49 protein-coding genes and 1 pseudogene (1 of these 50 running past the window's edge) are annotated in these 57,671 nt (G+C 36.8%); 32 read left to right on the top strand and 18 right to left on the bottom strand.

The window, feature by feature from the left end; all coding sequences use genetic code 11:
• From DO88_RS17385 to nirB, 6 genes are all read right to left on the bottom strand, one after another.
• Positions 1-1,317 carry the 5' portion of a two-component system response regulator gene (locus tag DO88_RS17385; RefSeq protein ID WP_007375230.1) on the bottom strand. 399 nt of this gene lie to the left of the window's left edge, so 1,317 of the gene's 1,716 nt are visible here — the first part of the coding sequence; it begins with the start codon at positions 1,315-1,317; the stop codon falls past the left edge of the window.
• 63 nt (positions 1,318-1,380) lie between these two features.
• Positions 1,381-2,892 (bottom strand): PAS domain-containing sensor histidine kinase, encoded by a 1,512-nt coding sequence (locus tag DO88_RS17390; RefSeq protein ID WP_007375229.1) that lies wholly within the window; start codon positions 2,890-2,892, stop codon positions 1,381-1,383.
• Positions 2,893-3,705: 813 nt separating this feature from the next.
• Positions 3,706-4,968, bottom strand: a complete 1,263-nt coding sequence (locus DO88_RS17395; protein ID WP_007375228.1) for a nitrate- and nitrite sensing domain-containing protein — start codon at positions 4,966-4,968, stop codon at positions 3,706-3,708.
• Between the two features lie 273 nt (positions 4,969-5,241).
• Positions 5,242-6,105 (bottom strand): uroporphyrinogen-III C-methyltransferase, encoded by an 864-nt coding sequence (gene cobA / locus DO88_RS17400; RefSeq protein ID WP_007375227.1) that lies wholly within the window; start codon positions 6,103-6,105, stop codon positions 5,242-5,244.
• 9 nt (positions 6,106-6,114) lie between these two features.
• The gene (nirD, locus tag DO88_RS17405) at positions 6,115-6,468 is read right to left on the bottom strand and encodes a nitrite reductase small subunit NirD (protein ID WP_007375226.1); all 354 of its coding nucleotides are present in this window, start codon (positions 6,466-6,468) and stop codon (positions 6,115-6,117) included.
• Complete coding sequence (gene nirB, locus DO88_RS17410; RefSeq protein ID WP_007375225.1) at positions 6,455-9,028, bottom strand: nitrite reductase large subunit NirB; 2,574 nt, start codon at positions 9,026-9,028, stop codon at positions 6,455-6,457. The genes nirD and nirB overlap by 14 nt, the downstream gene beginning before the upstream one ends.
• A 394-nt stretch (positions 9,029-9,422) precedes the next feature.
• Here nirB and DO88_RS17415 point away from each other — a divergent pair, with 394 nt between their 5' ends.
• Positions 9,423-11,567 carry a 2Fe-2S iron-sulfur cluster-binding protein gene (locus DO88_RS17415; RefSeq protein WP_007375224.1) on the top strand — a complete coding sequence of 715 codons (2,145 nt, stop codon included), beginning with the start codon at positions 9,423-9,425 and terminating at the stop codon, positions 11,565-11,567.
• Between the two features lie 87 nt (positions 11,568-11,654).
• Here the strand turns inward: DO88_RS17415 and DO88_RS17420 are convergent, their stop codons facing one another.
• The 3 genes from DO88_RS17420 to DO88_RS17430 form a co-directional block, all read right to left on the bottom strand.
• Positions 11,655-12,062 carry a type II toxin-antitoxin system death-on-curing family toxin gene (locus DO88_RS17420; protein WP_007375223.1) on the bottom strand — a complete coding sequence of 136 codons (408 nt, stop codon included), beginning with the start codon at positions 12,060-12,062 and terminating at the stop codon, positions 11,655-11,657.
• Positions 12,062-12,232 (bottom strand): hypothetical protein, encoded by a 171-nt coding sequence (locus DO88_RS17425; RefSeq protein ID WP_007375222.1) that lies wholly within the window; start codon positions 12,230-12,232, stop codon positions 12,062-12,064. The genes DO88_RS17420 and DO88_RS17425 overlap by 1 nt, the downstream gene beginning before the upstream one ends.
• Before the next feature lie 535 nt (positions 12,233-12,767).
• On the bottom strand, positions 12,768-13,391 hold the full coding sequence (locus DO88_RS17430; protein ID WP_007375221.1) for a glutathione S-transferase: 624 nt from the start codon (positions 13,389-13,391) through the stop codon (positions 12,768-12,770).
• 116 nt (positions 13,392-13,507) lie between these two features.
• Here DO88_RS17430 and DO88_RS17435 point away from each other — a divergent pair, with 116 nt between their 5' ends.
• Complete coding sequence (locus tag DO88_RS17435; RefSeq protein WP_007375220.1) at positions 13,508-14,413, top strand: LysR family transcriptional regulator; 906 nt, start codon at positions 13,508-13,510, stop codon at positions 14,411-14,413.
• 76 nt (positions 14,414-14,489) lie between these two features.
• Here the strand turns inward: DO88_RS17435 and DO88_RS17440 are convergent, their stop codons facing one another.
• Together DO88_RS17440 and DO88_RS17445 are read right to left on the bottom strand one after the other, a co-directional pair.
• Positions 14,490-15,341 carry a universal stress protein gene (locus DO88_RS17440; protein WP_008135486.1) on the bottom strand — a complete coding sequence of 284 codons (852 nt, stop codon included), beginning with the start codon at positions 15,339-15,341 and terminating at the stop codon, positions 14,490-14,492.
• Between the two features lie 10 nt (positions 15,342-15,351).
• On the bottom strand, positions 15,352-16,842 hold the full coding sequence (locus tag DO88_RS17445) for a SulP family inorganic anion transporter (RefSeq protein ID WP_007375218.1): 1,491 nt from the start codon (positions 16,840-16,842) through the stop codon (positions 15,352-15,354).
• Positions 16,843-17,272: 430 nt separating this feature from the next.
• Here DO88_RS17445 and DO88_RS17450 point away from each other — a divergent pair, with 430 nt between their 5' ends.
• The 3 genes from DO88_RS17450 to DO88_RS17460 are packed head-to-tail and all read left to right on the top strand — an operon-like array spanning position 17,273 to position 20,903.
• Positions 17,273-19,465, top strand: a complete 2,193-nt coding sequence (locus DO88_RS17450; RefSeq protein ID WP_007375217.1) for an LruC domain-containing protein — start codon at positions 17,273-17,275, stop codon at positions 19,463-19,465.
• Positions 19,465-19,917 carry a hypothetical protein gene (locus DO88_RS17455; RefSeq protein WP_007375216.1) on the top strand — a complete coding sequence of 151 codons (453 nt, stop codon included), beginning with the start codon at positions 19,465-19,467 and terminating at the stop codon, positions 19,915-19,917. Before DO88_RS17450 ends, DO88_RS17455 begins: the two co-directional genes overlap by 1 nt.
• Before the next feature lie 35 nt (positions 19,918-19,952).
• A complete protein-coding gene (locus tag DO88_RS17460) occupies positions 19,953-20,903 on the top strand; it encodes an endonuclease/exonuclease/phosphatase family protein (RefSeq protein WP_007375215.1) in 951 nt (316 codons plus the stop codon).
• Positions 20,904-20,987: 84 nt separating this feature from the next.
• Here DO88_RS17460 and DO88_RS17465 read toward each other — a convergent pair whose 3' ends face one another.
• Positions 20,988-21,908, bottom strand: a complete 921-nt coding sequence (locus tag DO88_RS17465; RefSeq protein WP_007375213.1) for a glycosyltransferase family 2 protein — start codon at positions 21,906-21,908, stop codon at positions 20,988-20,990.
• 204 nt (positions 21,909-22,112) lie between these two features.
• On the opposite strand from DO88_RS17465, the gene DO88_RS17470 reads away from it, so the two are divergent.
• From DO88_RS17470 to DO88_RS17535, 14 genes are all read left to right on the top strand, one after another.
• Entirely contained in the window at positions 22,113-23,264 is a 1,152-nt protein-coding gene (locus DO88_RS17470) for a glycosyltransferase (protein ID WP_033037798.1), read from the top strand.
• Positions 23,265-23,272: 8 nt separating this feature from the next.
• Positions 23,273-24,685, top strand: coding sequence for a lipopolysaccharide biosynthesis protein (locus DO88_RS17475; RefSeq protein WP_033037797.1), 1,413 nt, complete (start codon positions 23,273-23,275; stop codon positions 24,683-24,685).
• Complete coding sequence (locus DO88_RS17480; protein ID WP_033030598.1) at positions 24,678-26,033, top strand: O-antigen ligase family protein; 1,356 nt, start codon at positions 24,678-24,680, stop codon at positions 26,031-26,033. The genes DO88_RS17475 and DO88_RS17480 overlap by 8 nt, the downstream gene beginning before the upstream one ends.
• Before the next feature lies 1 nt (position 26,034).
• On the top strand, positions 26,035-26,739 hold the full coding sequence (locus tag DO88_RS17485; protein WP_033037796.1) for an acyltransferase: 705 nt from the start codon (positions 26,035-26,037) through the stop codon (positions 26,737-26,739).
• Positions 26,740-26,743: 4 nt separating this feature from the next.
• The gene (locus DO88_RS17490; protein ID WP_007375208.1) at positions 26,744-27,880 is read left to right on the top strand and encodes a glycosyltransferase; all 1,137 of its coding nucleotides are present in this window, start codon (positions 26,744-26,746) and stop codon (positions 27,878-27,880) included.
• A gap of 131 nt (positions 27,881-28,011) precedes the next feature.
• Positions 28,012-29,505, top strand: a complete 1,494-nt coding sequence (locus DO88_RS17495; RefSeq protein WP_007375207.1) for a GumC family protein — start codon at positions 28,012-28,014, stop codon at positions 29,503-29,505.
• Position 29,506: 1 nt separating this feature from the next.
• A complete protein-coding gene (locus DO88_RS17500; RefSeq protein WP_008135509.1) occupies positions 29,507-30,583 on the top strand; it encodes a glycosyltransferase in 1,077 nt (358 codons plus the stop codon).
• 10 nt (positions 30,584-30,593) lie between these two features.
• Positions 30,594-32,399, top strand: coding sequence for a sugar transferase (locus DO88_RS17505; protein WP_008135511.1), 1,806 nt, complete (start codon positions 30,594-30,596; stop codon positions 32,397-32,399).
• A gap of 166 nt (positions 32,400-32,565) precedes the next feature.
• Positions 32,566-32,874, top strand: a complete 309-nt coding sequence (locus DO88_RS17510) for an STAS domain-containing protein (protein WP_007375204.1) — start codon at positions 32,566-32,568, stop codon at positions 32,872-32,874.
• A gap of 16 nt (positions 32,875-32,890) precedes the next feature.
• On the top strand, positions 32,891-33,745 hold the full coding sequence (locus DO88_RS17515; RefSeq protein WP_008135514.1) for an OmpA family protein: 855 nt from the start codon (positions 32,891-32,893) through the stop codon (positions 33,743-33,745).
• A 3-nt stretch (positions 33,746-33,748) separates the two neighbouring features.
• A complete protein-coding gene (locus DO88_RS17520; protein WP_033030606.1) occupies positions 33,749-35,830 on the top strand; it encodes an SLBB domain-containing protein in 2,082 nt (693 codons plus the stop codon).
• Positions 35,827-36,531 carry a ParA family protein gene (locus DO88_RS17525; RefSeq protein ID WP_007375201.1) on the top strand — a complete coding sequence of 235 codons (705 nt, stop codon included), beginning with the start codon at positions 35,827-35,829 and terminating at the stop codon, positions 36,529-36,531. The genes DO88_RS17520 and DO88_RS17525 overlap by 4 nt, the downstream gene beginning before the upstream one ends.
• A 7-nt stretch (positions 36,532-36,538) precedes the next feature.
• The gene (locus tag DO88_RS17530; RefSeq protein WP_033037795.1) at positions 36,539-37,999 is read left to right on the top strand and encodes a SpoIIE family protein phosphatase; all 1,461 of its coding nucleotides are present in this window, start codon (positions 36,539-36,541) and stop codon (positions 37,997-37,999) included.
• A gap of 79 nt (positions 38,000-38,078) precedes the next feature.
• Positions 38,079-39,479 (top strand): sigma-54-dependent transcriptional regulator, encoded by a 1,401-nt coding sequence (locus tag DO88_RS17535; RefSeq protein WP_007375199.1) that lies wholly within the window; start codon positions 38,079-38,081, stop codon positions 39,477-39,479.
• A gap of 1 nt (position 39,480) precedes the next feature.
• On the opposite strand, the gene DO88_RS17540 is transcribed toward DO88_RS17535, so the two are convergent.
• Positions 39,481-40,491 carry a glycosyltransferase family 4 protein gene (locus DO88_RS17540; RefSeq protein ID WP_033037794.1) on the bottom strand — a complete coding sequence of 337 codons (1,011 nt, stop codon included), beginning with the start codon at positions 40,489-40,491 and terminating at the stop codon, positions 39,481-39,483.
• A gap of 21 nt (positions 40,492-40,512) precedes the next feature.
• On the opposite strand from DO88_RS17540, the gene DO88_RS17545 reads away from it, so the two are divergent.
• Complete coding sequence (locus tag DO88_RS17545; RefSeq protein ID WP_007375197.1) at positions 40,513-40,863, top strand: Hpt domain-containing protein; 351 nt, start codon at positions 40,513-40,515, stop codon at positions 40,861-40,863.
• On the opposite strand, the gene DO88_RS17550 is transcribed toward DO88_RS17545, so the two are convergent.
• The 3 genes from DO88_RS17550 to DO88_RS17560 form a co-directional block, all read right to left on the bottom strand.
• Complete coding sequence (locus DO88_RS17550) at positions 40,842-41,714, bottom strand: gluconeogenesis factor YvcK family protein (protein WP_033037793.1); 873 nt, start codon at positions 41,712-41,714, stop codon at positions 40,842-40,844. The genes DO88_RS17545 and DO88_RS17550 overlap by 22 nt on opposite strands.
• An 801-nt stretch (positions 41,715-42,515) precedes the next feature.
• A complete protein-coding gene (locus DO88_RS17555; protein WP_033037792.1) occupies positions 42,516-43,469 on the bottom strand; it encodes an MBL fold metallo-hydrolase in 954 nt (317 codons plus the stop codon).
• Positions 43,470-43,735: 266 nt separating this feature from the next.
• Positions 43,736-44,080, bottom strand: a complete 345-nt coding sequence (locus DO88_RS17560; RefSeq protein ID WP_232224761.1) for a DoxX family protein — start codon at positions 44,078-44,080, stop codon at positions 43,736-43,738.
• Between the two features lie 164 nt (positions 44,081-44,244).
• Between DO88_RS17560 and DO88_RS17565 the strand changes: the two genes are divergently transcribed.
• Positions 44,245-45,132: a LysR family transcriptional regulator gene (locus tag DO88_RS17565; protein ID WP_033037790.1), complete on the top strand. Its 888-nt coding sequence runs from the start codon at positions 44,245-44,247 to the stop codon at positions 45,130-45,132.
• A gap of 58 nt (positions 45,133-45,190) precedes the next feature.
• On the opposite strand, the gene DO88_RS19015 is transcribed toward DO88_RS17565, so the two are convergent.
• Positions 45,191-45,424 (bottom strand): cupin domain-containing protein, encoded by a 234-nt coding sequence (locus DO88_RS19015; protein WP_269634938.1) that lies wholly within the window; start codon positions 45,422-45,424, stop codon positions 45,191-45,193.
• 109 nt (positions 45,425-45,533) lie between these two features.
• On the opposite strand from DO88_RS19015, the pseudogene DO88_RS18635 reads away from it, so the two are divergent.
• Positions 45,534-45,767, top strand: a pseudogene (locus DO88_RS18635) (MFS transporter); the annotation flags it as partial.
• Between the two features lie 75 nt (positions 45,768-45,842).
• Here DO88_RS18635 and DO88_RS17570 read toward each other — a convergent pair.
• On the bottom strand, positions 45,843-46,703 hold the full coding sequence (locus tag DO88_RS17570) for an alpha/beta hydrolase (protein WP_033037789.1): 861 nt from the start codon (positions 46,701-46,703) through the stop codon (positions 45,843-45,845).
• Positions 46,704-46,982: 279 nt separating this feature from the next.
• On the opposite strand from DO88_RS17570, the gene DO88_RS17575 reads away from it, so the two are divergent.
• The 10 genes from DO88_RS17575 to DO88_RS17610 all read left to right on the top strand — a co-directional run bounded on the left by DO88_RS17575 (position 46,983) and on the right by DO88_RS17610 (position 57,015).
• A complete protein-coding gene (locus DO88_RS17575) occupies positions 46,983-47,360 on the top strand; it encodes a BlaI/MecI/CopY family transcriptional regulator (protein ID WP_033016230.1) in 378 nt (125 codons plus the stop codon).
• Positions 47,360-48,715 (top strand): M23/M56 family metallopeptidase, encoded by a 1,356-nt coding sequence (locus tag DO88_RS17580; RefSeq protein WP_033037787.1) that lies wholly within the window; start codon positions 47,360-47,362, stop codon positions 48,713-48,715. Before DO88_RS17575 ends, DO88_RS17580 begins: the two co-directional genes overlap by 1 nt.
• A 42-nt stretch (positions 48,716-48,757) precedes the next feature.
• Complete coding sequence (locus tag DO88_RS17585) at positions 48,758-49,426, top strand: esterase (protein WP_033037785.1); 669 nt, start codon at positions 48,758-48,760, stop codon at positions 49,424-49,426.
• An 83-nt stretch (positions 49,427-49,509) separates the two neighbouring features.
• Positions 49,510-50,532: an acyltransferase family protein gene (locus tag DO88_RS17590; RefSeq protein ID WP_033037783.1), complete on the top strand. Its 1,023-nt coding sequence runs from the start codon at positions 49,510-49,512 to the stop codon at positions 50,530-50,532.
• 544 nt (positions 50,533-51,076) lie between these two features.
• Positions 51,077-51,388, top strand: coding sequence for a hypothetical protein (locus DO88_RS19010; protein ID WP_232224760.1), 312 nt, complete (start codon positions 51,077-51,079; stop codon positions 51,386-51,388).
• A 426-nt stretch (positions 51,389-51,814) separates the two neighbouring features.
• Entirely contained in the window at positions 51,815-52,153 is a 339-nt protein-coding gene (locus DO88_RS17595) for a MerR family transcriptional regulator (protein WP_008138200.1), read from the top strand.
• A gap of 72 nt (positions 52,154-52,225) precedes the next feature.
• Positions 52,226-52,804, top strand: a complete 579-nt coding sequence (locus DO88_RS17600; protein WP_033037781.1) for an NAD(P)H-dependent oxidoreductase — start codon at positions 52,226-52,228, stop codon at positions 52,802-52,804.
• A 265-nt stretch (positions 52,805-53,069) separates the two neighbouring features.
• A complete protein-coding gene (locus tag DO88_RS0118115) occupies positions 53,070-53,801 on the top strand; it encodes an FRG domain-containing protein (RefSeq protein WP_050482404.1) in 732 nt (243 codons plus the stop codon).
• 489 nt (positions 53,802-54,290) lie between these two features.
• On the top strand, positions 54,291-55,178 hold the full coding sequence (locus DO88_RS17605) for an AbiTii domain-containing protein (RefSeq protein ID WP_033037779.1): 888 nt from the start codon (positions 54,291-54,293) through the stop codon (positions 55,176-55,178).
• A 688-nt stretch (positions 55,179-55,866) separates the two neighbouring features.
• A complete protein-coding gene (locus DO88_RS17610) occupies positions 55,867-57,015 on the top strand; it encodes a N(5)-(carboxyethyl)ornithine synthase (protein ID WP_033037777.1) in 1,149 nt (382 codons plus the stop codon).
• The last annotated feature ends 656 nt before the right edge of the window (positions 57,016-57,671 follow it).

Genomic DNA, 57,671 nt, shown 5'->3' with positions numbered 1-57,671 from the left:
TTCTAAAATTATACTATTAACATTCACATCATATTGCTTTACAGCTGCGAGTAAATAAGCGAGCAATCCTTCACTCTGAAGCTGTATTGGGGAAATGTTTATTGATAAATTTAGCGGAATTTTAAAACGAGTTTGCCATAATGATAATTGCTGTAGAGCTGTTGAAATAATCCACTCGCCAAGCGTCACAATTAATCGGCATTCTTCCGCAATGGGTATAAATTCATCAGGAGTATAACTAATATCGGAATCTGGCCAGCGAATTAAAGCTTCTACACCTGATATTTTTTGCCGTTTAGAGCAATAAACAGGTTGGTAAAATATTCGAAAGTTTTCTTGTTCTAAATTTTCTTTAATTTTGTTTTGAATATCAACGCGACGACTAAACTCGTATTGATATTGTTCTTTATAAAAACTAATTTTTGCTTTACCGTTTTGCTTAGAGCGATACATTGCAATATCAGCACATTTAAGCAGTTCATGTGACTCCGTCGCATCTTGAGGATATATAGCACTGCCAATACTCACACTACAGTTAATCGTTCTACCATCATGTAAAAAAGGCTCAGAAACATTAGCTAGGATCCTATTTGCTATCATACCTATTTGATTAATATTACTTATACCACCAATAATAACAGCAAATTCATCTCCCCCTAATCGAGCAAACCCTTCGTCTCTTCTTAGGCAGTGGTTAATTCTTGTTACAGTTTGTATTAAAATCTGATCGCCTACATTATGCCCTAATGTGTCGTTTATATGTTTGAAATTATCTAAATCCAATGCCAAAAGCGCGACACTATTTTTAGTCCGTTTATTATTGGCAATCATTACTTTTAATATTTCTTCAAAATGGTATCGGTTTGACAAACCCGTTAGCTGATCCCTTTCTGCCATATGCTTTACAGCGAGGTAACTGTCATGCATGCGTTGTTCAGCTTCAAAGCGTTTTTTAGCGTATATAAGTGCTTTATTTAAACTACTACGTGTAATATCACCCTTAGGTAAAAAATCTTGTGCACCGGCTTCTATACACTCAATTGCGAGGGTTGAGTTCTCTGATGAACTAATCATAATTATTGCAGTATTACCAAGTTTTGGCTTTGCTCGCATCTCAAGAAGCATTTCGATACCATCTTCTTTAGGCATATTATAATCGAGTAGTATTATGTCAAAATGCGAACTTTCAATAGCGTTTAAACCTTCGGTAACACATGTTACTTCAGTAATATCATGAAGTTGAGAGCCATCTGAAATAAGCATCTTTTTAATTAATTTACGATCTACTAAGTCATCATCAACTATTAAAATATACATAAGTTCCTTAAGGGTTTAGCACTATGCCAATACTCATCTTTAATTAATAAAACAATTTTATTGCTAAATTTTTGGCCAAAAAATAGTAAATGTACTGCCAAGCTTTCCATCAGATGCTACTTCAATCTTACCGCCATAATTAATAATGAGCTTTTTTGCTACACAAAGACCAATACCACTACCTTCTACGTCATCACGAGATCGCAGAGTTTGAAACAATTTAAAAATGAGTGAAAAATACTTTGGATCTATTCCAGGGCCATTATCTGTTATTTCAATAAGATAATAATGATGAGAAGGCCGCAGAGAAACGTGTATAACACCAAGCTCTTTATCGTTATGTTTTATAGCATTACTAATAAGGTTTAAAATGACTGTTTTGAAGGGGACTACAGGTATGTTTAATAATTTATCATTTGCATCTATATGAACAGTTACCGTTTCTGGGATCTCTAAACATTCAGCGATTTCAAGATAGACATTTTCTAAAGACAAGTCAGAGCGGGTAGAATCACAGCGATCTACTCTCGAATAGCTCAGTAAATCTTCTAGTAACACCTGCATTCTATTAGTGCGATTAATTACTAACTGAAAGTTTTCTAAATGCTCTTCAGGAAGCAGATCTTTACAGTCATCCGAAATCCACTCTAGTAAACGTTTAATTGCATTTAATGGCGATTTTAAATCGTGAGAAGCAATACTGGTAAACTCGTCAAGTTCACTGTTTGCTTTTTGTAATTTAGATATTAAATTTTCTTTTTCAGCTATGTCTCTGCACACACCTAAAATATAATATTTACCAGACTTATCTTCAAAGCGTTGTTTTATAGTTTCTACAGTAATCTGCATGCCATTAGGCATTGCTAAATTTTCGACTGTTTTACTAATGCCGCAATCTAAAGCAATTTTGTCTTGCGCTAAAAATGCAGTAGCCGCATCTTCTTCGTAGTGTTCAATTGTAGTAAAGCCGATTATTTTGTTTTGCATTTCTTTTGGATAACTATTTTTGAAGGCATCATTTGCGTATACAATTTTAAAGTTTTCGTCCTTTATAAAAACAAAATCTCTATTTAGCTCAGAGATCATTGAATGAAGTTCAGCATCTTTTTCTTTTTTAAATATAAAATTAAGTTGGAGTAATTGATTTACAATATTTTTTTGTATGGTGGCTAATATCGTTTTATCTTTTTCTGTAAATGCGGACTCACTTTTTCGTTCAAATATCAACCAACCCAATTTTAAGTTCGATGGTAAAATAATGAGTGATATAACCCTGCGCATTTTGGAGTTTACATTTAAGGGAGTATTTGAAGTGCTTTTTGAGTTACCCTCGATAATAGATTCATTAAATACTTCACTATTTAGCGCCTCTGCGGCTATGGCTATTTTCGAACCATATTGGTACAACTCAATTTGACCCTGTGGTGAATTTGCAATAATAGAGCATGCCGTAGCATCAAAAACATTTAAGATTAGTTCAACAATGTGCTCTAAGTTTTTTTGAATGTCGTTATCAACAAAAAAATTCGAATCTGTTGGTAATATATTCTCAATATAGCGTCCTACATTAGGCATTAACACTTCCTTCAATCTAATCACTTAACTAGTACCTGTTGAACTTTCATGATTGAAATTCGTTCAATCTAAGAGCTGTCTAATCGTGGCGCGAGGTTTGTAACCTAGTGGGCTCGGCAACTGCTCCTGCGTTATCGCCTATTTTTGGGGAGTAACCACATTACATAGGCTCTGCCTTGCTTAAATACCAAACAGTTTGCTGCCAATTCAACCTCGAAAGATGAACAGGCCTTAATATAAAATGCCCTCACATTAAAACGCTATGTAACAAGCAATTAACTTATTGTAGTTGATTATTATGAGTTTGCTTAAATAATCTATTTTTATAAATTAACTTTTTAAATTAAAAGCTTACCTAATTTAAATACACCGTGTTTTAGGTTTTTAAAAGCAATTACACAGGCATTTTAATATACGGTTTAATATCAGTTCGCAGTAATGCTTAATCAATTTGAGAATTAACTCTGACGCTAACCGCGTTAAAATTACTGGTTTACGACTATGTATGCAGAGGCAACTGTCGAGAACTACTAATAACAGAAATTTCTGTCTTGTTATCTATCAGGTTTTCTTATCTCAAAGTAGCTCACTTAATTAAGGGAGTTGGTCATAATTAGTTTAATCAGAAAAGGTATAATAGGGCGTGTTAAGCTCGCAAAATTAAACTTTAATTAATGAAGTTTAATCACACGGCTAAATTTGGGTTTAGTGGAAATTGAACAAAGCTAATGCTACTTGCAATACAGGCTAAGTAAAATTTTTGAATTGTAGTATTGACCATTTTATTAACCAGAAAGTAGATTATTTATTACTTCAATCACTCAGTTCCACAATTGTTTGCGCTACGCTGTATAACGTTTTATGTGAATTCATCGCTTGCTTTTGAAGTTGTTTATGGGCTTGTTCTTCAGTGAGCTTTAACTGCTCAATAAGTATGTACTTGGCTTGGTGAATGACCTTTTGCTCACTAATAACTTTTTTAGCGTCAAGTAACGCTTGGTTTATTTGTTTAATATGCTGGCTTTGCTCGATAATTAAATCATACATACTTTTATTACTATTGAGCTTATCGGCCGCTATATTTTGGCTTACTTCTGGCTCTGGTTGCTTAATGGCTAATTGCCCAAAAGTCGGGGCTATGTGTTGCTCTGCCATATTGTTAAGTACCTGCTTATTGGTATTTAAACTGCGTTGAGCACAGGCTATTTGCATTGCTGCGGTATCAATTAATTGATCTGCTATATTTTGTTCAATTTTGTGCATTATATCTATGCGCGTGGTGGTTACTTCGTACCATACTTCACTCAGTTGTGAGAGAGGTTGGGCGTTCTCGTCATCGAGTTTTTGCAGTAAACTTCTAAGTTGCTCTACCTGATTATTAACCTGATGTGTTGTTAATGTGGCAAAGCATTTTAAAAGGTGCGCATCGGCGTACTCATTAAAAAAGTCAAAACTGTGGTTTTGTTCTTGTACAAAATGCGCGAGTTGTTGTTTTTGCTCAGTGGTAAATTTACTCGCTGCAAATGCTTGTGCACCACATGCTCGCTCTTGTCCTGCGTATTCTTTGCCTTGCATAAAGTTAAAAAATGCAACTAATAGGCGGGTTATTTTAGGATCGCTTGCGCCGTCTGCGGCTTCTAAAATAATATTGAGTAAACTAGCAATTAACTGCGTGAACGACTGCGTAGCATGCACTGCACTAATGTTTTGGTGTGCTATTTGGTTGCGTAGTACGGGCAATGCCTCAAGTGTTTGCAGGCTATAGGTAATTAAATTAAATAACCGAGTATGACCAGTATCGGCGTTGTCTTTTATAAATGTTTGTTTAAGAGAATCATAAAATGCAGTTTGTGCGCTGCTGCTTAAAGGAATTTGCTCTTGTAATTGGGTTTTAAAACGTTCACGATTTGAGGCTAAAAATATATTACTCATCGCGCGCTCTTTTTGTAACTGATGTACAAAATCGCCTAATTTAGTAAGCGAGGCACAACTGTTTTGTAATTGCTTTAGCGCGTGTATTTCTTGATATTTAGCCGCTAATAAAAACTGTTTTGTGAGAGGATTGCTTGTCGCCATTGGTATTATTCCACACTTTTTTGTTTTTAAAGTGCAACCATTGTTCCAATCATTAATAAATTTCATCATTGAATTTAAAATCAAGCTAATACAATTGCTTAAAGTGTTATTTTTGTTTGTCACTGTGTTTCTATAATTTAACTTACCATTACTTTTAACTTATTTGGTGCATTTAAACATGTTATTGCACACAACTTGAACCCAAATTAAAAACAAAAAAAGCGCTTACTCCTGGGGAGATAGTAAGCGCGAAAGTGCATTATTCATTTTGTATCATGCGTTAACATTTATACTGTTTAATAACTCAGGACTAATTGCCATTTTATGATTTATTACTTCACCAATCATAATTAGGGTAGGGCCTTGAAGGTTGTGTTTAGCATGCTCATTTACTATCAGTTCAAGCGTACTGGTAATTACCTTTTGCTTAGTGGTAGTGGCATTCTCTATTAGTGCAATGGGTGTATTACTTGGCCAACCCACTGATTGCAAACCGCAGCTTAGCGTTTGTAAGCGCGAAAGCCCCATATAAACCACTAAAGTTGGGTTGTTGTTTGCAGGCATAAACGCGTAATTTTGCCAATGAGGTTGCTTATTAGGATCGGCAAACTGCGCCGTTAAAAATGTAACACTACGCGCTACATCGCGTGCAGTGAGCGGAATACCCGTATAAGCGGAAGTAGCGCAAGCCGTTGTGACACCCGGAACAATAGCAAAATTAATATTATGCTTACTAAGCGCATCGGCTTCTTCGTTAATACGTGCAAATATACTCGGATCACCGCCTTTTAAACGCACTACATTTAAGCCTTGTTGCGCGTATTTAACCAGTAGTTCGCATATGTTGGCTTGGGTCATCGAATGCTTACCCGCACGTTTACCTACAAATACACGCTGCGCTTTTTTAGGTAGCGTTTTTAACAAATCATCACTTACTAACCAATCATATAAAACAACATCGGCGGCATTAATTAAACGCTGCGCTTTTACTGTAATTAGCTCTGCGTCTCCTGGGCCCGCACCAATTATATAAACGTTGCCGCTTTTGACGCTGCGACTATTTGTGCTTGTTAGCTTAGTAACGAGCTTATTTAGCCACACGTTTTCAATACCCGAAAAATAAGACAATACACTCATACTATTCCCCTAAGCCACAGCTATTGTAACTTTTGGTTCAGAGCTTATAAATACACTGCCGTTTTCAATTTTTGCATTGAAAACCGGTAAGTGTATTGCTTGTGCTTCTAAACATTCGCCTGTTTCTAGGCAAAAGTGTTGCTTATATAAAGGCGATGCAACAACTAATTTATTGTCGATTGAGCCAATAATGCCACGCGATAATACATTAGCTTTGCCAATAGGATCGTAGTTGCTAATGGCAAACACAGCCGTTGGGTTTTGCGGAATGTAAAAAATAGCCACTTGCTGATTATTAACTAATGCGCATACGCCGCTATTAGCCACTAGGTTGTCGATTGTTCCAATATTATGCCAAGACATCAGCTTGCTCCTCTTCAACTTCCATTACTGGAATACGGTTTTGTGTATTACGTTGCTCACGCTTTTCGGCTTCTGTAGCAGGGCGGATTTGGTTACGCTCTTGTACAAACAAAATGTTATCGTCGGTTTCGGGGCTATTAACAAACTGGCGGAATCGTTTGGCTGCATCAGGGCTTTCAATCGCTTTTTTCCACTCACACGCATAGGTTTGTGTAATTAACTCCATTTGCGCTTCTAGCTCGTCGCAAATGCCTAAGCTGTCGTCAATTACTACGCTTTTAAGGTAGTCTAAACCGCCTTCAAGGTTTTCCATCCATACCGATGTACGTTGTAATTTGTCAGCCGTTTTAATGTAAAACATAATTACGCGGTCAATGTATTTAATAAGAGTAGGTGTGTCTAAATCGGTCGCAAATAAATCAGCATGGCGAGGGCGCATACCGCCATTACCACACACGTATAAGTTCCAGCCGTTTTCGGTGGCTATAATGCCAATATCTTTACTTTGTGCTTCGGCGCATTCGCGGGTACAACCCGATACCGCCATTTTAAATTTATGCGGCGCACGTAACCCTTTGTAGCGGTTTTCTATTTCTATTGCGTGTCCAACGCTATCTTGCACACCATAACGACACCACGTACTACCCACACACGATTTAACGGTTCTAAGAGACTTACCATAGGCATGACCGGTCTCAAATCCGGCTTCGATAAGTCGCTCCCAAATAACAGGAAGCTCTTCTAAGCGCGCACCAAATAAATCAATACGTTGACCGCCAGTGACTTTGCAGTACAGGTTAAAGTCTTTGGCTACTTGTCCAATTACAATGAGTTTGTCGGGGGTTATTTCGCCGCCAGCAATACGCGGTACTACAGAGTACGAACCATCTTTTTGCATGTTTGCTAGGTATGTATCGTTAGTGTCTTGCAAGCCAACATGAGCGGGTTCTAAAATAAAGTCGTTCCATGTTGAAGCTAAAATAGAGCCAATGGCAGGTTTACATATTTCACAGCCATGACCGCTGCCGTGTTTAGTTAGTAAGTCATCAAAGCTTTTAATGCTTTCTACTTTTACCATGTGCAGTAGTTCTTGGCGTGAATACGCAAAGTGCTCACATACATGGTTGTTTACTTCAACACCGCGACTTGCTAATTCGTTATCAACAACTGATTTTAATAACGCAGCACAACCGCCACAGCCGCTTGCTGCTTTAGTGCATGATTTTACCGAGGCTAAATCGCACGAGCCGCCATCAATTGCACCTACAATGTCGCCTTTACTCACATTGTGACACGAACAAATAGTGGCTGTGTCGGGTAGGGCACTGCCCGATAACGACGGCGCGCCGCCGCTGTCTGGTAAAATTAAACACTCAGGGTTTTCTGGTAAGTCCATGTCGTTAAGCATGTACTGCAGTAAAGTATCGTAATCGCTGGTATCGCCAACAAGTACAGCACCCAGTAATTTATTACCTTTTTCACTTAGTATGATTTTTTTATAACAGCCGCGAATAGCATCTTGATATATAAGTTCTTTACAGTCTGGCGTTTTTGCGTGAGCGTCGCCAATCGAGCCTACTTCTACGCCTAATAACTTAAGTTTTGTGCTCATATCGGCACCTAAAAACTCAAGCTCGCCACCACTTAATTGACTTGCTGCAACGCGCGCCATGTTGTAACCCGGCGCTACTAAGCCAAATAGTTTTTTGTCCCACAGGGCGCACTCGCCAATGGCTAAAATATCAGGATCAGATGTTTGGCATTGGTTATTAATAATAATACCGCCGCGCTCACCCAGTTCTAAATCAGCAATTTTACCTAGCTGATCATACGGTCGAATACCGGCTGAGAACAAAATTAGATCTGTTTCTAAAAATGACTCGTCCGAAAAATTTAATCTAAAGCGACTGGTTTCGCCTTTTACTATTTCGCTGGTTGCTTTTGATGTATGTACTGTTACGCCAAGTTTTTCTATTTTATTTTTTAGTAGCGTACCGCCTTGTCCATCAAGTTGAACAGCCATAAGTTGTGGCGCAAATTCAACTACGTGGGTATCAAGCCCTAGTTGCTTAATCGCATTTGCGGCTTCAAGCCCCAACAAACCACCACCAATAACAACACCGCTTTTACTTACAGCGGCACTGGCTTTTATTTGTTCTAAATCTTCTAATGTGCGATACACCAAACAATGGGGTTGGTCGTTACCTTTTATAGGCGGCACAAATGGGAACGAACCTGTCGCGAGTACAAGTTTGTCGTACGGGTATTGCTCACCCGTTAATGTGGTCACTATTTTTGCTGATCTATCAATGTCTTCAACCCACTGGCTGGTATGCACATTAATATTAAGTTGTTTATAGTTGTCGTGAGTGGTGAGTGCTAAATCGGCGGCTGTTTTGCCATCAAATACACTTGATAAATACACGCGATCGTATGCAAGATTTGCTTCTCCGCAAAGTACAGTAATGTCTGCGTTGGCATCGCTTTGGCGCATTTGCTCAACAAAGTGGTGTCCGACCATACCATTACCAATAATGAGTATTTTTTGCGAGGTTTGCATATGGCATTCCTTAAAGTGACGGTTTAAATACAAATAACAAAAAAGCCCGCCACAAATACGCATTATGCATAATTGTGTGCGGGCTTCTTTGCCGATGGTTGCTAATAGCTATAGTGCCAACAACCTAAATTTTTGCCGTAAGTAAAACTGGCTTGTTAACAGAGTGTTTGCAAAAATATAGCCAGTTTTTTAAGTTATTGTTTAAATAGTATTTAATGTTTTTTTAGAGTGAGTGAAAAACCCGTTTTGATATATGTTGGTGCGCGCTTGGCACTAAGAGGGTGCAAGTATTGTCATTGTTTTGTGCATTATCAGTCAATAAAACACCCATTATCATTCATTGTGTATTGAGTTAAATTTAGCCCATGAAATACGCACACGAATTACAAGCAAAATGATAAACACAGACTCAATAGGTGCTTCACCTTTTCATGAAGGCGAGCTGGCAATACAAGACAAACTCGGTAAACGAGAAATAATGGCAGCATTTGGTAAACGTGGCGTGCGCTCATTTATGCCAGAGCAGCATCAAGCATTTTTTGAGCAGTTACCATTTGTGGTTGCAGGCAGTGTTGATGAAAACGCTAATCCGTGGGTATCTATTGTTTCAGGGCAGCCAGGCTTTTTAAGCGCCACAACTCCTACGTCGTTATTAATGACCCACGCGGTTGATAAAAACGACCCCTTACATAACACGTTAAATATTGCCGGTTCGCCAATTGGTTTATTAGGCATTGAGCTAGGCACGCGTAGGCGTAACCGTTTAAATGTGCGCGTTGGTGAGGCAATTAGTGATAATCAGGTGAGTTTTAATGTTGATCAATCCTTTGGAAATTGCCCGCAGTATATTCAAACGCGCGACTTAACGTTTAATAGAGATCCTTTAGTTAAAAGTAGTGCAGTACAAAAAGTTGAATTTAATACACTTGATAACGCAGCTAGTGTGTTAATTGACACAACCGATACATTTTTTGTATCGAGTTTTATAACCGCTAAAAACAATCCAAAAATTGAAGGTGTTGATGTTTCTCACCGTGGTGGGTTGCCGGGCTTTGTAAAGCGCGAAGGCAACACATTAACGATTCCTGATTACGCAGGTAACAATTTTTTTAATACCTTGGGTAACTTTTTATTAAACCCAAAAGCAGGTTTGTTATTTCCTGATTTTGACACGGGTAATGTATTAATGCTTACCGGCAGCGTTGAAATCTTATGGGACGGGCATCCAGAGTTAGAGGGCTTTATTGGCGCAGACCGAGGCTGGAAATTTACCCTCACTAAAGGAATGTGGCTAAAAAACTTACTCCCGTTTAGTGCTAAATTTGATGCTTATTCCCCTAACACTAAAATGACGGGCACGTGGCTTGAGGCTGATAAAAACAAACAAGCCGAAAAACTAAAACATACTTGGCAGCCTTTAAAAGTAACTAAAATAACGAAAGAAAGTAATGTAATTACCTCCTTTTATTTAGAAGGGCATAACAATACAACCTTGTTACCGTTTAAAGCTGGGCAGCATTTAACTGTACAAATACCAAGTAGTAGTAATAACAGTAATAACAAACCTGTTATTAGAACCTACACCGTTTCATCAAGCCCTCATGAACTCTTTTATCGGTTATCGATTAAAAAAGAACTCAGTGGTGAGGTGTCTAACTACTTTCATAATAACGTAAAAGTAGGTGACGTTATTTTAGCTAAATACCCACAAGGGCAATTTTTTATTGACTCAACCAATACTAAACCAGCGGTACTCATTGGTGGCGGAATAGGTATTACACCTATGATCTCAATGGCTAAACATATTGCCAATGAAGGGTTAAGAACCCGCTATACACGCCCTTTACATATTTTTCACAGTGCTAAAAACACCCAACAGCGTGCGTTTTATAACGAGCTAAAAACGTTAGCAGATACGAGTGGCGGCGCAATTGATTACTACTCACTTTTATCTCAGCCTGAACTTGATGAAAAGCAAGACAATGGCTTTAACGTAAAAGATGAGAGCTTTAATTTAAAAGACGAAAGCTTTGATTTAAAAGGGCGCATAAATGCGGATGTGTTTAGATACTATTTACCACTTGATGATTACGAGTTCTTTTTATGCGGACCTGCTGCGTTTATGCAGCACGTATATAACGAACTGTTATTGCTCGGTGTGCAGGATAAAAACATATTTGCTGAAGCATTTGGACCCTCCAGTATTAAGCGCAAAGTACTTAACACAAACGAAGCGCCTAATAAAAGCAAAGAGATGAGCGCTGAAGAAGCAGACAACACTGTAATTAAATTTAGTAAATCGGGCTTTGAACAACGCTGGAATAAAGGCGATAACACTATACTTAATGTAGCCGAATCCCATGGTTTAGAACCTGAATTTGGCTGTCGAAACGGTAGCTGCGGCAGTTGCGCCGTAAGAATAAATGCAGGCGCTGTGGTTTATCGCAATAACGTAAGTTACCCAGTAGAGACAGAGCAGGCGCTAATTTGCTGCGCCGTACCTGCTAAAGGCGTTGATGAGCTTGATTTAGAGCTGTAGGTTAAAATTGCACTTGAGGTGTAAAAAATTTGCGAAGCCCAAAATGGAATTAATACTGTTTTAGGTAATGACTATTTAGCTATCCGATTATGTATTTTTATTGGTAGGGTTTTCTTGGAAATACTGTGCATACAATACATCAGCAAAATCATTTTCACTAATTTCACCGATAACTAAATCTTTTACAGCATCAGCTATTAAATCGTTATCGCTAATTAATTCGTATTCATTTAATGACAAATACTCTAGACCAACAACTAGCCCTGTTCGTTTATTTGCGTCAGGTAATGCATGAGCTATAGCTATACTTGCTGTATATTTAGCTGCTATTTCAAATACATCATCCAATCCATCGTAGATAATTGCATTATCTATTCGCCCTAAAGCACCCTGTAATTTAGGAATGTCGACAGCACCTTTCATACCGGGTTCACTTTCTAAAATAAAAGCATTAATTTCAATAACCCTTTCAAATGGAAAGCAAATTATTTCCATTACATATGAGCCAATTTAGTAAATGTTTTTCTGTGCGTTCTTATAGCTAGTTTAGCTTCAGATTTTACAATTTGCTTACCTGATTCCCCAGATAAATCTAAAATTTTAGTTGCTTTAATCTTAGGTCTAGCAACTGCTGAAACACCGTAAGCTTCTACTTTCTTATTCATCACAATCACCTTTTGATAACGTATTAAGTTGAGTATACATCTATATCATGAAAGAGAACATGGCGAGGTTGTAGAATAACTCTAACAGCGAAAATTAATTAAAAAATGAGCTTATGAAATAATCTTTAAGTTTTTAAACATGTAAATAGTACATTTGAAACTTATAAAAAAAAGCACGATGACTTCTTTTAAAGCAGTAGTAAGCTGTTATCACTGGGCAAGTAAACCTATTTTTGTTTTAGGCATTGTGACACCGCCATACATTTCGCGAATACCTGAGTGCTCCCCTATATTTATTCCTACCGCCAAATTTTAGATATCTTCTAACTGCTCTATCAGAAAAAATTCCCCTTATTTTCACATGAAATTTCTCACAGAATTATTCGCATAGATTTGTATCAACTAATTGAATTTATAGTTGTCTGCCAGTCAAAATGTCGGCCTATTCACTTACACTAAATTTCAGATTTCGCTTAAACAAGCACAAAAAAAGAGGCTTAATAGCCTCTTATAAAACAGTATTAAAAACTTAAAACTAAGCCAGCAAACCCGCTTTTGTTTCAGGCATTGCTATAAAACCATCAAGTTTACGTACGTTGTTTAGCCATCTTAAAATATTTGGGTATTGCTCAAGCGATACGCCGCCCTCCGGTGCGTGCGCTATGTACGAAAAGTTGGCAATGTCGGCAATAGTTGGCTGAGTGCCTACTAAGTATTCGCGATTTTGTAAGTATGCATCCATTGTTTTAAATAATGTATGGGCAATGTTTATCGCGTTTTGATGATCAAGCTCTGCGCCAAATACCGAAACTAAACGCGCTGCACACGGTCCTGAAGCCACAAGCCCTGCAGCAACGCTCAACCAGCGCTGAATGTGCGCTTGAACAGTAATATCTTCTGGGTACCAGGTTCTGTTAGCATCAAACTTTTGTGCCAAGTACAGTAAAATAGCGTTTGAATCGTTAATAATGTCGTCGTTATGTTTTAGTACCGGTACTTGTCCAAAAATATTCATTTTTAGAAAGTCAGCGTGCTTTTGTGCGCCGTTTTGCAGTGCCACATCAACCATATTTACATCAAGCTTTAAAAGCGATGTAAATAACTCTGCACGATGTGAATGACCAGATAAAGTAAAACGGTATAGCGTTAGATTGCTCATGGGTTGTCCTGTTTTTAATTTTAAATAGTGATTTTTAATAACGCTATTCTTTCACTATTATCAGTTTTGAAAAACCGAGCTAGTAAGGAATAAATGTCAATGCTATATTGACAATCATGGATACTATTATTGGCATTAAAACAATCATAGCGGTTGTTGAAACAGGCTCTTTTACAGCCGCAGGCGACAGACTAGGGCTTTCAAAGGCGCTGGTTAGTAAATACGTGGGCATTGTAGAGCAAGACTTAGGGGTTAGATTATTTAACCGCTCCACGCGCAGAATTTCGATTACCGAAGCGGGGCAAAGTTATTACACAAGCGTAGTACCTGTAATTGAAAGCTACAGTGAAATGCTCGATAACTTATCGGGTCAAACAGCGCTTGCTAGCGGCAAACTTAGAGTGAGTGCGCCGGTGTCGTTTGGTGAATCAAACCTTGCGCCATTAATGCCTGAGTTACTGAGCCGATACCCCGATTTAAGTATTGATTTAGTGCTTTCAGACAAAACAATTGATTTGCTAGAAGAGGGGGTTGATTTAGCAATAAGAATTGGCAGTGTGTCTGACTCTAATTTAATCGCGAGGCAAATTACCAGCTACCCTCTAATTTTATGTGCGTCAGCCGAATACATTCAGCGTTTTGGCGCACCAGCGAGTGTTAACGAGCTTGAACAACATGCTACGGTGATTGATAGCAACTTTAAAATAGGTCGCCATTGGCCACTTGTTTCACCTACTGGTGAGGCATTAACGGCAAACGTAAACTCGCGTGTTTCGGTTAATAATCCGCAAGCAGTAAAAGAGGTGGTTGTAGCGGGTGGCGGTATTGGCTTGATCCCTGAAATAGTGGTGAGAGACGATATTGCATCGGGCAAGCTTGTGCAGGTTATGCAAGGCTATAAAACCTTTGAGTTTGGCTTATTTGCTATTTATCCGCATAGAAAGTTTGTGGCTCAAAAGGTCACGTCGTTTATTCAGTTTTTATTTGAAAAGTTTGAAGCTAAGCCAAAAACAAAAACCTAAAATCAGTTAAGTGATTTTAGGCTTTTAAGATTGATTTTAAACTTATTTAAAATAGCTACTTATTTAAAATAGCTGCTTATTTTAAAATAACCACAGGCACATCGCTGTTTTCGAGCATTTTAATGGTGTTACTGCCCACAAAAAACTGCCTTAGTTTAGAGTGCCCAAATGCACCCATTACAATTAGTTCTACATTATTTTGCTCTTTATATTGCATTAACGAGTCAAAAATATTGCCCTCTAAAAAGCTTGCCGACACTTCAAAGTCCATACTGATAAGCTTGTGCTGTGCATTAACAAATTTTTCTTCAAGGTCTTTTTCGTTGTTTTTAATACTCACTAAATGGCAATGCAAACCATGTAACAAGCCGCCATCAATCACTTGTTGTAGCGCTTTGTCGGCTGTTTCGCGGCCGTCATACGCAATCATAAATGATTTAGGCTGTTTAAATGTTTCTGGAATAAGCAAAATAGGTTGTGTTGCATTGCGCACTAAGGTTTCTATATGTGAGCCCAGCACCGCAAAACTATTACTATGCCCCGCACCGTTTTGGCCAATAACAATAAGGCGTGTGTCGTCTTTTAAGTCTATAACGGTATCGAGCAAATCACCGTGGCGCTTAATTAATTCAAAATTAGTAATACCTGCCGATTTAGCATGCTCACTTACTGAGTTTAATAATTCGTCAGCCATTTTTAAACTTACTTTGCAGCGTTGTTCGTCAAGCTTAGTCATTTCATCAAGAAGTGTCGAATGCGCACCAAGCCCGATGCTGCCAGAGTAGTCGCCGATATTAGTTTGCTGCGTTTTTTCAATTGTATGCACAAAGCTAATTGGTTTATTTAGCTTTTTTGAAGCCCAAATAGCAGCGTCGGTTACATTTTTAGTAATGGCTGAGCCATCTACATAGGTAATTATTTTAGTCATTGCATTCTCCTTAATGTCCGCCAAGTAGTTTTTCGACTTCTTCAGGGTTGTTATGCACACCAAATTTATCAATTACAGTTTCGGTTGCGCTATTCATACCAATAATATTAACCGTTGCGCCTTCACGCCTAAATTTAATGACCACCTTGTCGAGTGACGATACACCAGTTATATCCCAAAAATGTGCATGGGTTAAATCAATTACGACGTTAGAAACTGCATTTTTAAAATCGAACGATGCAATAAATTGCTCAGCTGAGGCAAAAAATACTTGGCCAACGACTTCATAGGTTATTTTATCGTTGCTTTCATCATGCTTGGTTTTAACTACCATAAAGCGACCAATTTTATTGGCAAAAAACAACGTAGCTAACAACACACCAACTAAAACGCCAATGGCTAGGTTATGCGTGGCAACAACCACAATAACGGTGGAAATCATCACTACGTTTGATGAAAGCGGGTTCTTTTTTAAATCCTTAACAGAGGTCCAAGAGAATGTACCAATCGATACCATAATCATTACGGCAACTAGGGCTGCCATAGGAATTAAACGCAGCCACTCATCTAAAAACACCACCATGATGATTAAAAAAGAGCCTGCAATAAAGGTAGAAAGCCTGCCGCGCCCCCCCGATTTAACGTTAATAATTGATTGCCCAATCATAGCGCAACCCGCCATACCACCAAATAAGCCTGCGCCTATATTAGCAATACCTTGGCCCTTACATTCTTTATTACGATCGCTCGTTGTATCAGTTAAGTCATCAACAATAGTGGCGGTCATCATTGACTCAAGTAAGCCGACAACAGCAAGACCAATTGAATACGGTAATACAATTTGCAGTGTTTCGAGTGTTAGGGGGACATCGGGCCATAAAAATATAGGTAGAGTGTCTGGCAGTTCGCCCATGTCGCCAACGGTTCTTATATCAAGACCTAAAAATATTGAAACCAGTGTAATAACAACAATACACACTAAAGGAGAGGGAAGTATTTTGCCAATAGTTGGAATATATGGGAATAAGTAAATAATACCTAAGCCCGCTGCGGTCATCGCATAAACATGCCAAGTAACATTAGTCAGCTCAGGTAACTGCGCCATAAATATTAAAATCGCCAGCGCGTTTACAAACCCTGTTACAACAGATCGCGATACAAACCGCATTAATTCACCGAGCTTTAAAAAGCCTGCAAATATTTGTAGTACACCAGTGAGTAAGGTAGCAACCAGTAAGTATTCCAAACCATGATCTTTAACTAGCGTCACCATTAACAGTGCCATTGCACCGGTGGCCGCCGATATCATGCCAGGACGTCCGCCTACAAAGGCAATAATAACGGCGATACAAAATGAGGCGTATAAACCTACTTTTGGATCAACACCGGCAATAATAGAAAAGGCAATCGCTTCAGGTATTAGGGCAAGCGCCACAACAATACCAGCAAGCACATCGCCACGAACATTAGAGAGCCAATCTCTTTTTACGTGATCAAACATGTAAATAACCTAATGAGTTAGTTTCCCAAAGTATAAGGGAATATTTTATTTAAATAACAGTGATTCTCGCACACCTAAATAAAGCTTACAGATAAAGCGCTGACAAACAAGGAAGATAGATTACCTAAGGGCATTTAAATTTTAAAAAGCACCTATGGTTAGATGAAAAGTTAAGATCTTGGTATTTATAGAGTTCATAAGCTAGCTGTTTTATTTGCGATACTAATGATTTTAACACCTCTTATGCTTAGAACTTTTTCCGTCATATCTATTTTATAAACACGGTATTAATTCGCATAATGCAAATTAATAGAGTTGCAACATGCATAGAAATCGCTCTATTTTATTTTTTTATAAAGAATTCAATGTACTAAATTTTGGAATGAAGTCTGCACTGATTTATTTACTTAATAAATAAGGGCAACTAATTATGAAATTAACCCAATTATCCACAGCACTTTTATCATTAGTTCCGTGTGCTGTTTTAAGTCAGCCATTTGATGAATGTCCAAGTCAGGCTTTTTTAATGCAAAACTCAAAAGCACAACTGTATGGAATAGATTTAGTGTCTGCTAAACCTACCGTTTTAACGACAGAGCTGACGTTTGCAAATGAGGCTAATAATGAAAGTGTTAACGCAATAGGCTTTAATTATAAAGATCAATATTTATACGGGTTTAGTAAGCAATTACCAAGTAGTGTTGTGCAAATTGGTGATGATTTTGAAATGAAACGCTTAGATGTTGCTGGTCTTCCTGCAACAAATTTTTACGTTGGTGATATTCAAGTCATTGAAGATGAAGGAACTCAGAGCGCTTCATATTATGTTTATACTCCAAATTTTGGTCTTTATTCTATCAACCTAGATGGTGATTTAGATGCCTCTATTACGGCCACACTTCTACCTGATTCAGATACATGGAAGCTAGGTATATTTGATTTCGCTTTTCACCCAAAGAGTAATTTATTATACGCTGTAGAATCTAATGGTGACTTGCATGAAATAGACATAGCAGCTAATACCGCTCGATTTATTACTCAAGTAGACATTGGTGATGATACTGGGGCTTTTGGAGCTGCATACTTTGATATAAATGGGCAATTTTATTTCAGTAATAACAAAAGCGGTAAAATTCATAAGGTTGATTTAAGCATTAGCCCAGTTGTTGACTATACGCCGGTTGCTAACGTATTTACATCAGGCCCTAAATCAAGCCAAAACGATGGGGCACGTTGTGCCATAGCTGAGGTTAAAGTCACCGATAGCTCAATTGATTTTGGTGATGCACCAGCACCGTATAACACGAGTCTTGAAAAAAGTGGCGCTAGGCATCTGTTTGATCCTAATAGCACTGGCAGTGAGTTAATTTATCTAGGAGATTCTGTTGATGGCGAAAATATAAATACAGAAGCTGATTTAGTTAATTTTCCGATTGATGGATCGGATGATGGGGTTAGTTTTGTAACTGCTATATCTGCAGGTCAAGATAGCCAAATCATAGTTAGGGCATCAGCGACTAGCTTTTTATATGCATGGTTTGATTGGGATCAAAACGGAGTATTTAGTGAAGATGAACGAACGGTCACCAAACTTCAGCTTAATGAGGGTGATAACAGTATTCTTGTCAGTGTTCCTAGTAATACAAAGTCAGGCCAAACATGGGCTCGATTTAGAGTAACTGATGGTACCGAAGCCTCGCTTATCACTGCAACAGGGGGAGTACTTGGCGGCGAAGTTGAAGATTACGAAGTAACTACATTTGCCAGTGCTGTGTATCCAGGTGAGAGTGATTGGGTAACGCTTGCTTACGAAGATAAATGGCCGTTTGCAGGTGATTACGATTTTAATGATGTCGTACTAAATTACAGAACGACTCAGTTAATAGAAGGCAGCAGTGTAGTTGGCTACAAAATAGATGGTCAACTTATAGGTATTGGTGCGACCTATCATAATGGCTTTGCTGTGAGGCTAAAGGAAACGGTAAATGGTAATCCACTCTCAATTTTAAGAAATGAAGTTGATGAGAGTGCTATTTCTTTGGTTATTGATGGGCAATTGCAAAATGGCCGTTATTTAGAAGAAAACCGCGATGAAGCTATTCTAATTTTTATGCAAGATACGTGGGAGTATGTTTCTAAACAGTCTGGTTGTGAATACTTTAGAACAGAAAATAACTGTGATGATAACGTTAAAGTCACATTTAGCATGACCATTCCATTAAAATTACCAAAAGCAATCACAGCCTCTCCAGGTACGCTTCTTGACCCCTTTATTTTTGCAACAGATGGTTTTTATCATGGAGACTTTTTGGTAGGAAAAGAATCCAGAAGCTGGGAAGTGCATATCAAAAATCAAGCGCCGACTGAAGCGTTTGACTCCTCATTTTATAATTATGTTGGCTCTGATGATGTGAGCGATCAGAGTAAAGGTTTGTATTTCCTTAGTGAAAGTGGCTTACCTTGGGCAATGGAAGTTGGTATGCAATGGCTCCATCCACTTGAGGGTGTTGATATAACTGATGCCTATGGCAGCTTTGCCGAATTTGCAGAGTCATCGGGTGCGCAAAAAACAAAATGGTTTAATGATTACAGTATTAATAATGTTGTAAAAGGGGATCAATAATGAATAACGCTATTATAATTTCAATGTTATCACTAGGTTTAATTGCATGTGGCGGCTCGGGTTCAGAAGAATCAAAAGCTCCTGAGGCAACGGTATCTCTACCTTTGGGAAGTTCAAATGAACCTGCAGGAATAGCAGCTTTACAAATTGATGAACAATTTAACCTTTCCACTAAATACTCACTTAATCTTGATGTTGATCTTGGATTGGGAGAGGTTAGAGCGTATTTAAATGTATGCCAAAAGAAAATATCAGCACAGCGGGCAGATTATAATAACTGCGTTTATAGAGGGCCATTGGTCAATAGTATGCTTGAAAAACAGCTTACACTGAGTCGCGAAGATATTGAGTTAATAGCCGAAATTTGGTTTTACGATAGCTCTACTCAGCCACTTTTATATTCATGGAAATATAATTCAGGCGAACAACAACAGTTATTTATAATGCGATAACCTTTGAAAGTTTTCACTCACGGGGTCAAAAATTTATGTTTAGAGCCTTAGGTATTAATAATCCGCAACGATTTTTTTTGCGGATTATTCTTTTGTTAGCCGCATTGTTATTTATTGCACTTGCGTATAATCCTTTAGGGCATTTTTATGCAGATGTGTTTGTGTCTCTGCGCTTACAATTATTGTCAGCTGCGTTAGTGTGTGCGCTGCTATTAATTACCCTCAAACTATTTAAATTAGGAGCCGCATTACTACTTGTGTGTATTGTAGGGGTTACCCCTGTGTTATTTAATCTATCTAGCTCAACATCCTACAGTGGACCGGTATTATCTGTTAAGCAAATAAACTTAAACTATAGTAATAAATATATAGAAACTCATTTAGCAACGTTGTTGCAAAAAAAATGGGATGTGTTGATTTTACAAGAATTCAGCGACAAAAATCGTAATTTACTGAACCAATTTTTAAGTACAACTGATATGTTTGGCTATGAAGAGATAGAAGGAATTCCCTATGGCATAGTTGTTTTATCACGAATACCTATGGTGTATAAGCATCAAGTTAAACTGGATGCTGATAGATTAGGTTACATTAAATTGAAGTTTTTATTTATAGATCGCATTGTCACGGTTTTTGTAGCTCATCCTCCTTCCCCACGGTCAAGACAACATTGGCAAAATAGAAATACGTTATTAGCAGCACTAAACACGGCAGCACATAATGAAAAGGGCGTTTGGGTAATCGCTGGTGACTTAAATATTGTCCCTTGGTCTCAATACTTTAATTGGGATGATAGTAAAACGTGTTACGGAGAAAGTGAGCGGTATGTGAGCTTTATGCCTTTTGAACGTGGGCGATCTATTTTTACAGGCTTAGCCATAGATCATTGTATAATAAGTGAAGGCATTAATTTGCAAAGATTAACAGTGAGTGACTTTAAAGGCAGTGATCATAGAATGCTTAGTTATGATTTAATTATTGATTAACCTTAAAGGCTCAGGATTTTATGCTGAGCCTTTAAAAGTCGGTTTGCGTAAGCTATTTAATGGGCTTTGGTATATAAAAATTGCTCACGATGGCTTAATCGTCTGTTTTATATCATGTAATAGGTGCTGAAAATTTCGTTTGTGGGGAAATAACATAAAAGCAGCCGCTGTAATACGTAAGGCTTTAAATTTAAGCCCGATTTCCCTGTAGTACTCACCATAACACTCTAACATTCTCGCTTTAGCTTTAAGCTTTGTATCAAATCCAGTATCGTTTTTGCATCGAGAAATGATTACTTTCATTGCATTAAGTCTATTTTTTCTATTTGCTGTGATTGAGCCTGCCCTCATTAAATAGCCCATTGATGTTTGAAGTGAAAATGCAACATCACCAATTCGAGCTAATTTTAACCAACAATCCCAATCACTTGCGCTATTGAGTGAAGTATCAAATTTTCCAACGAAGCTGATAGCTGATTTTTTTACCACCACAGAAGACGTGCCTATCACATTAGCAAATAGGAGTAAGTCCATAGGTGATTTAAGGTTTTGATACCCTGTGCTATTTTTATCTATAAATTTTGAGAACTCCGGCCAATAAGAGAAACAATCAATAATTGGTTCATATTTTTCATTTACATGCATGTAATTAGTAAAACTTAAAACACAGTCACTATTTTGTTTCATATAGTTAATTTGATTGTATAACTTGTCGTCTGTCCAGTAATCATCGGCGTCTAAAAAGGCAATGTAATCGCCTTTAGCCTCAGATATTGCTCTGTTTCTCGCTTTTACAACCCCTGTATTTGGTTGTGCAATGACTCGAATTTCAGGCAGTGTTTTTTGAAGGTTTTCTAACCATTCGACACTGCCGTCAGTTGAACCATCATCGACGACGAGTATTTCGTAGCTAATATTCTCTTGTCTAACAATGCTTGATATTGCCTTTGCTAAATAGGGCTTACAGTTGTAATTAGGAATAATAACGCTTACTTCAATGCTCATATTAAGTAACCTTCATTTTCTCAGGTAGTTAGACTACGCAAGATAAGCGCCAACGATTTTAATACGCTTCGGGGCGATTTTTTGTTTAATGGTTTGCATATTGCGATTTATCTTCGCATATTGATTTTTTAATGCTCATTTAAGCCGTTTTTTGCAGGGCATAGTTCTTGCGAAGTAACATTAAGTTTATCTGGAGTTTTTAAAATGAAACATATTGGTATTGTTGTCCCCAGCTTTCACATTCCATCAGAAACGTTTGTCGTTACTGAAATCAATGCTTTAGTTAAAGCAGGACATAAAGTAAGTGTGCTGACGTTCGAAAACTTGAATGAGTGCATCAATTTAGATAATAGCGTTCGTATTATTGCAATAAAAAAATCGACTCAGTCTGCTATTAGTTTTGCATTACAACACCCTGTTATGGCACTTAAAAGTAGCATATTGGCCAGTAAATTTAGCGCTATCTCTCTTGTATCGCTAATGGGTTATGGACTGAATATGGCTGAGATAATTCATTCTCGTAAAATCTCTCATATCCATTGCCATTTCATGCATGCCCCGCTCACATATTCAATAGTTGCCAGCAAAATTGCAGGTGTTAGCGTGTCCTCAATAGGGCACGGTCACGATGTTTACGTGAACGATTCTGATTTAAAACTTAAATTATCACTGTGTGCTTTCTCAGTTGCGGTATGTAAAGACATGCAGATAAAGCTAAATAATTACAGCGCAGGTAAGGTTCAATTACTGCACTGTGGTATCGATTTAAGTATGTTTAACGCCAAACCAAGTCGTCTAAATGAGTCAGTAAAGCTCTTATTTGTAGGGCGATTAGTTGAAAAAAAAGGTCTGCAATTTCTATTACCAGCAATAAAAAAGTTAAATAAAAAATACTCTATTTCGCTAGATATTGTAGGGGAAGGGCCTTTATTAAATGATCTAATTTATTTATGTGAAGAACTTAATATTGTTAATGAAGTTAAGTTTTTAGGTGCAAAAAGCCCCACATGGCTAGCAAAAAACACCAGTGATTACTCTGCCTTAGTGGCTCCTTTTTGTGTGTCTAGTAATGGTGACCGTGATACCGGTCCTGTGGTTTTAAAAGAGGCGATGGCCAGTGGCATTCCTGTAATAACGACAGAACTGATGGGAGCAAAAGAAATTGTTAATGACTCCGTTGGGTTTAAATGTGAGCCTTCTAGTATTGGCGGTCTCGAAAGAATTTTAACTGAATTTTGTGATCTTAGCCCGTATGAAAGATACGAAAAAGGACTAAATGCTAAAAAATTAGTGACTAAAAAGTTTGATGCAAATTCGCAAGCTAAAAAGCTATCTAACTGGATTCAAACTGTGTAGGTGAAACTATGAATGGAATTAAGCAAATTGCATATTTTGGTTTATCTACCTTATCACTTAAAGTGCTGGGGTTTGCTTTATTACCTATTTCTACACGTATTTTGAGTCAAACTGAGTTTGGTGAGCTAACTTTTTTAGTGTCAATATCAGCGGTTATGTCGTTACTTTTATGTTTAGGCTTACCGGAATTACTTTTTAAGCAACAAATAAACAACCCTCAAAAAAAGCGAGCATTATTTAGAGATGCATTTATTTTATGTGGTTTTTTCAGCAGTATCTTTGTGTGTGTATGTGTTTACTTTGTAGAGCCGTTTAGCGCGTTACTGCCTGTTTCATTAACTTTGATAGATATAAAACTGTTGGCTGTTAATTTAGCACTATCATCGCTGCTTTCAATTTTATTTTGTTACTTTAGATACTACGAGATGGCTAAGCAGTTTTGTATTTTAGCTATACTACAGGGCATTGTTCAAACTGTGTGTACGCTTGTATTGCTTTATTTAGGCTATGGGGTAACCGGTGTGATGTTGTCGGGTGTTGTATCGAGCGCTTGTGTATTATTTATAGCATTATCAGTTGTTTTTCAGCAGATTAGCATCGGCTTTAGATATATTCCTTGGAATATTAGCTATAAAAATAGTCTGTTCTTATTAAGCATTATTATCTCTTCATTGTTTGTATACGCAAATAACGGTGCTGAAAACTGGTTTATTGTAGCAAGTGTAGGTAAAGAAAAACTAGCTCAATACTACGTTGCAGTGCAGTTTGCATTAATGGCGTCGTTTACTTTTGAACCGATTAGAATGTGGTGGTTTTCTCGTCGTTTTAATGAGTTAGCACAAGATCGTACTCGTTATGTATTTTTATGCGAACTTAGTTTGGATATTGGTATATTACTTTGTGCGTTTATGACGATAGTGGCGCCTCATCTTTTAGCCGTAGTCTTACCCGATAGCTATCAATTAAATATATGGCTGTTACCGAGTTTAATTGTGATTGTGGTACTAAGACACCACAGTGATTTATTAAATATTGGTTGCTATACCAAATTCAACGGTTTTTTTGTCACTGTAGTGAATGTTATTAGTGCTTTAACAGCACTGATACTGCTTTTCTTTTTGGTGTCTGAATTAGCTGTACTGGGTGCTGTTATTGCTTTAATGGCAGCCCAGTTATTAAAAGCAATACTTTTTTTTGTTATAAGTCAAAAGCTTGAATATTTATCGTTTAGTGTAAAAAACCTTGTGCCGAGCTGGGGATGTTTTTTAGTCATTTATATGATGAGTGCTTTTGACTTTCCACAATATGTAATCTGCCAACTCATCACATTTATCTGTTTTTTAATGATCCTTTGTCATAAATATAATCAAATAATTAGCAATGTCATTCATCACATATTGAAGGGCAGAGTGCATGATTAATTGGTATAAAAAACATTGTTTAATTATAAATGGGTTGCTTATTACAGCGCTAACGCTTGTGCTGTATATTTTATTTGGTCCTATTGCTGCATTTGCATTATTACTGCTGCCATTTGCAGGATACTTAGCGGTTAAGATAAGTACTGTATTTATTATTTTTTTTATTCTATTTAGTTATTTTAGATTACACGAAGCCTTTGTTTTTTTAATGCCCCTCAAAATACCTAAAATGTTGGCGCTCGCCTCGCTGTTAGGAATTACATGGCATTTGTTTATTTCAAAAACCTTAAAGCCACATTGGAGCTCAACACATCTGATTTTTGTTATTTGGTTTGCTTGGCTTACGGTGTGTGTGTTTAGTGCAACAAACAAAGGGTTGGCAATAGAGTATTGGATAGGGGTACTGGTTAAGGTATTTATTATGGTGTTTGCTATCAGCTGGTGGCTAACACGGTTCTCTCATTTTAGTTTTGTTCGCATGGGGATCATGATCTCTGGTGTTGCTGTTGCATTGGTTGCTTTAAACAACAAAATTAATGGCATTGGTCTAATTGAAGGTACTCGGGTGACTATTTCTCGTGAGTATCGCTCACAACTGGGTGATCCAAACGATTTATCTTTAGTGTTAATGTTTCCGGTTTCTTTTTTAGCCGCTGAGTTATTCAATTCACAAGTTAATAAATACCGTCGAATATTTGCAGGAATCGGTTTAATTTTTACTATTTCTGGTGTTATTGCTACGCAAAGTCGCGGTGGGGTACTCGGAATTGCGGCTATCTTAAGCTTCTTTTTATATCAAAAAGTAAAAAATCCTGTCGTTGTTGCAATGTGTGCAGGTGTTGCGATGTTAGCTATGATGGTTTTTGCTGGTATAAGCGACAGGCAAAGCGGTGGAGCTGCAGAAGATGGGGTTGATGAATCTGCAATGGGTCGAATATACGCGTGGCAAGCGGCAATTAATATGGCGCTGTCGAACCCTTTAACAGGCGTTGGTGTAGATAACTTTTTTGTAAATTATTACTTTTACAGTCCTCATTGGGATGGCAAGAATCATGCAGTACATAGCACCTGGTTTCAGGTTTTAGGTGAAACAGGTTTTGTTGGAATATGTATATTTCTGGTTTTAATTGCCAGTATTTACCGAAGTCTTTCGAGAGTTTATTGCATTAATAAACTTAACTACAACCACCAAGTTGTTGTTAACGCTAATGCATTAAAGGCTGGCATTATTGGGTTTATGGTTGCTGGTACATTCCTAACACAAGCATTTACTTGGCCTTTATATATTATTCTGGCACTAACAATTGCGCTAGAAAAGCTCACAATACAAAGCAATAAGGAATCGTAGTATGTTAATACATTTTAAATACTGGCTTAAGAATAGCCCTCACCCTGTTGCGAAATCGCTGTTTTATTTTGCAACTTATCTTCGCAATCCACAAATGGTGGTTATTCCGTTATTTCACTCTGGATTCTATTACCTACATCAATTTTTAAAAACATTTTCCCATGAATTACTAAGAATACTTTATTACACCCCACTGTTTAAAAGTCAGATAAAAGGGAGTAAAAAACAGTTGTTTCTTTACTCAGGTATGCCACAAGTTTTGGGGGAGCTTAAAATTGAGTGCAGCGATAATGTACGGATGTCGGGTATCACAACTTTTTGTGGGCGGATGGGTAGCGTTACCACGCCCACTTTAGTTATTGGTAATAATGTAGATATAGGTTGGCAGAATGCATTTTCGGTAGGTCGAAATATTACGTTAGAAGATGATGTGCGGCTCGCGGGACGTATTTTTTTAGCCGGTTTTCCTGGCCATCCAGTTGATTGTGAACGAAGAGCACTTGGGGAGAGTGATGATGAGTCTCAAATTGGCGACATTACTATTAAACGTGGTGCGTGGCTTGGTACTGGAGTGACTGTTCTTGCTGGCGTTACTATAGGCGAGGGGGCAATTATAGGCGCAGGAAGCGTTGTTACGAAAAATATTCCGCCTTTTACTATTGCAGCAGGTAATCCGGCTAAAGTGGTCAAACACATCAAGGAATAATAATATGAAATTTATCGTTTTTGGCGAAGATTGGGCAAGTCACCCGAGTAGTACGCAACATTTATTTTCTCAATTGGCTAAAAATCATGAAATACATTGGGTTAACTCAATAGGTATGCGAAAACCTCGCTTTAAATTACACGATATAAAACGAGTTTGGGGAAAGTTTAAGCAGCTTTTTAGTAAACCTGAAAATACGGCAATTAAAACACCTTCGACGATGCAAGTTTACCGATTACCAGTCTTGCCATGGCACGATAATCGCTTTGTGAGGCGTTATAATAGGTGGGTTTTTTCTTTTTATTTTAAAGATATTCAAAGTAATGGCCCGTTAACGTATTGGTTAAGTGTGCCTACCGCAGAATACTTTTTCACTAAAAAAGCACAAGACACCCTTATTTACTACTGTGGTGACGATTTTAATGCATTGGCAGGTGTCGATCCTAATTTAGTGTCATCCTTTGAGAAAAATTTAATTAAGAAAGCCGACCTAATTTATGTTGTGAGTGATTTTTTAAACAATAAAATGCCGGCTCATAAAACAAAGCTACTTCCCCATGGTGTGAGTTATGATTTATTTACGTCTGATGTAAAGAGAGCCCCAGAAATAGATGTTTTAAATGGACCAGTAATTGGGTTTTATGGAAGTATTAATCAGTGGTTAGATATCAGTTTATTAACAGCGCTTGTTGCGGAGCGACCAAATTATCAACTGCTTTTGGTCGGAGATATTGTTGCTTGCACATCTGAGCTAATGCAGTTTAAAAACGTTACACATGTGCCAGCTGTTGATCACGAGCGTTTAGTGGAGTTTTCGGCACATTGGGATGTGTCTATTTTACCATTTGTAGATAATGAGCAAATTAGAGCATGTGATCCGTTAAAGTTAAAAGAGTATTTAGCCGCAGGAAGCCCGATTGTTGCCACGGACTTTCCAGCCGTAACACGTTATAAGTCGAATATTTACATAGCAAAAAATCAATTCGATTTTATAAATAAAATAGATCAGGCAATTGCCTTAGATAAAGAGCAGTTAAGCTCTCTTAAGTCAGCGCAACAGGACATCGCTAAAGATCATAGTTGGGAGTCAAAAGCATTGCTCGTTCAACATGATATTTTAATGTTAAATAAAGCGCCTTAGGCAGTAAACGATAATCTTGGCGCAGCCTGTGCAACTACCTTATTAAAGTACGCTATTTGCAGCTTAAATTTTTATTATGCAAATAGCAGCTAAATTTCGCATAGCAATATGCAAATGTATAGGTAGGGTTTATGTTAGTAAGAGAGCAAATAAAAAGGTTACTTTATTTAACCTTGTATAGTGTTTATACAAGGGCAAAGCTATTCATTTTACCACTTTTGATTGTTCCTTCAGTCGTGATTATCTTGGCTGTGACTGCGCAAAAGCAATACACAAACCATGCAACTATTTTAATTGAAGAGTCTTCGTTACTTAATCCATACCTAGATGATTTATCTTTTTCTTTCGATTTATCAAATCGAATGGCGGCACTTAGAACACTTGTAATTAGCCGAAAAGTACTAATAGCTGTAGCAAAAGAAACAGGCTTAATTTCTGAAACGGCTACCTCAGCTGAGATAGAAAAAATCCACCAAGAGCTTTCTCAAGCACTTTCTTTATCACTTGTTGGCGATGAACTTGTTCGTGTGAACTTCATATGGCATGACCAGACAAAAATGAAGATGGTGTTGGAGAAAGTGGTCGAAAAATTTATTGAAAGTTTATTAGCCCCAACAAGAGCATCACTTGATACATCGGAACAGTTTTTTTATCAGCAACTAGTCAGTCTTCGGGATGAGCTTGAGGTATCGGAAGAATCACTGGCTATGTTCAAAGCTAAAAATAGCAATACTCTGCCTGCCGTTTTACACAGTAACCGACAAACATTCGATAAGTTATTGAGTGACCAACAGCAAAAATCCATCGTTTTATCGGGTGCGCAAGCCAAACTTAAAGCGCTGACAACAAAAATGGGACAAGCCAATCCAATCCTAGGACGTATTGAAGAAAAAATTATTGCAGTAGAGTCTGAACTTAGCTTTTTAAAAACACGTTATACAGAAAAACACAGTAAGGTAATTTCAAAAAAAAGAGAGATGCAAAGTATAAGAAATCGTCAACAGTCATTAATTGAAAGTAGCAAGGAGCTTGACCTTACTAACCTTGATCAGCTTTGGCAGATGGCCAATACCTTACCCAGTGGCGGGGATAACGAAAGCAGTGTACTTGTCTCTCAAATTCTTAATTTAGAAGAAGCAAAAAACTCAGTTACTCAGCACCAGCAAGAATACAGCATGCTCGAACAGCAAGTTAATACAGTAAGCGAAAGACTTTTAGTGACAAGTGATATTGAAAAGCAATTAAGAAAATTAGAACGTGATTACGATGTTAAGCAATCATTATATAAAGATATGTTAAGCCGTTACGAAATGGCGAAGGTAACAGGAAAGTTAGTTAAATATGAAGGCCCAGATAAAGTAAAAAACATCGAGCGTGCATATAGTCCGACACAACCTATCAACACATCTTTTGCCGTATCAATTATTGTAGGCATCATTTTAGGTATCTTTACAAGTAGCACAATAGTGTTTGTTGCGACTTTATTCGATAGCCACCTTAAGGATATTCAAACCATAGAGAAGCTCTCAGCTCTTGAGGTCGTGACTATTTTACCCATTGTTAGAAATACACCTGTGGATTTGGTTTTCAATTCATCAGTGAACTCTATTGATCAGAGGAAATAACATGAATGTATTACATTTGGTTCAACATTTCAAAATAGGTGGTCTTGAGAAAATGGCCGCGACACTAATGCAAAAAAGTCAATTTTCTGATACGAGTGTTTTTGTTTCACTCGAAGGCAGTTTTAGTGAAGCAGTTAGAGACTGGCCGCAGCTAGCTGCGTTTGAGCACAGATTAATCTGCCTAAATAAGGCTGAAAAATTTGATCTAAATACAGTTCGAAAACTGTCAGCTCTTTTAAAAAAACACAATATAGATGTCATCCATAGCCATCATATAGGGCCAATGCTTTATGCAAGTATTGTAAGTTTAAAAAATCGCCAGATAAAGCACGTTTCGACTATCCATGACGCGTGGTATTTAAAAAGTTTTAAGCAACGTTTAATAACTAAATTATTAAATAAGCTAACAAAAATATACTGGGTCGCGGATGCACAAGTTGTGGCGAAAGATTTCTATACCGAAACAGCAATTAGAACCGATAGAACAATCCTAAATGGAGTCGATTTTAAACAGTTTTTTAGTACCAATGAGTTGGACGCTCGGCATGAATTAAATTTACCTAAAAAGGTGAGTTTGATTGGTTGTTCTGCTCGTTTAGAGCTAGGGAAAGGGCATTTTCCGCTTATAAGGGTTTTATCTTCATTGCCAGCAAACATCGAATTAGTGTTTGCTGGCAGTGGTAGCTTACGCAGAAAACTTGTTGATTATGCTAGCTCATTGGGTGTTTCAGAGCGAGTGCATTTTTTAGGCAATGTACAAAGCATGCAATTATTTTACTCTGCAATCAATGTAATGTGTCTTTACTCACAAAGAGAGGGGTTACCGCTATCAATTTTGGAATCTATGGCGTGTGGTAAAGCTATTGTTGCCACTGATGTTGGGGGGATCAGCGAAGTATTAACCCATAAGCAAGGTGTATTGGTTAAACCAGGCGATGAAATGGGGCTTAAACTTGCGGTTATTAAAGCGATTAATATGAAACAGGGAGAATGTATAAGGGAGCATATTTTTTCAATCGCTGATGCTAATAAAATGAGTGAAGAGTACGACCATTTTTATAATGGCTTACCATCGTAAGGGGAAAATCATGACTTATTTAATAATTGTTCTCATGGTGTTGATTGTAACCGTTGTGTACCATCACGTTGGTTATTTAGCGCTGTTAAAGTTGGTTAGTCGACGGGCTCATAAACGTATATTCCCAGAGGGGAATATAAGAAAAAATAATCGATTTGGTATTTTGGTGTGTGCTTTTAATGAGCAAGAACACATTAAAGAAAAATTACATAACCTCGGCGCTATGCTCTATGACACTGAGCTTTATGCCATTCATGTTTATTTAGATGGATGTACAGATAACACATACGAAGAAGCGATGTTGGCTCAATCACATCTTGCTCAGCAAAACGTAGTGTGCCACTTGCATTATAATAAACAAAACCAAGGCAAAGCACATGGTATTAACGAGTTAATTACACTAACTAAATCAAATTACGACGTGTTGCTGTTTACCGATGTGAGTGCCTTATTAAGTATTGATGTATTAAATAAAATTGATACTGATTTTAAAGATCCTGATATTAAGGTCATTACAGGTGTTTATGTTCTAGATGAACACGCAACCCCAGAGCAACAGCACTATTGGCAATATCAAAATAATGTAAAAAGCATGGAATCATCACTTGGTGCGGTGATTGGTGTACCAGGAGCCATGTTTGCTATTCGTTCAAAATACACAGATATATTGGATGAAAATACAATAAATGATGATTTTATATTGTCTATGAAAGCCTTAAAAAATGGCGGCAAAGCGGTCGTAAATAGCGATATTAACATTATTGAAAGAGAGTGCGATGAGCAAAGCCATGACTATGCTAGAAGAGTGAGATTAGGAGCAGGCAATTGGCAACAAATTAAAATATTATTTGAGCTATTCAATCCTAGATTAGGGTGGGTTAGTTTTAACTTTATTTCACATAAAGTTTTGCGTGGCGTAATGCCAATATTGCTTGCTTTAATTTATATTTTACTGTTTTCAATGGCATTTTTCTCGAACTTATTGTTAGTTAAGTTGTTGTGTTGCGTGATTGTAGCCGTCCATAGTCTCTTTGTGGTTAAAAGTACCCTCAACATTAAGGCCAAGATCCCTATCGTTGATAAAGTTAATTATATTCTTAATGCTTATTTTTTAGCGTTATGGGGCATTATTAAATTTGAACGTGGTGATTATAAAAAACACTGGGAAAGGGTTCATGATAGAGAAGCTGAACCAAACGTCAGCATTAAAGTTATAAAACGCATAATTGATATTGTTGGCTCTGTGGTAGGACTAACTTTACTGTCTCCGATCATGCTTTTAGTGGCTGCAACAATTAAAGTAAGTTCACGTGGACCGGTACTGTTTAATCAACTTAGAGTGGGAGAGAGTAATGATAACTTTGTTGCCCTTTTTAATGTCCTTAAATTTCGCTCGATGGTGGTTGATGCTGAAGTAGCAAGTGGCGCGGTATGGGCAAGTAAGGACGACCCTAGAATTACACCTATAGGGCGTTTCATTCGTAAAACGCGCTTAGATGAATTACCTCAATTATGGAATGTGCTGGTAGGCGATATGTCACTCATTGGTCCTCGACCAGAGCGACCTGTATTTTACTCCAAGCTTGAAAAAGATATTCCTTATTTCTCTCAGCGTACATACGGTATAAAGCCAGGTATATCGGGGCTTGCTCAAGTAATGAATGGATATGATGAAAGTATTGATGATGCAAGGAAAAAAATAGGTTGGGATTATGCTTATATGTTAAGTACATCATCTCCACGTAGTTGGTTTTATATGGAATTGACTATTTTTTTGAAAACACTCGTTGTTATATTTACTGGAAAAGGGCAATAATTATTTTTGCATAATGCAATCCTACTTTTAAAAGGGAATTGCATTATGCTTTACTATCCTCAATTGCTCCCACCGACAAATAAAAATATATTAATTATCAACACCTTAAAGTTGGTTCGTTTCTTGTAATAGTTATATTGAATTTAATATTTAATAGGTAACTACGATGATAAATTTAACCAGTGAAAATGAACATAAAATAGTATCGCTTCCAAATGACTTTTCAGGTTTTACTGTTGATGGATTTAAAGATGAATTTGAAGAGCTAGTTGATACAGGTACAGACTTTATTATCTTGGATTTTTCAAAGACTGAGTTTATTGACTCTTCGGGTATTGGCGCGATTGTCTTTCTTTATAAAAGAATAGAAAAAAGAAGCCATAAATTGTCATTACTCAATGTAACTGGGCAGCCGTTTAAGCTAATGAATCTTCTAAGAGTGGATAAAACCATTCCATTTATTGATTCGCTTTAACGATAAGGAGAGCGATATGAAAGCACACATTTTTTTCATCATAACCTTGCTTTTAAGTGGGTGTGCTTCTTGGCCTGATGAGGGGCAAGGGGGTTGGGCCGAAAAATATCAAAACTATCCATTAAATGATGAGCAAACAGATAATAACTTTACACAACCCGAAGATGTGGTGAGAAGTGAATTTGAACACCTTGTTTTTAAATTAGAACTTTTAAAGTCACAAGATATAAAAGCATGTATGCCAGCACAGCTTTTAAAAGCTCAAATTTACGAAAATCGTATTCGAAGGCTTATAGCTGCGCAAATGTGGGAAGATGCAGAGCATGACTTATTGATTCACTACCATGGGCTCAATCAACTAACAAACCATTTTGACACGGTTCAAAAGCTCACTCATTGTGCAGTTAATACCACTTCAGAAACGACTGTATCTAGTGTTAAAAAACAAGTAGCGGATTTACTAAATAGTGATAATCAATTTGCATTTAATGCGTTTGAAATAACCCCTAAATATGCAGCAAGGCTTGCTCAAGCTGCTGATTTAGCTAAGCAACTAGATAGTATTTCAATTTTGTTAGTGGGTCATACTGATTCAGTTGGTGAAGGGAATAATAATTATGAGCTTGCATTAAAAAGAGCTGAAACAGTAAAACATTGGCTCGTCGTTTATGGTGTTAAAACTCAAAGTATTACCACACTTACACAAGGAAGCTTAAAGCCCTATAGCAAGCAATCCCCAACGGAAAGTGTCCGCCATTCTGATAGGCGAGTTGAAGCGATAGTCCTCAATGCAAGCAATAATAATATGCAAGATGATAACGCTAAAGCACTTGTTAATTGGACAAAAATTATTAAAAGCAAAGAGGAGTAAATTATGAAATTTATATTCGCGATTGCGGTGTTTATTTTATCATTCAATGTTTACTCAGCTTCTGATGAAAGTAATGCCATAGTGCAAGTGGGAAATAAGCTTTTTCTATATATTCCAGGTGAAGCAGAATTTGATACAACGTTTGAAGTGGATAAAAGAGGACAAATTAACCTCCCAGAAATAGGCCAATTTAATGTGGCTGACAAAACGACTATGCAAATTGAAAGTGAGTTAACCCCCGTACTTGCTGAACTATTTGTTGCAATGGATGATTTTTATGTAGCGATCCACAGCAGAGATATTCTTATTAATGTACTTGGTTACGTAGTGACACCATCGCAAGTGAGTATTCCTGATGATGGGAATATTCAAATGGTTATCTCTAAAGCAAACGGTTTAAAACCCGGTGCTCAGCTAGATAGAATACAGATAAGGCGTGGTAATGAGGTAATTGAATTTGATTATAAATCATATTTAGATACAGGAAATATTAGCCTGTTACCTTCTCTAAAAAGCAAAGATACTGTGTTTGTGCCGGTATCGCCTTTGCTTGGTAATGTGCAAATAGACTTTGATGCGCAAACACTCAGTGCAACAGGGGATGCCAGTGATAGCAGCGCGATAACTATTTTAGGTGAAGTACATAATCCAGGGAGTTTTTCCTTTAAAGAAAATATGAGTATTTTAGATGCACTTATGCGCGCAGAGGGGGTCACTCGTTATGCTGATGTAACTAAAATAAGAGTCATTGTTGATAAAACACCTGTTATTTTTGATTTGAAAGGGTACCTAGATAAACCCTCAAATAGCACTATGCAACTGCTAAAACCTGGCTCTACTGTGTATGTGCCTATTATGGTTGATGACGTAAACACAACGTCACGTACGGTTTATATTATGGGAGAAGTGCAAAAACCAGGCGCGTACGAAGCGGCCGATAGCACAAACTTTTTAGATATTTTAGCCAATGCAGGCGGACCAACACGATTTGCTGAAACTCGCCATATCAAAATATTAACACCAGAAGGAGACAGTATTTTATTTGATTTACAGCGTTATAGCGAAGGCAGTGTAACGACCAAAGTACCAGATTTAAACCCTGGCGATGTAATTTTTGTACCTGAAAAAACAGATGTTAACGAAAAAAGCTGGCTTAAAATTCCAACTAAACGAGCTATCAAAATAATTGGTGCCATACATTCTCCAGGTCGATATGAATGGAGTAATGAAATGGATTTTACAGACTTAATAGCTCATGCAGGGGGGCCTACAAAAAGCGCTAATATCAATGATATAAAAATACTGCGTAATGGTGATGTTACACAACGCTTTGATCTTGAAAAGTATACTATTACTAATGGTGACACACCGCTGCCAAATTTAGTTGCGGGTGATACAGTTATATTTGAAGAGCTACCAGTTGATCCGTCGGATAATAAATCCCAATGGATCCGCCAAGAGTCGAGTAAGTCTATTTATATTATGGGGCAAATAGGTTCGCCAGGTCGTTACTCGTTTAACGAAAACATGCACTTTATTGATATTTTAGCTGCAGCAGACGGCCCAACAGCGACGGCAGATATTCGTAATATTAGAATCACTCACCGTAATGGTAATCGAGCTAAAGTAAGTAAATTAGATCTCGCCATGTACTTTGAAACAGGCGATGAAACTTTGTTTCCTAATGTATTACCAGGAGACACCATTTTTGTACCTGAAAAAGACAAAGATTGGCTCCGTACACCTAAAGAACGGGTAGTACGTATAATGGGGGCTGTACAAAAACCGGGTCGATACAATTTTGACGATACAATGTCCATTTTAGATGTATTAGCTGAAGCAGGCGGCCCTTCTAACTCAGCATTGATAGATAAAATAGTTGTTGTTAATCATTCATGTTGTAAAGAACAGTCTCGTGTATTTGATTTAGAGGCGTTTATTAAATCACCAAATTCAGTAAATATTCCAGTATTAAGAGCGGGTGATACGCTTTACATACCAGAGAAAGGGCAGGATTTACTTAGTCAATTTAAAGATAACTTTTTAGATGTTATTACTATTCTTGCATTAGTGGTGGGCTTATGAAATTAATACCAAAACAGTATTATGAGCTGGAAGTTATATGTAACATGATGATTGATAATTCAGCTCGTTGTATCACTTTTATCTCTTTATCAGGTTCAGAAGGGTCATCTAGTGCATGTGTTAGTGTTGCTAAGCGATTACAAAGCCAACTTAAATCAGTGCTAATAATTGATTTAAACCCAATCAATACATTTTGCTCAGATGATAAGTTACCAACAATTTCTAAACCATGGTGCTTTGATGATATTTCTTGTCAATTAGGCGTGACTAATTATGAAGGTATCAGTTTATTAACCATTAAAAACCTAGCTAGGATTGAACCGGCGAAGAACAAACATGTACTAAATGACGCAGTTGATCGGCTAAAGCAAGAATACGATTATATATTAATTGACATGTCACCGGTGTTAAAATTGAACAGGAATAATGTGCCACTGCATTCCTTAAGTTTATGCAGTGAATTAACCTTCGTTACCGTGGGGCTGGGGGTTAACGATGAAGAGTCGCTTTGCAAAGGTGTGAGAGAATTAAAGCAAGCAGGGCATAGCAATATCAAAATATTGATAAGCCAACATAATTTTGCGCCATTAGGTGAGCGTATAGTTAAACTTTTAGAAAAGCATACGACAAAATGGCCAAAGTTATGTACTACTCTTAAAGCAAGAATTAATAAACAAAGATGGTTGTTTGAACATCATTGAGGGTGCAATGGATATATTATTTGAAAGACGCTTTGAACTACTATGGCCAACATTGACTGAGATTCGCCTCATTCTAAAGCACGTTTTAAGAGCGCTCAATGTAAAAAAGGATGAGGTGGATGCCGCAGGCTTAGTTACTACAGAGTATTTAACAAATCTAATTAGACACAACCAAGGTTCTGAGCATCAAATTTTATTACGTATTAGCCAGCCTAGTAGCGACAGCTACATATTAACATTCATTGATGAGCTAGCCCCATATAACCTTTTTAAAAACAACAATTCATCGTGGAAAATAGACTCTGGAAAACTCGTTGAAGGAGGAATGGGAGTTGAGTTAATTCGTTATTATTTTAAGGACGCAGATTATATAACGAAAAATGGCAAAAACTTTTTTTCATTCCCTTTAGAGCAAATAGATAGGCGTCCAACGATTATCTATGTTGATGATGATGTCACTCAGCTTGCCCTCATGAGCGCTTATCTAAATGATAAATTTCAAGTGATTGCCTGTGAAAGTATAGAATCAGGATGGCAGGCAATTTTAACCGCTGACGCAAGTATTTTATTACTGGATCATAAATTAAAAAATGGGACATGTGAGCCCTTATTAGAAAAACTTAATAAGTCTAATTTAAAGTCGCAACTATCAGTTGTTATGTTAACTGGCGATGACAGTGATGAAGTGATACATAAAATAAATCGCTTAGGTGTTGACGATTATTTAATTAAACCGATTAAAAAAAATAAGTTACTACAAAGCATCGAACGTGTAACTCATCGTTTTGCTTACTTGTCTTATCAAACTACTTTTGAGTCAGCGCCTTCTAAAATTCATTTACAAGATGAGAAAACCGCTCATATTTTTGGTTCAATTAGTTTGGGTAACGGCGGTGATTTTTTTATGCCCATTAATGATGAATGCAGTGCTTTTATTCTAGGTGATATGATGGGACACGGATTACAAGCATTAAAAGAAAGCTTTGCTATTAAAGGTTTTATAAGTGGCTTTTTGGCAACCGGTCTTCCTTATCAAAAAATGTTAGTGGCTTTAAATAACGCGATCTATAAACAACAGCTATGTAAATCTAGTTTAGTTACGCTTGTCATATTTTTCTTAAAAAATAATAAAATATATTGGTTAAATGCAGGTCATCCTCCACCTGTCGTTTTGCGAAAAACAGGCGAAATTTATCAATTAAAAGGCACCGGTCCACTGCTTGGTCTCGCTCAAGATCATAGTTATACACTTTATGAAGCAGCGCTTGATAACGTTGAACATATTTTACTATACACGGATGGCTGGACTGAAAACCGCTTTACCGATAAAGATGAAATATGTGAATTAACTAAAATTATACCGTTAGATAAACACGCTCATGCTGAGTTTGCTAACACGTTATGGGAAAACTCACAGGTTACGCTTTCAAAAGAAATTGATGATGCTTCGCTTATTGTAATTAATTGAATTTGCTTTAATTAACCTTTTATAGTTAAATCATTACAGATTCACAGCTTCTTTTTGGCTTGCTAACAAGGAATTAACTATGCCACCAACAGTGTTAATTGTCGAAGATACTCAATCTCTTGCAATGATGTACCAGTCATATTTATTACCGACAGGAGTAAATACACTCGTGGCAAGTGATGGTGCAACTGCAATAGCGATTATTAATAAGGTGCAGCCTGATCTAATCGTGCTCGACGTAATGCTACCGGATATGAATGGATTAGACATCCTTGCTACATTTGATCCAGAAAACTGTCCACAAGTTGTTGTATTAACAGGGCATGCTACAAAAGAAATAGCGATTCAGTCAATAAAGCTAGGTGCATGTGACTTCCTAGAAAAACCAATAGAAGCCGACCGTTTTCGGATTACAGTTAATAATGCGTTAAAAATTAAAAACTTAAAACAAACGGTTAGCCAATACAAAAACAAATACGAAAACGGAAAATACTTTGATTTGATTGGTAGTTCAAAACAGATGCAATCTGTTTATCAAATTATAAGTTCTGCTTCCGCCAGTAAAGCCACTGCATTTATTACAGGTGAAAGTGGTACGGGAAAAGAGCTATGTGCTCGTGCAGTTCATCAAGCTTCAAATCGCGCTGATAAACCTTTTGTTGCACTAAACTGCGCGGCTATCCCTAAAGATTTAATTGAGAGTGAAATTTTTGGTCATTTAAAAGGTGCTTTTACGGGGGCAATTGCGAATCGCGTTGGCGCTGCAGGTCAAGCCGATGGTGGAACATTATTTTTAGATGAACTTTGTGAAATGGACATTAACCTACAAAGTAAATTACTTCGCTTTATACAAACAGGTAGCTATCAACAAGTTGGCAGTGAGAAAGTTGTAAAAGTAGATGTTAGATTTGTGTGTGCAACAAATAGAGATCCATTAGTTGAAGTGGAAAGTGGCCGGTTTAGAGAAGATTTATATTATAGACTACATGTTATACCTATTGAATTACCGCCACTAAGAGAGCGCGGCCAAGATATTATAGAAATTGCTGAAGCTTTATTTGTTAAAATAGCGAAAGACGAAGGTCATCCATATAAAGGCATGGCAGGGGGGGTTAAGCAATTACTTATGCAATATAGTTGGCCTGGTAATGTAAGGCAGTTAGAAAATGTGATTCGTAATGTATTGGTACTCCATCCTGAGGCATTTATAGATATTGATATGCTTCCCGCTTTACCTGAAAATTCAAAAAAAGCGATTGAACCAGCGCCAATGAGTCTTCAAACTAAACCTGCGAATATATTAATTGACGATTTACCGAATACACAAAATGATGTTAAAGCATTATGGCTAGCTGAAAAAGAATATATTGAACGTGTAATAAAAATATGTTCATCAAATATACCTAAAGCCGCTTCACTACTTGATGTTAGCCCATCGACACTTTATCGAAAGATTAAAAGCTGGGAAGAAAATGAATAGTTTATTTTCCTGTATACGCTTGGTGAAGCAATAAAAATTGTTTTTTACCAGAGAAACGCTCCTCTAGCATGTTATATGCATCATTTAATAAGTTAATTTTTGCTTGGGGAGGGAAATCAATTAATTGCTCTATGCTTTTTTGACAATCTTTAGCATCACCAACACTCATTAAAAAACCAGTTTTGTTATTTTTAATGATACTTGGTATAGCGCCAACAGCACTGCTTATAACCAGTTTATGCTGAGACATTGCTTCTAATAATGTCATAGGCAAGCCTTCTTCTCTAGAACAAATAAGTAAGACATCTATTTGATTCCATATATTATTGCGTTCAGTTAAGCCATGATAATGTAGGTTATTTATAACAGGTATTTTATTTTTTAGAGGGCCGTCACCAAAAATGTGAAATTCAACATTGTTAGACTGTTTCATATTTTCAGCTAATTGAAAAAATATATCTGGTCCTTTTTCATAAGAAAGCCTGCCAACAAACCCAATCTTGATAGTTGATGTATGAATAACCGGTTTTGAAGGCGCTGATAAAGAGATAAAATTTTCAAGTAATTTTACATTGCTAATTGTATTTTTTATTTTGTTTGAGACCGCAAAATTTATAGATAACGATGAAAGCCATTGATCTAGTTTATTATAAAATTTAACTTTTCCATTCCCAACTTCGCCAGCATGGTATGTGCTAATACAGCGTTTGTTTATAATGTTACATACTAATCGGCCTAATATACCTGCCTTATAGCCATGCGTATGAACGACAGTGTTGTTATCATAACTGAGTAGTTTATTAGCGAGGTTTTTAATTTTCCCTTGTAAAAAGTCATACCTTATGTTTTCTTTAATCAATAAATCATAAAATTTTTGATTGCCATGATTTTTATAAAATAAAATTGAGCTACGAACATTATTTTTACTCAGTAGTTTTGATAATTCAACGATGTGGGTTTCAATCCCCCCCAACATGGAAGAGTCAACAAACAAAATAACTTGGTAATTCATAATAAACTCCAAAAGGTAGATATGATAGATTTAGCGGTAATAGAACAGCTCAAGAATGATATTGGCGACGACACAGCTGTTGAACTACTAAAATTTTTTGTCGACGAATCAAAAAAAACAATGGCGATAATACTTAATTCAAATGAGCGTGATGAAATAGAAATTAACGCACATAGTCTTAAAAGCAGTTGTTATAGCTTTGGTGCGATAGCGCTAGGTGATACATGTAAATATATTGAGGAACTTATAAAAACCGAGCACTCAAAAAAGGATTTACATAATCTTCTAGAAATAGTCGAAGTGCAAAGCAAGCAAACATTCAACGAAATGGCATTTATTATTGCAAGCAATCAAGATTGCTCACAAAGCTGAATTGGTACTTTAAGTAACTCCGAGAATATGTTTTTTAGTTCGTCAATATCATGTAAATGTTCTCTGGACTGTAGTGCATTTTTATTGTCATTAAAAATCTCTTCAATTGCAGAAGGTGAAATACTTAAATCGTATATTTTAAAACCTAGGTGCTCTTGTAGCCAGTCGATCCCAGTAGTCGACGTGTGTTTCATGACGCTATTTTCTAGTGTTGTGTTCTCAATGAAAATACGACAGGCAGATGTTTCTTGAATAGCCAAAGAGATCTCTTCTACTAAAAAGGCAGGCATAACACTTGTAATAATACTGCCTGGACCAATTATGATTAAATCGGCTTCCAAAATAGCACTTACGCACCCTGGCGCTGCGGGCACATTTTTAGACAAATGCACTTTTGTTGGTAATGTGTCTAACGCATCAATAGCACACTCACCAAAGACCTCTTTATTATTTTTAAGAGTGGCGATTAGATCTGTAGGGATCTCTGTCATAGGTAAAACAGTTTCTGAATTACCAAGTATTGCATTAAAGTAAGCAACAGCTTTGGTGGGAGATTTGGTGAGCTCAGTTAAGCCCAACAACGTTAAGTTGCCTAAACAATGGCCATCTAACACACCTTCTGAAAACCGGTGTTCATAAATTGAGTTAAGTGCCTTTCTATTTTCTGCAAGTTGCAGACAACAGCGCCTAATATCACCCAAAGCAATGCATTCTTGAGATTCCCTTATTTTTCCCGTACTTCCCCCGTTATCAGTTGTTGCGACAATTGCTGTTAAATTATTACACATTGGTTTAATTGCGCTTAAAACCTGCGCTAATCCATGACCGCCGCCTATACACACTATTTTCATTATTATGCCTTTGTGTTTTATTTTCCTAACTTGATATAGCAGGAATTATTCCAAGACACATAAATTTTTAATCTATTGATTTATAATTATTTAATGAGTTCTAAAAGAAAAGGGTCCGGTTGTTATTGCTCTTTTTTGCAAAGTGCAATGCATTTTGATGGGAAAAACTACAATGCAGAGTCATTCAAATATAGGCATAGGAAGGTGTTAAAGCGTAGAAAGTGCCTTTACTTAGGGCCTGTGACCTTTCAGGATTAAAATTTGTTCAATCTAGGGGGGATTTAATCGCGGCGTGAGGTTTGTAACCTAGTGGGCTCGGTAACTGCTCCTGCGTTACCCTAATGGCTTACATCCATGTAAGAATAAGTAAAAACCGAGCAAAGCTTCCGTGTCTTGCTCACGCCCCTTACCTAAATCCATTTAGGTAACACAGAGTAAATTGCACCTAGGCAGAACCCTTCGGGCAGTGTAGTTGCAGGCGATTGGGTAAAGCTTTCGGGCACTTATACCCATTCAATAACAATCGAGGAAAGTGCGGCTTTACTTTATGTGGAGCCAAACGAACTGACTGCTGATTTTTATGTGGACGACGTATCGGTCACTTTGGTAGAACAGTAAACCAAACTGAAAGTAATTAACCCACATTTGATAGTCTGTATTTTTATACAACTATTTTTTTGAGGGCTTTCACAAAAAGAAGTGCACTATGCTTTTATATTAGTAATAGGTATCGCCTTAAAGCGACATATACCGTCATTATAAATGCATTAGCGCGATAACGGCGGTGCGTGAAAAGCTATATTAGTTTGACTCAAATGACGAAAGTTTCTTTTGAACGTTATTTCGTAATACATCGTCTATGTACTCATTAAAAGCCTTATTACCGGTTACCAAGGGGTTTAGCTGATCAGATTTACGATTTTTTAATGTATTAATTTGATTAATCAGATCATGTGAAAATGGGTGGTTTGAGATACTTCCATCAACATCGTTTTTGTTTGCAATTTTTTGAAAATAATTTAAAGAGTGCAAATAAGTTTGATTTGCTTCTTTAGTATCCGGTAAACCGGTACCTCCCCAAAGTGCAATTGTATGAGGTATGCCATTATCTGTAACAGGTATTATTAATGACAACCCACCAGGCGTATGCCCTGGTGTAGCAAGTACCGTTAAATTAGTTTTACCTAAACTTATTTTTTCACCATCGATAACTTGGGTGTAAGTGCTAGGTAATGGTATTTCGGTAGAAAAGTTACCGAAAGGATCAGTTAATACAGGTGCATTTGGATTATGGATGTAGTCCCACTCATTTTTTCTCATTAAAATTTTAGCGCCATAACGTGATTCAAAGTAGTGAGCGCCACCATAATGGTCGCTGTGGCCGTGAGTAACTATCACGTATTTAATATCTTCAGGATTTAAGCCTAGCTCTTTTAGTCCAGGAACAATGACATGTTTGGCGTCGTGCGGGGTCCACATGGTATCGATTAAAATAATGCCCTCAGTTGAAGTGATAACAAAAGTGCCTACGCTGACATATCCTACAAAATAAAGGTTATCAAATAGCTGAGTGGGTTCAACAACAGTGGTATTGAACAAATCACTAGAGGTTAGCGAGGAAGGTAATTTATTTAATCTAGTACTTATTTTATCTTCACTCAATTTTGTAATATTACCGTTATTTGATGTTGTGCAGCCGCTCAGTAAGTAAGTTATTACTGCAATCGAGAAAATGCCTAAAAATGTTTTTTTCATATTTTACACCTTAGTTAATTAGGCATATTAAAAGCCCAAGTAATAAACTTTAGTACGTCGTCTATTCAATTATTAAATACAGGGTATGAACTCAAAATTAAAATTTAATGGATAAAACAACTTTAGCCTTTGTTTGTTTAGAGATCGAGTTTGTTATCTTTAGGCTAAATTAGGGGTGCGAAAGCATTAGTCATTTTGTAAAAGAGGGTTTGAATAACGATAGAAGCGAATATATCGTTATTCATTGTATTAAAAACAGCTCTAGGTTACTTACTATCCAAGGCGTTTATATCATTGACTCGGTTAATTATGATATTAATTAAAAAAGCACATAAAATAACGGCAGGTATTGCATTGGCAACACTGTCGTAAACTACATGAAAAAATATTGCACCAGCCATAATAACTAACAAACCACTTGCAGCTAAAATGCTTAGTTTTTTTATCCAAATAGCAATAGCACCTGCAAGTTCACTTGCACCAATAAAATAGCCAAACCAAGCAGGTAAACCCATGAGTGCAAACGATAAGTGCATTTGCTCAACTCCTACTAGTTTTGCAGAGCCTGCAGCTATAAACGCAAGTGTTGTTAATCCTAGTGATGTATACATAAAAATTCTTTTTACTTTTGTGCTCATGTTATTCCCAACTTTAATAAGAGTGATTTAAGCAGATGCTTAGCTTTTGACGTTAGAATAACCACAGTTCTTATTAATTAATATTGAATGTTTTTTTATAAGATATAAACTTTAGCTTTACATGTCTGGCGTAAATTATGAAATTAGAACAGCTTAGTATGTTTGTTACTGTTGCTCAGGTTGGATCATTGAGTGAAGCAAGTGCTCTTTTACACAAAACTCAACCAGCTATAAGCCAAGGTATTAAGCAACTAGAAAATACCCTTAACTTTGCCTTATTTAGTCGTAATGGTTATCGGTTAGAGCTTACCAGTGCAGGAAAAACTATGTTTCATAAGGCTATGAAATTGCTAGATGATGCAGCACAACTTAAACAAGTTGCACACCACATAGCACAGGGGAACGAGGTAAGTATAACGATTGCAATTGAAGCATCATTTAATTTAAAAGGTATTTTACCATTACTAAAAAATATGCAAAATCAGTTCCCTGAGACTCAAATAATAATCAGGCAAGAGTACATAACAGGTGCAATTGAAGCCTTACTTGATGGCGGTGCCGATCTGTGTATAACACCAACAATGGAATTTTCTGCACAAGAAGAGAAAATTGAAAAGCATTTGTTAAATAGCGGCTCATTAATCAATGTAGCTTCCCCTTTGTTGTTAAAGCGAAATCCAAACCTTAGGCAAGCCACTGATTTGTTGAACGAATACCAAATAATTGTGCAGGACTCAGGCACAGGTTCAAAAAACATAGAGTGGGGTGTACAGCAAGGTCAGCGACGATGGTATGTAAATGACTTTCCAACTAAAAAAATGCTTATCGAAAGTGCAATGGGTTGGGGTAAATTACCAGGTTATTTAGCTGATGAAGGTATTGCAAATAATACTCTGCAAATGCTGTCACTTAGTGATGTGCAAAATATAACGCCTCTAAAATATTACATTATTAAGAAAAGGGGAGAAGTGTTGGGACCTGTAGGAGAGGCTGTGTGGGAGCAATTTAAAAACTATCAGATATAACAATTACATATATGTGAAAAACGTATTTAAATTACTTCCCTAAAAAAGCCACTAAAACCTACTTAGCTTGATATCTTACTACCACAAACTTAAGCGGCACATCGGCGTTGTTATAAATGCCGTGTACGTCATTAGGGGCTGCAAATAAAATATCACCAGTATGAGCTGGCTGACTTTTGCCATTGAGTGTCCACGTGCCAGAGCCTTCAAGAATCATTAAGTATTCTTCATCAGGGTGCTGGTGGACAGGGTGTATTTCGTTATTAGGTTTAATAACCGCAACGCCCGTAATAGCACCTTTGGTGAGTGGTGTATCGCCATAAAAGTAGGTATGAAAATCGCGGCCTTAGTAGTGAGTAATGTGCGCGTCTTTGGCAGGTAATGCAAAGATGGCTGCGGCTATGTTAGGCGAAATGTTCCCTAACCAAATTCGCTTCTCTGGCCTTGCAGTTACCGGCTTTGCCCAGTGGATAGCTAACTTTTTAATTACTTGGTCGTTCCCTGTTATGCTCACCGGTATAGGTTTGGCTGGGGCTTATGGTTTTTACGCATTTTGCGCGTTTGTTTCAGTTATATTTGTATTTAAGTTTTTACACGAAACCAAAGGCAAAGAGCTTGAACAAATGAAAGGGTAAATATTCTCCCTTTAATAAGCGCCAAAACTAAAGCAATAGAACTAGAATAATAGAACTAAAGCAATAGTTTTGGCGTTATTTTTGTGATTCGTAAAATAGTACCAACCCTTTTGAAAGTCCAACAGGAAAAGTTGAGTAGTGATCTGTTCCTTTTACTACTTCATCCTCTAGTTTTAATCCTTGGTAATTGCGTGATCGTAAACGGTTAGCAAACTTCATATGACCTGCGACCATATCTTCTTTCATACCATTATCTAAAGTCTCTAATGCGCCAGTTGCCATAAACACATTGGCCTTCAAGGACTTATTCTTCTTGGCATACTTATCTTCTAATTCAAATATCCAATCATTTTTAAACCAAAGCGAAGGGCTAGTTAAGATGTAAGCAGAAAACAGCTCCGGCTTGGTTAACAGTACCCAAGCGCCAAATAAACCTCCCAATGATTGCCCAGACAATATTCGCTGTTTAGCGTTAACTCGGTAATTGTGATCAATGTATTGAAAGACTTCTTTTTCAATAAACTCTAAATACTTGTTTGCTCCACCGGTTGTGTATTGTGTCCAGCTCTTGTTAACTACAGGGGTTAAATCCCTAACTCGACTGAATTGGCCATTTTCTCCATGAGCAAATGAAATACCAACCACAATGACGTTATCCATGTTTCGCATATGAGTTGCACCAGCAGCAACTTTGAAGGTATAAGGACCATCATTTAAGTAAAGTACAGGATACTTAAATGATTTATTTCCTTCCAAGAAGTAACTACGGGGCACTTTGATAAACAAATCATATTTCTTGCCCAGTACTTCAGAGTCAATCGTCACAACCTTGCTGCTAGCAATTTCAAAACTACGATCTTCAGCAACTGCTGCATTGTCGCAGCTTACGTTAAACATAATAATAAAAGTTAAGCATTTTACAAAAAACAGTTTCATCTGATATTTTTCCTTAATTTTGCTTTATAAGTTTAATATTGGAATTTTTAGCCGTATATCTAGCGATTAAAAAAGTAGTTAAATCAGTCTGCAAAAACTTGTTCGAAGTTGATTCTTCCGAGTGAAGGGTTACAAAAATTCAAACGGAAGCTATAAATCACATTTTTAAAATAAATTTTCATAAATTTCCAAAATCAAAGTGTGACATGTGTCACAAAGTTGCTTTGTAACATACCGAATGTTAAAGTGCGACACAAGTCACACTTTTTAAGTTTTTATATGAAGCCAAATTCAACAGAGTTAGAAATACTGAAATTACTTTGGAAAAAGCAGCCACGCACAGCCAAAGAAATCCATGAACACTTGGCATTAAAGTATGGATGGTCATACTCATCTACACGTAAAACCTTGGAAAGAATGGGCAATAAGGGAATTTTAGAAGTAGGTTCCTCAGGCAACAAAAAAACCTTTAAGGCATTAATTGAGAAAATACCGACGCTTGCATCCTACATGCAGGAGTTCGCAACCAATGTCTTAGAGTTAGATGAACCTCTACCTGTCACTATGTTCGCTGATAGCCGTTTAATAAATAAAGCAGAAATCGATGAATTAGAGGAACTATTAAATCAACTCTCAAAGGATGAAAAACAAAAGTAGTGGACTCTTTCATTATTCAATTCATAGTAAATAGTATTTTTCCTTGGCTTATATTTTCTGGCTTTGCTTATGCTTACTCATCTTATATAACCAAGTACGATAATACCTCGCCAAGTATTTGGTGGTCAGCGCTTTTAGCTAGCTTTTTACCCTTTATCCCTTTGTCTCTTGGCACTATTAATATACCTATTGCTGATTTGGATTATATAAACTCAAGCTTAGAAAGTGTACAAATAGTAAAACAAGCCAGTATTACTCATGCAAGTTTGCAGAAAGTAGATTTAATCGCAACAGCGCTAATTGTTGGTTACTTTGGTTTTACCTGCTTAAAATTAATTAAACTATTAGCTGTTTGGCAAAACCTCAAAAGCTTATCAAGAGCATCTGAGTTAATAAATGAGCTGTCGACTAGTAAAGTGAAGGTTGTAATTTCCTCGCTAAACCATAGCCCTTTTGTCATTGGCATAGCGGCGCCCTATATCGTGCTACCTAACTATTTTTCATCGCTAAAAAAGGATCAACAAAACATTTTGATCCAACATGAGCTAACGCATATTACAAACAAAGATCATATTACAATTCTTTTATGGAGGGTCTTAAGCACCCTTTTATGGATAAACCCATTTGTTAAAAAGATGGAATGGCAGTTTATTCGCGCTATGGAACACAAGTGTGACAGGCTGACAATATGTCGCTTTAATTTTAACAAACATGATTATGCCAAGGCACTGTTGCAATCATTAAAAAAAAGCGTTCAATTTGATAACAACAATCCAGTCGCTCAATTTAATTCTGGTGCGCTTTGCGCTGATGATTACAAAGCGAGGCTTACACACATTGCTTATCCAACGAATAAAAGCCGACTTACTTTAACTTTAAAGTTCTTTTTAATGTTACTTGTTATTTTTAGTCTGCATATATTTTTAAAAGATTCCGCAATGACAGGCAATCTAACTTGGCAGCACCCACTAGATAACCATACGATAAGCTCAACATTTCGTAGCATCAGCAAGGTTAGAGATTATAAGGCACATCGTGGTGTTGACTATGTTGGAGAAAGAGGCAGCCCTGTGCTGTCTGCTGCTGATGGGATTATAGTTATTTCAGATAACAAAACCTTGCATTCGAACTATGGAAATACTGTATTAATTCAACATAAGAATGGCTACCAAACGTTATATGCACATCTAGAATCGAGTGACGCCAAAGTAGGTTCTTGGGTTAAAGCTGGGCAGGTTATTGGCGTTATTGGTGATACAGGTAAAGCGACAGGGGTTCATCTTCATTTTGAAGTAATTAAAGACAATCAAAGAGTTGATCCTAGTTTAGTGCTCGGCGCTAAAACTACAAGGTAATGGTTTCTGTTTTAGGTACTTGTAGCTTTATAAAGGTATGATATGTTTAAAGAAAAATGTTTTATTATTTTTACTCTTCTTTTTAGTTCATTTAGCTATGGCAGTGAAATATTTGATAGTCTCCCAGACACAATAAATTCATCTGATAAATATGTTTTTTATTCTCACGGATTCATTGTAGAGGGCATAGATCCTAAACCTGTCCATGAGCGCTGGGGGCAATATAATTTTCCAGCTATTAAAAAGGAACTTGGTGACTCAAGCTATCATTTAATTGCTACTCATCGACCAGCTAAAACCCATCCTTTTAAATATGCTGAACAGCTATCTAAACAAGTAACTAAATTACTAAAAAATGGCGTACTTGCAAGTAACATAACCTTAGTTGGCTTTTCCCGTGGTGGGTTTATCACGGCAATTGCATCGAGTAATTTAAAAAACATGGATATTAACTTTGTAATCTTAGCGGCTTGTACAAGCGGATTAGCTAAAAGAGCAGAAATCGCTATTTATGGTCATTTATTATCAGTATATGAAACATCTGATTCTGTTGGTTCGTGTGACGATGTAGTTGCTAGGAATCTTGGCACTGTTAGTTCTTATAAAGAAGTTTCGATTTCAACGGGTAAAGAACATGGCGCTTTTTTTATCCCCAGAAAAGAATGGATAGTACCCGTTAAAGCCTGGTTAAAACGTAAAAAGCCTCAGTAGTATTGTATAAGATCTAAGATCATACAGCCGATAATTCAATTTGAACAACTTAAAAAGTAATAAGCTAAGGATTAATCAACTTCATGGAAATTAGAAAATTAAACTCTTTAAGAGCTTTAGCTGCCCTTATTGTATTTGTTACCCACTTTTCAGATATAACTCATTGGTTAAATGGCTCTCTAGGGGGTGGTTCTGGAGCCTATGGCGTAATGTTATTTTTCCTTCTTAGTGGGTTTTTAATGTCACTTCTTTATTTAGACACTAAGTTTAGCAGAGCAAACATTGAACGATACTTTTTAGCTAGAGCTGGCCGAATTTTACCCCTATACCTTGTAATTGTATTTAGCTCTTACTTATTAACACAAAATAACTATGATATTTTATACAACATAACTGATCTTAATTCGTTAATAGGGCACCTTTTGTTTATACATGGCGAAAGTGTGCTTTGGTCAATTCCACCAGAAATACAATTTTATATTATATTTGTAGCTTTCTGGTCTTTAGCAGGCGAAAGGAAAGGGTATATATATTTATTAATCGTAGCCTTTATGATGTTTTGGTATTTAGCTGATTTCCCAAGGTTATTTGGTGAAATTGAAAGTATTCCTTACAACTTTTTTAGTACTTTAAGAACGTTTCCGTATTTTTTTATTGGCGTTATATTTGGTTTGCATTACAAATCACTTAAAGTGCCAAGTTATATGAAAAGTAACTGGTTTATATTAGCTTTATGTTTAATACCTCTATTGTATCCTGAGTTTTCACCTATTAACGAGGGCGACAAAAAAAAGATGTGGCTTAGTTATGAAATTTTATTTGTTATGAGCACAGTATTCTTTTGTGTTGTTTTTTTAGTACCAAATAACAATATTGTTTTAGCAAATAAAATTGGTGACTTTTTAGGGAAGGTGTCTTACTCATTCTATTTATTGCATATGCCTATTATCGGAATAGTTAATAAATTAAATTTAAACAACGAACTTAAGTTGTTGTTATCACTGAGCTTAAGTGTGTTTTTTGCGTATGTATCGTATGTTTTCTTCGAAAGGCCTATTGCAAATAAAATTAGAAGTCTTTCGAATAAAAAGCAGCAAAAAATTTAGTTTTTACACATCTAAGGAAAAGAAAGAATGTTTTTAAGCTGGCCTTTGCTGTTGTTTTTTGCTCTATAGCGTTAAGTGCGAAGAAGATTACAGAAGTTAAAATTCGAAATACGCATACCTTGAAATCAAACATGAAAAAAGTGGATTAGAATATGAGCTTCATATACGCTTGCCCAACAATTATTCACAAAGCAATAAAAAGTACCCTCTGGTATTATTGAAAGACACGGGCTACTCCGTTGCAGCGGCGAGTGGCATTGTACATCTAATGGGGGCAGATATTTTAAGGATGTCATTATAGTCGGGATTTCATACTCCAAAGGACTGACCCTTTGATTAGTCGTACAAGTGACTACACACCAACATATGCCTCAAATGAAGGGGGCACTCGCTCCAACCTCAAAAGCATTCTGGTCAAGCCAACCAGTACATAAGTTTCATTTAAGATGAAATTTTACCTCTTATTAACCATATGTACCGAATTAAGCCGGACAAAAAGATATTTGTTGTCTACTCATATGGCGGGTTGCTTGGCGCCAACATTTTGATCACTCATCCTGAATTGTTTGAGTATTACATTTTAGGTAGTCCATCGTTCTGGTATGACAATAAAGCGATGTTTCGGCTGGAAAGTAACTATGCAAAAAGCAATAAGGCCATGAAAGCACAAGTGTTTATATACATTGGTAGTGAGGAGGGCAGCATGGTTGAAGAAATGCTAGCATTTGAGACTCAGTTAAAGTCACGAAATTGTCAAGGGTTAAGTATCCAATCCAAAGTATTAGCAGGGTTGTCTCACCACAGTGCTTTTACAGTGTTATTAACCTATGGTCTTCAAAAAGCTATTTCTAAATAAAGCAAAGGTAACTAACCAGTGGCTAAGATTTTTATGGCCATTAATGGCACCCAGCAGTACTTCAGCGAATAGCGGTCATTGAGGATTAGTTGTCATTAGCTAAATGAAACTTTACTCACCTTTACATGATAAAACAATCTAGCCCAAGCATAATATTTATTAATAGCAATAGCTTATACTTTTTGGTATTAATAAAAACTTATAAAATAAGGATATTTTCGCGCTAAAATAGGGAAGGTGTCCTCCATTTTTGGCCTCCTAAAGGTAAAGTGAAAGAATAAATAGAGGCTAGTAGTGCTTCTAGTAGGTCTTATAGATAGTCGGCATTACGTCAATAAAAATGCTTAAAGTTGATTATAGGACTCGTTTTTTAATTGAATCTGGCTGTTGAAGTTATTCTACTGCCTCGTTATAAGTCGGTATTATATGTACATTGGTGAAGCATCAAAAAAAACAGGATTATCTATTAAGGCAATTCGATTCTATGAAGAAAAAGGATTGATAAGGCAGCCGGAAAGAAAAGGCCGCTATCGAGTATATGATGAAACAGATATAGAGCTTCTCATATTAATTAAAGAGGCAAAGGATTTAGGAATAACGCTGTCTAAACTTAGAGGCGTTATCGTTTACAATGATAACAAAGTTGACTGGAAAAAAATTAAACAATTTTTAAGCGAGATAAGAAAAGAATTAATTAGCAAAATTGAGGATATAAATAAGCAAGTCAATAATATTGATAAATGCTATAACCAGATAAATCCCTAAATAAACATTTGACTCTCCCCTAATGGGGAGACGGTAAACTCCATCTCACATAATTAATTATTGGATAATGAGATGAGTAAGCGGGTATTAGTTCTGGTGGGAAATCCTAAGAAAGATAGTTTTGTAAGTTCTTTAGCTGAGGCTTACTTAGATTCAGCTAAAAATAAACACGAGGTCCAGCTGATAAAAATATCAGATATGGAGTTCAACATCGATCTTTCCAGCGGATATGATGAAAAAGCCTCTTTAGAAGATACGTTAAAGTCATTTCAGGCCTATATTGAGTGGTGCGATCATTTAGTTATTTTTACACCCATTTGGTGGGGGGCAGTACCTGCAAAATTAAAAGGACTTATTGATCGAACATTTCTGCCTGGTTTTGCATTTGAATACGAGAAAGGTAAATCTATTCCCAAAAAATTACTTAAAGGGAAAACAGCCCGAATTGTGATGACGATGGATACCCCACCATGGTATTACTTTTGGATTCAAGGTGCTCCAGCTATCAAACAATTAAAGACAACAACACTCAAATTCGTTGGTTTTGGTTCTGTGAAAAGTAAAATGATTGGCCCTATTATAAGCTCTACTAAAGAGTCTAGAATTAAATGGATTTATGATATGTCAAAACTAGGGGCTACTGCTAACTAAACTCACATCATATATGAGCCTTAACTCTGTCAATAGGTATTAATGTTATTTTTGACCATTTTTACCGCAATAAAAGATAAATAATTAACCTAAAAATTAAATTTAATGGTGCAATCTTGTTGCTTAATTAAAGTGACTGTCTTGTTTATTTTAATAGTAATACTTTAGGTAATTTGTTAAAACTATATAAAGTAGATAAATGAGCGTTAAGTCAGCAAAGAGCGCACTATTAAATTGTTATCTGTAAGAGGAATGCATTCGTTTTATGTCAGACTTAAATAAAATACAAACATTATCTGAATTCATTACGAGAATTGAAGCACTTAAGTACGAACATGAGGCCTCTGGTAATTACTCTGAATTACTTTTTCGTGGACAAAGGGAAGATAAAAAATTACTTCCCAAATTAGCAAGACTCAACCTAAGTGGTAGTATTAAAAAAATTGAAAAACTCATGTTAGATGAGTTTAAAAGAGCTTCTCTACCTTTAGCTGAGTTTGAGCCCAAAGATAATTGGGATTGGTTAGCACTTGCCCAACATCACGGGTTACCAACCAGATTATTAGATTGGACATATAGCGCATTAGTTGCTCTTTGGTTTGCAGTTCAAAATCCACCTAAAGATGGTGCAGACGGAATAGTTTGGATTTTAAAAACGGACATGTCAGATTTTAGAGATACTGAAAAATTTGATGACCCATTAGAAAATAAAGTCACTAAGATTTTCCGTTCCAGAGTGGTTTCTAAAAGAATATCAGCTCAAGCTGGTGTGTTTACTGCGCATAGAATTGATTCCAGCGGAAAAGTGGTTCAATTTGAAAGTAATGCCACATTTAGAGAGAAACTAACTAAATTAATAATTCCAGCTGAAAATTTTTCATCTATAAGAGCATCATTAAAAATGATGGGAGTGAATCATTCAACTGTTTTCCCTGATATCGATGGTTTGTGTCTACACTTAGAAAGAAGATTCTCTAAACTTGAAGATGAAATATAAATACAGAAAATATGCATATCAAAAAGAACATAGACATGTTTTCTTTCATGATTCGAATAAATATTAACCAAAGTATATGTTTTTGAGTTACCAGAGGTAAAGGAAATAACGAAGTTAATTTGCATATAACAAACGCATTAACTCACTCGCTGGCGCTTGGACAAAAGCAGGTAGGCTCCAGTTACTTCGCTTGCTATTGTGGCCTACGAATTTTTGCCTGTTATTCGGACATTACCAATGTCTGCTCATGGCACTAAGCCGAACTTCGGCAAAGAGCGAACAGCAGCCATCCAGATAATTGTAATTAATTTTGTAATAATAAGAAACTTCCCCCTTTTCCACATGTTTAAATAAGCTACAGTAAGCATAATATTTAAAGCTGGCAATAACTTACACTATTTGCTACTAATAGTAACTCATAGAGTAAGGACAGCTTCGCGTAAAAATAGGGAATTGTCCTCTATAAAGCTGCTAAATTCACGGGGATATATGAGTTCAATAATTTTAGAATTGCAAGCAGATGCAATGAATGACAATGTTTCAATTCAATCCTTACTTCGAAAGGCATTTACTATTGCTATAAAACTGTCAATTGAAGACTCAAGGCAATGGATTGAAGCAGAGATGAATGGGTATAATCCTGGTAATGAAGTTCCAATGTATCGTCGTATAAAAGGTGCATTACAGGCTATAAATCCAGTTCGAGGTCCAATCCCTGTTCAAATTGATGACAACGAAATGGAGGATACTTTATCTGTGTTCCATTTTCGTCAATCAATAGCTGAAATAGAAGGCATTATTAGTAAACATGGCAAAGGGTTTTTAATTCCCTTTACTGGCGCTCAATTGTCATCATTACAAGATCTTTTTCGGGCTGAATACCCATTTCATCTTAGCTTTTCAGCAACGTCATTGGTTCCTGTTGTTGATAATGTTCGTAACACTATTTTGCAATGGGCCTTGAAACTAGAGCAAGAAGGAGTCACTGGAGAAGGGCTTAGTTTTAGTAATGAAGAAGTTAAAAAGGCACATATGAGTACAAATATTAATATAAAGAACTTTCAAGGTGTTTTAGGTGATGTTACTGATAGTGAGCTTACCCAGAATTTAGAAATGACCATTAGTGAATCAAATAATTTTGAAGAGCTAGCCAAGTATTTATCTAAACATAATGTTCCAGAAAATGATATCGCAGAATTAAAGGATGCAATAGACAGTGATGGCTCTATTAGTTCTACAGCTCAAATTGGTTCTAACGTAAGTTCCTGGATTGGTAACATGTGTTCTAAAGCTGCGAATGGAAGTTGGGCTATATCTCTAGCTACCGCTGCCAATGTCTTAGGTACAGGTATTAGCAAGTTTTATGGCTTGTCGTAATTGTAAACTTAACAAGGCTTTAGAGTCGGGTTCGTAACAGTTGACTCGGTTTCGCTTTACATTTTAGCCAACTGTTACTCACCGCATAAGGCGGCGTTGATACTGTAGAATTACTCTTTATTAAGAAAACAGCCTGTTTTATAGAAATCAATGGGCTCAAATCTTGACTTCACACATTAAGAATCTTCAATGTCTGCTCATGGCACTCTCCAGCCACTCGACAACATAAAATGTTGATAATAATTGGCAAGGTATTTTACTGTGTCGGATGGCGCTTCGCTTATCCGACCTACACTGGCACATAGCCGAAGTTGACGTTAAAGCCAAACGTTCAGCTAGCCCAATACAAAGCTCATTAAATCTGTTCTACAAAGTAAATCACTAAGGTAAAACTTCAGTAATTACCGAGTACTCCCTTTATTTCATTTTGATATACCCAAGTTAGTAGTACTTATTTCTGATATACTCAGTCAGCACTTTTACTCAAAAGGTAATAGTCTTCAGCTTGCAACTTAATGCAAGTTAACTCACTGCTCTTCATTATTTATTGCCAAAATTACACCTTTGTAAAATAGAGTTGGTTCATCCGAGCCAAAAACGTACATAAAAACACCGCCTAAGTTTATTGGCGAAGTATGATGATTCGTTGGTGAACTCAAGCGTACTTACTTTATAAACAGGACTTAGCATGAGTGAATTAACTATCGGCGTTATCGGAACATCCCGCAAGACAGATGAAAGACGGTATCCTATTCACCCAGAGCACTTATTACGAATTCCAGAAAACCTTAGAAAACAAATGGTGTTTGAACAAGGCTATGGCACCGCTTTTAATGTTAGCGATGAATATATTGCAACGTTAACGGGTGGCATTGCATCGCGCAGCGAAATACTTACCCATATTGGCACGGCCATTATTGCAAAGCCTGTACTTGCTGATTTAGAAGAAATGCGCGAAGGAGGCACTATTTGGGGTTATGCCCACTGCGTTCAACAGCATGAAATAACACAAGCGGCAATTGAGCGTAAACTTACCTTAATTGCTTTTGAAGATATGTATGTGTGGTCACCAAACGGGAATGTAGGGCGCCATACTTTTTATAAAAACAATGAAATGGCAGGGTATTGCGCTGTAATACATGCTTTGCAACTTAAGGGTATTGATGGTCATTATGGCGATCAACGTAAAACGATTATATTTAGTTTTGGTGCAGTGAGTAGAGGCGCTATTTACGCCCTTAAAGCGCATGGCTTTAGAGATATTACAATTTGTATTCAGCGCCCTGATCACGAAGTGCGTGAAGAAATATTAGATTGTCACTACGTTAAGGTACGAGAAGGTCTTGAAGGAGAGTCTCGCATGATGGTTGTTGAGCATGATGGGACTAATCGACCACTTGGCGATCTTATTAGCGAAGCCGATATTATCGTGAACGGGACTTATCAAGAAACAGCTCATCCGGTTAACTTTGTCATTGAATCAGAAGCCGAGTGCTTAAAACCAAACAGCTTAATTATTGATGTTAGCTGTGATGAGGGGATGGGGTTCTTTTTTGCAAAGCCGACAACGTTTAAAAACCCTTTATTTCGATATAACAACACGGATTATTATGGCGTTGATCATACACCGAGTTATTTATGGGAAAGCGCGACGCGTTCAATCTCTGCGGCGCTCATTGTATATTTACAAACGATACTCAAAGGTGCTTTGCAGTGGCAAAAAGATGAAACCATTCGCCGTGCAATAAACATTGAGCAAGGAATAATTAAAAATACGGCAATTTTGGCATTCCAAAACCGCGAAAATATTTACCCTTATAACGTAATAACACAATGATTATACCAATCCGCAATAATACTTAATCATTTTACGGGGCTAAACGTGTCGCTACCTGTGTTAAAAAACTCTCATTTACGACTGCATGGATGCAGAAGGTAGAGCAATGCAGGAGCAATTGCCGAGAACAACTAAATAGCGAATTTTTTGCCTAGCTATCAACACGTTTTTCCATCCTCAAAATAGATCATTTAATTAAGCGAACTGGTATTAAATTTATCTCTAATCTAATTTTACATAAGGGTTTATTGAACTTTAGAGGTTAAATTTGCAGTAGTCTGTTTGGTATTTAGGCAAGGCAGAGCCTATGCAGTGTGGTTATTCCCCATAAATGGGCAATAACGTAGCATTAATGCCAAACAGGCGCTGCCTAAAGGGTTCTTTCTAGGAGCTACTTATTCTTACATGGATGTAAGCCATTAGAATAACGCAGGAGCTATCGAGCCCACTCGGTTACAAATCTCGCGTCGCGATTAAATAGCGCCTAGTTTGAACAAATTTTAATCCGCAAAGATCAACAGACCATAGATTAATTAGGGGTGTGCACTTCGTTTTAATGCAAGTAATTTTAAGGCGAAGTGTTTGTTAGTCGATATTAAACTCTTAAATTCAGAATGTTATTTTAAGTAGTTGATGTGTACTAGCTCAGACTTGAT

Origin of the sequence: Pseudoalteromonas sp. S3431 (assembly GCF_000690035.1) — a bacterium.
Classification (GTDB): Bacteria; Pseudomonadota; Gammaproteobacteria; order Enterobacterales; family Alteromonadaceae; genus Pseudoalteromonas; species Pseudoalteromonas fuliginea.
Note: the sequence above shows the minus strand (reverse complement) of the source record. Positions and strands in the feature narration are given on the sequence as shown.

What these genes read in the sequence shown, in the direction of transcription:
- DO88_RS17415 (WP_007375224.1), top strand. Translation starts at nt 9,423, where the DNA reads ATGATAAACACAGACTCAATAGGTGCTTCACCTTTTCATGAAGGCGAG.
- DO88_RS17540 (WP_033037794.1), bottom strand. Translation starts at nt 40,491, where the DNA reads ATGAATTACCAAGTTATTTTGTTTGTTGACTCTTCCATGTTGGGGGGG.
- DO88_RS17435 (WP_007375220.1), top strand. Translation starts at nt 13,508, where the DNA reads ATGGATACTATTATTGGCATTAAAACAATCATAGCGGTTGTTGAAACA.
- DO88_RS17425 (WP_007375222.1), bottom strand. Translation starts at nt 12,232, where the DNA reads ATGAATAAGAAAGTAGAAGCTTACGGTGTTTCAGCAGTTGCTAGACCT.
- DO88_RS17600 (WP_033037781.1), top strand. Translation starts at nt 52,226, where the DNA reads ATGAGTAAGCGGGTATTAGTTCTGGTGGGAAATCCTAAGAAAGATAGT.
- cobA (WP_007375227.1), bottom strand. Translation starts at nt 6,105, where the DNA reads ATGAGTGTATTGTCTTATTTTTCGGGTATTGAAAACGTGTGGCTAAAT.
- DO88_RS17465 (WP_007375213.1), bottom strand. Translation starts at nt 21,908, where the DNA reads ATGAGCATTGAAGTAAGCGTTATTATTCCTAATTACAACTGTAAGCCC.
- DO88_RS17535 (WP_007375199.1), top strand. Translation starts at nt 38,079, where the DNA reads ATGCCACCAACAGTGTTAATTGTCGAAGATACTCAATCTCTTGCAATG.
- DO88_RS17395 (WP_007375228.1), bottom strand. Translation starts at nt 4,968, where the DNA reads ATGGCGACAAGCAATCCTCTCACAAAACAGTTTTTATTAGCGGCTAAA.
- DO88_RS17510 (WP_007375204.1), top strand. Translation starts at nt 32,566, where the DNA reads ATGATAAATTTAACCAGTGAAAATGAACATAAAATAGTATCGCTTCCA.
- DO88_RS17445 (WP_007375218.1), bottom strand. Translation starts at nt 16,842, where the DNA reads ATGTTTGATCACGTAAAAAGAGATTGGCTCTCTAATGTTCGTGGCGAT.
- DO88_RS17505 (WP_008135511.1), top strand. Translation starts at nt 30,594, where the DNA reads ATGACTTATTTAATAATTGTTCTCATGGTGTTGATTGTAACCGTTGTG.
- DO88_RS17610 (WP_033037777.1), top strand. Translation starts at nt 55,867, where the DNA reads ATGAGTGAATTAACTATCGGCGTTATCGGAACATCCCGCAAGACAGAT.
- DO88_RS17550 (WP_033037793.1), bottom strand. Translation starts at nt 41,714, where the DNA reads ATGAAAATAGTGTGTATAGGCGGCGGTCATGGATTAGCGCAGGTTTTA.
- DO88_RS17530 (WP_033037795.1), top strand. Translation starts at nt 36,539, where the DNA reads ATGGATATATTATTTGAAAGACGCTTTGAACTACTATGGCCAACATTG.
- DO88_RS17480 (WP_033030598.1), top strand. Translation starts at nt 24,678, where the DNA reads ATGATTAATTGGTATAAAAAACATTGTTTAATTATAAATGGGTTGCTT.
- DO88_RS17460 (WP_007375215.1), top strand. Translation starts at nt 19,953, where the DNA reads ATGTTTAGAGCCTTAGGTATTAATAATCCGCAACGATTTTTTTTGCGG.
- DO88_RS17455 (WP_007375216.1), top strand. Translation starts at nt 19,465, where the DNA reads ATGAATAACGCTATTATAATTTCAATGTTATCACTAGGTTTAATTGCA.
- DO88_RS17585 (WP_033037785.1), top strand. Translation starts at nt 48,758, where the DNA reads ATGTTTAAAGAAAAATGTTTTATTATTTTTACTCTTCTTTTTAGTTCA.
- DO88_RS17490 (WP_007375208.1), top strand. Translation starts at nt 26,744, where the DNA reads ATGAAATTTATCGTTTTTGGCGAAGATTGGGCAAGTCACCCGAGTAGT.
- DO88_RS17450 (WP_007375217.1), top strand. Translation starts at nt 17,273, where the DNA reads ATGAAATTAACCCAATTATCCACAGCACTTTTATCATTAGTTCCGTGT.
- nirB (WP_007375225.1), bottom strand. Translation starts at nt 9,028, where the DNA reads ATGCAAACCTCGCAAAAAATACTCATTATTGGTAATGGTATGGTCGGA.
- DO88_RS17595 (WP_008138200.1), top strand. Translation starts at nt 51,815, where the DNA reads ATGTACATTGGTGAAGCATCAAAAAAAACAGGATTATCTATTAAGGCA.
- DO88_RS17475 (WP_033037797.1), top strand. Translation starts at nt 23,273, where the DNA reads ATGAATGGAATTAAGCAAATTGCATATTTTGGTTTATCTACCTTATCA.
- DO88_RS17555 (WP_033037792.1), bottom strand. Translation starts at nt 43,469, where the DNA reads ATGAAAAAAACATTTTTAGGCATTTTCTCGATTGCAGTAATAACTTAC.
- DO88_RS17500 (WP_008135509.1), top strand. Translation starts at nt 29,507, where the DNA reads ATGAATGTATTACATTTGGTTCAACATTTCAAAATAGGTGGTCTTGAG.
- DO88_RS17390 (WP_007375229.1), bottom strand. Translation starts at nt 2,892, where the DNA reads ATGCCTAATGTAGGACGCTATATTGAGAATATATTACCAACAGATTCG.
- DO88_RS17430 (WP_007375221.1), bottom strand. Translation starts at nt 13,391, where the DNA reads ATGAGCAATCTAACGCTATACCGTTTTACTTTATCTGGTCATTCACAT.
- DO88_RS17495 (WP_007375207.1), top strand. Translation starts at nt 28,012, where the DNA reads ATGTTAGTAAGAGAGCAAATAAAAAGGTTACTTTATTTAACCTTGTAT.
- DO88_RS0118115 (WP_050482404.1), top strand. Translation starts at nt 53,070, where the DNA reads ATGTCAGACTTAAATAAAATACAAACATTATCTGAATTCATTACGAGA.
- DO88_RS17485 (WP_033037796.1), top strand. Translation starts at nt 26,035, where the DNA reads ATGTTAATACATTTTAAATACTGGCTTAAGAATAGCCCTCACCCTGTT.
- DO88_RS17545 (WP_007375197.1), top strand. Translation starts at nt 40,513, where the DNA reads ATGATAGATTTAGCGGTAATAGAACAGCTCAAGAATGATATTGGCGAC.
- DO88_RS17520 (WP_033030606.1), top strand. Translation starts at nt 33,749, where the DNA reads ATGAAATTTATATTCGCGATTGCGGTGTTTATTTTATCATTCAATGTT.
- DO88_RS17605 (WP_033037779.1), top strand. Translation starts at nt 54,291, where the DNA reads ATGAGTTCAATAATTTTAGAATTGCAAGCAGATGCAATGAATGACAAT.
- DO88_RS17570 (WP_033037789.1), bottom strand. Translation starts at nt 46,703, where the DNA reads ATGAAACTGTTTTTTGTAAAATGCTTAACTTTTATTATTATGTTTAAC.
- DO88_RS17560 (WP_232224761.1), bottom strand. Translation starts at nt 44,080, where the DNA reads ATGTATACATCACTAGGATTAACAACACTTGCGTTTATAGCTGCAGGC.
- DO88_RS17575 (WP_033016230.1), top strand. Translation starts at nt 46,983, where the DNA reads ATGAAGCCAAATTCAACAGAGTTAGAAATACTGAAATTACTTTGGAAA.
- DO88_RS17420 (WP_007375223.1), bottom strand. Translation starts at nt 12,062, where the DNA reads ATGGAAATAATTTGCTTTCCATTTGAAAGGGTTATTGAAATTAATGCT.
- DO88_RS17515 (WP_008135514.1), top strand. Translation starts at nt 32,891, where the DNA reads ATGAAAGCACACATTTTTTTCATCATAACCTTGCTTTTAAGTGGGTGT.
- DO88_RS17525 (WP_007375201.1), top strand. Translation starts at nt 35,827, where the DNA reads ATGAAATTAATACCAAAACAGTATTATGAGCTGGAAGTTATATGTAAC.
- DO88_RS17440 (WP_008135486.1), bottom strand. Translation starts at nt 15,341, where the DNA reads ATGACTAAAATAATTACCTATGTAGATGGCTCAGCCATTACTAAAAAT.
- DO88_RS17470 (WP_033037798.1), top strand. Translation starts at nt 22,113, where the DNA reads ATGAAACATATTGGTATTGTTGTCCCCAGCTTTCACATTCCATCAGAA.
- DO88_RS17565 (WP_033037790.1), top strand. Translation starts at nt 44,245, where the DNA reads ATGAAATTAGAACAGCTTAGTATGTTTGTTACTGTTGCTCAGGTTGGA.
- DO88_RS17590 (WP_033037783.1), top strand. Translation starts at nt 49,510, where the DNA reads ATGGAAATTAGAAAATTAAACTCTTTAAGAGCTTTAGCTGCCCTTATT.
- nirD (WP_007375226.1), bottom strand. Translation starts at nt 6,468, where the DNA reads ATGTCTTGGCATAATATTGGAACAATCGACAACCTAGTGGCTAATAGC.